Annotated in this window: 41 protein-coding genes, 1 tRNA gene and 1 pseudogene (1 of these 43 running past the window's edge); 13 read left to right on the top strand and 30 right to left on the bottom strand. The window is 35.8% G+C overall.

Going from position 1 to position 45,579, the window contains the following annotated elements; all coding sequences use genetic code 11:
• A pseudogene (locus JO178_RS11060) lies at positions 1 to 375 on the bottom strand (T9SS C-terminal target domain-containing protein); the annotation flags it as partial.
• A 673-nt stretch (positions 376 to 1,048) separates the two neighbouring features.
• Here JO178_RS11060 and JO178_RS11055 point away from each other — a divergent pair.
• From JO178_RS11055 to JO178_RS11010, 10 genes are read left to right on the top strand one after another with little or no spacing between them, the layout of a single operon-like run.
• The gene (locus JO178_RS11055; RefSeq protein ID WP_291935345.1) at positions 1,049 to 1,522 is read left to right on the top strand and encodes a hypothetical protein; all 474 of its coding nucleotides are present in this window, start codon (positions 1,049 to 1,051) and stop codon (positions 1,520 to 1,522) included.
• Entirely contained in the window at positions 1,519 to 2,430 is a 912-nt protein-coding gene (locus JO178_RS11050; protein ID WP_291935343.1) for a hypothetical protein, read from the top strand. The genes JO178_RS11055 and JO178_RS11050 overlap by 4 nt, the downstream gene beginning before the upstream one ends.
• 8 nt (positions 2,431 to 2,438) lie before the next feature.
• Entirely contained in the window at positions 2,439 to 3,572 is a 1,134-nt protein-coding gene (locus JO178_RS11045; protein WP_291935341.1) for a TonB-dependent receptor plug domain-containing protein, read from the top strand.
• Complete coding sequence (locus tag JO178_RS11040) at positions 3,550 to 4,758, top strand: TonB-dependent receptor (protein WP_291935339.1); 1,209 nt, start codon at positions 3,550 to 3,552, stop codon at positions 4,756 to 4,758. The genes JO178_RS11045 and JO178_RS11040 overlap by 23 nt, the downstream gene beginning before the upstream one ends.
• Positions 4,759 to 4,783: 25 nt before the next feature.
• Positions 4,784 to 5,962, top strand: a complete 1,179-nt coding sequence (locus JO178_RS11035; RefSeq protein WP_291935337.1) for a hypothetical protein — start codon at positions 4,784 to 4,786, stop codon at positions 5,960 to 5,962.
• A gap of 35 nt (positions 5,963 to 5,997) precedes the next feature.
• Entirely contained in the window at positions 5,998 to 6,699 is a 702-nt protein-coding gene (locus tag JO178_RS11030; RefSeq protein ID WP_291935335.1) for an ABC transporter ATP-binding protein, read from the top strand.
• Between the two features lies 1 nt (position 6,700).
• Positions 6,701 to 8,134 carry an ABC transporter permease subunit gene (locus tag JO178_RS11025; RefSeq protein ID WP_291935333.1) on the top strand — a complete coding sequence of 478 codons (1,434 nt, stop codon included), beginning with the start codon at positions 6,701 to 6,703 and terminating at the stop codon, positions 8,132 to 8,134.
• Between the two features lie 3 nt (positions 8,135 to 8,137).
• On the top strand, positions 8,138 to 9,571 hold the full coding sequence (locus JO178_RS11020) for an ABC transporter permease subunit (RefSeq protein WP_291935332.1): 1,434 nt from the start codon (positions 8,138 to 8,140) through the stop codon (positions 9,569 to 9,571).
• Complete coding sequence (locus tag JO178_RS11015) at positions 9,561 to 10,493, top strand: prolyl oligopeptidase family serine peptidase (protein ID WP_291935330.1); 933 nt, start codon at positions 9,561 to 9,563, stop codon at positions 10,491 to 10,493. Before JO178_RS11020 ends, JO178_RS11015 begins: the two co-directional genes overlap by 11 nt.
• Positions 10,494 to 10,495: 2 nt before the next feature.
• Complete coding sequence (locus JO178_RS11010) at positions 10,496 to 11,833, top strand: MATE family efflux transporter (protein ID WP_291935327.1); 1,338 nt, start codon at positions 10,496 to 10,498, stop codon at positions 11,831 to 11,833.
• Positions 11,834 to 11,864: 31 nt separating this feature from the next.
• Here JO178_RS11010 and hisIE read toward each other — a convergent pair whose 3' ends face one another.
• From hisIE to JO178_RS10930, 16 genes are all read right to left on the bottom strand, one after another.
• Entirely contained in the window at positions 11,865 to 12,452 is a 588-nt protein-coding gene (gene hisIE / locus JO178_RS11005) for a bifunctional phosphoribosyl-AMP cyclohydrolase/phosphoribosyl-ATP diphosphatase HisIE (RefSeq protein WP_291935325.1), read from the bottom strand.
• Positions 12,449 to 13,201 carry an imidazole glycerol phosphate synthase subunit HisF gene (gene hisF / locus JO178_RS11000; protein WP_291935322.1) on the bottom strand — a complete coding sequence of 251 codons (753 nt, stop codon included), beginning with the start codon at positions 13,199 to 13,201 and terminating at the stop codon, positions 12,449 to 12,451. The genes hisIE and hisF overlap by 4 nt, the downstream gene beginning before the upstream one ends.
• Positions 13,194 to 13,916 carry a 1-(5-phosphoribosyl)-5-[(5-phosphoribosylamino)methylideneamino]imidazole-4-carboxamide isomerase gene (gene hisA / locus JO178_RS10995; protein WP_291935355.1) on the bottom strand — a complete coding sequence of 241 codons (723 nt, stop codon included), beginning with the start codon at positions 13,914 to 13,916 and terminating at the stop codon, positions 13,194 to 13,196. Before hisA ends, hisF begins: the two co-directional genes overlap by 8 nt.
• A 2-nt stretch (positions 13,917 to 13,918) precedes the next feature.
• The gene (gene hisH, locus JO178_RS10990; protein WP_291935321.1) at positions 13,919 to 14,497 is read right to left on the bottom strand and encodes an imidazole glycerol phosphate synthase subunit HisH; all 579 of its coding nucleotides are present in this window, start codon (positions 14,495 to 14,497) and stop codon (positions 13,919 to 13,921) included.
• Between the two features lies 1 nt (position 14,498).
• Positions 14,499 to 15,593 carry a bifunctional histidinol-phosphatase/imidazoleglycerol-phosphate dehydratase HisB gene (gene hisB / locus JO178_RS10985; protein WP_291935319.1) on the bottom strand — a complete coding sequence of 365 codons (1,095 nt, stop codon included), beginning with the start codon at positions 15,591 to 15,593 and terminating at the stop codon, positions 14,499 to 14,501.
• On the bottom strand, positions 15,590 to 16,621 hold the full coding sequence (hisC, locus tag JO178_RS10980) for a histidinol-phosphate transaminase (protein WP_291935317.1): 1,032 nt from the start codon (positions 16,619 to 16,621) through the stop codon (positions 15,590 to 15,592). The genes hisB and hisC overlap by 4 nt, the downstream gene beginning before the upstream one ends.
• 4 nt (positions 16,622 to 16,625) lie before the next feature.
• Positions 16,626 to 17,900 carry a histidinol dehydrogenase gene (gene hisD / locus JO178_RS10975; RefSeq protein WP_291935315.1) on the bottom strand — a complete coding sequence of 425 codons (1,275 nt, stop codon included), beginning with the start codon at positions 17,898 to 17,900 and terminating at the stop codon, positions 16,626 to 16,628.
• 11 nt (positions 17,901 to 17,911) lie between these two features.
• Positions 17,912 to 18,769: an ATP phosphoribosyltransferase gene (gene hisG, locus JO178_RS10970; protein ID WP_291935313.1), complete on the bottom strand. Its 858-nt coding sequence runs from the start codon at positions 18,767 to 18,769 to the stop codon at positions 17,912 to 17,914.
• A 249-nt stretch (positions 18,770 to 19,018) separates the two neighbouring features.
• Positions 19,019 to 20,116, bottom strand: a complete 1,098-nt coding sequence (locus JO178_RS10965; protein WP_291935311.1) for a glycosyltransferase family 1 protein — start codon at positions 20,114 to 20,116, stop codon at positions 19,019 to 19,021.
• 82 nt (positions 20,117 to 20,198) lie between these two features.
• Positions 20,199 to 20,975 (bottom strand): polysaccharide deacetylase family protein, encoded by a 777-nt coding sequence (locus JO178_RS10960; RefSeq protein WP_291935309.1) that lies wholly within the window; start codon positions 20,973 to 20,975, stop codon positions 20,199 to 20,201.
• A 2-nt stretch (positions 20,976 to 20,977) separates the two neighbouring features.
• Complete coding sequence (locus tag JO178_RS10955; RefSeq protein ID WP_291935307.1) at positions 20,978 to 21,907, bottom strand: glycosyltransferase family 2 protein; 930 nt, start codon at positions 21,905 to 21,907, stop codon at positions 20,978 to 20,980.
• Between the two features lie 280 nt (positions 21,908 to 22,187).
• Positions 22,188 to 23,000 (bottom strand): 2,3,4,5-tetrahydropyridine-2,6-dicarboxylate N-succinyltransferase, encoded by an 813-nt coding sequence (locus JO178_RS10950; protein WP_291935304.1) that lies wholly within the window; start codon positions 22,998 to 23,000, stop codon positions 22,188 to 22,190.
• Positions 23,001 to 23,070: 70 nt separating this feature from the next.
• Complete coding sequence (locus JO178_RS10945) at positions 23,071 to 23,694, bottom strand: isoprenylcysteine carboxylmethyltransferase family protein (protein ID WP_291935302.1); 624 nt, start codon at positions 23,692 to 23,694, stop codon at positions 23,071 to 23,073.
• 74 nt (positions 23,695 to 23,768) lie between these two features.
• Positions 23,769 to 24,143: a DUF2255 family protein gene (locus JO178_RS10940; RefSeq protein WP_291935301.1), complete on the bottom strand. Its 375-nt coding sequence runs from the start codon at positions 24,141 to 24,143 to the stop codon at positions 23,769 to 23,771.
• Between the two features lie 107 nt (positions 24,144 to 24,250).
• Complete coding sequence (locus JO178_RS10935) at positions 24,251 to 24,577, bottom strand: LytTR family DNA-binding domain-containing protein (RefSeq protein ID WP_291935299.1); 327 nt, start codon at positions 24,575 to 24,577, stop codon at positions 24,251 to 24,253.
• Complete coding sequence (locus JO178_RS10930; protein ID WP_291935297.1) at positions 24,577 to 25,149, bottom strand: C40 family peptidase; 573 nt, start codon at positions 25,147 to 25,149, stop codon at positions 24,577 to 24,579. The genes JO178_RS10935 and JO178_RS10930 overlap by 1 nt, the downstream gene beginning before the upstream one ends.
• A 159-nt stretch (positions 25,150 to 25,308) precedes the next feature.
• Between JO178_RS10930 and JO178_RS10925 the strand changes: the two genes are divergently transcribed.
• Complete coding sequence (locus JO178_RS10925; protein ID WP_291935295.1) at positions 25,309 to 25,944, top strand: hypothetical protein; 636 nt, start codon at positions 25,309 to 25,311, stop codon at positions 25,942 to 25,944.
• A gap of 42 nt (positions 25,945 to 25,986) precedes the next feature.
• On the opposite strand, the gene JO178_RS10920 is transcribed toward JO178_RS10925, so the two are convergent.
• Entirely contained in the window at positions 25,987 to 26,355 is a 369-nt protein-coding gene (locus JO178_RS10920) for a hypothetical protein (protein ID WP_291935293.1), read from the bottom strand.
• A 390-nt stretch (positions 26,356 to 26,745) separates the two neighbouring features.
• Here JO178_RS10920 and JO178_RS10915 point away from each other — a divergent pair, with 390 nt between their 5' ends.
• Positions 26,746 to 27,429 (top strand): hypothetical protein, encoded by a 684-nt coding sequence (locus JO178_RS10915; RefSeq protein ID WP_291935290.1) that lies wholly within the window; start codon positions 26,746 to 26,748, stop codon positions 27,427 to 27,429.
• Between the two features lie 450 nt (positions 27,430 to 27,879).
• On the opposite strand, the gene JO178_RS10910 is transcribed toward JO178_RS10915, so the two are convergent.
• Positions 27,880 to 28,911 (bottom strand): alpha/beta hydrolase, encoded by a 1,032-nt coding sequence (locus JO178_RS10910; RefSeq protein ID WP_291935288.1) that lies wholly within the window; start codon positions 28,909 to 28,911, stop codon positions 27,880 to 27,882.
• Between the two features lie 936 nt (positions 28,912 to 29,847).
• Here JO178_RS10910 and JO178_RS10905 point away from each other — a divergent pair.
• The gene (locus JO178_RS10905; protein WP_291935286.1) at positions 29,848 to 30,021 is read left to right on the top strand and encodes a hypothetical protein; all 174 of its coding nucleotides are present in this window, start codon (positions 29,848 to 29,850) and stop codon (positions 30,019 to 30,021) included.
• Between the two features lie 1,420 nt (positions 30,022 to 31,441).
• Here the strand turns inward: JO178_RS10905 and JO178_RS10900 are convergent.
• The 11 genes from JO178_RS10900 to JO178_RS10850 form a co-directional block, all read right to left on the bottom strand.
• Positions 31,442 to 32,011: a DUF6705 family protein gene (locus JO178_RS10900; protein WP_291935284.1), complete on the bottom strand. Its 570-nt coding sequence runs from the start codon at positions 32,009 to 32,011 to the stop codon at positions 31,442 to 31,444.
• Positions 32,012 to 32,124: 113 nt separating this feature from the next.
• Positions 32,125 to 32,694 (bottom strand): DUF6705 family protein, encoded by a 570-nt coding sequence (locus tag JO178_RS10895; protein ID WP_291935282.1) that lies wholly within the window; start codon positions 32,692 to 32,694, stop codon positions 32,125 to 32,127.
• Positions 32,695 to 32,708: 14 nt separating this feature from the next.
• A complete protein-coding gene (locus tag JO178_RS10890; protein WP_291935280.1) occupies positions 32,709 to 34,088 on the bottom strand; it encodes a hypothetical protein in 1,380 nt (459 codons plus the stop codon).
• 535 nt (positions 34,089 to 34,623) lie between these two features.
• Positions 34,624 to 34,697, bottom strand: a tRNA-Ala gene (locus JO178_RS10885).
• A gap of 250 nt (positions 34,698 to 34,947) precedes the next feature.
• Entirely contained in the window at positions 34,948 to 37,152 is a 2,205-nt protein-coding gene (locus JO178_RS10880; RefSeq protein ID WP_291935278.1) for a peptidase domain-containing ABC transporter, read from the bottom strand.
• A gap of 1 nt (position 37,153) precedes the next feature.
• The gene (locus JO178_RS10875; protein ID WP_291935276.1) at positions 37,154 to 40,288 is read right to left on the bottom strand and encodes a lantibiotic dehydratase; all 3,135 of its coding nucleotides are present in this window, start codon (positions 40,286 to 40,288) and stop codon (positions 37,154 to 37,156) included.
• Between the two features lie 22 nt (positions 40,289 to 40,310).
• On the bottom strand, positions 40,311 to 41,546 hold the full coding sequence (locus tag JO178_RS10870) for a lanthionine synthetase LanC family protein (RefSeq protein WP_291935273.1): 1,236 nt from the start codon (positions 41,544 to 41,546) through the stop codon (positions 40,311 to 40,313).
• Between the two features lie 17 nt (positions 41,547 to 41,563).
• Positions 41,564 to 42,487, bottom strand: coding sequence for an LLM class flavin-dependent oxidoreductase (locus JO178_RS10865; protein WP_291935271.1), 924 nt, complete (start codon positions 42,485 to 42,487; stop codon positions 41,564 to 41,566).
• Between the two features lie 116 nt (positions 42,488 to 42,603).
• Positions 42,604 to 42,804 (bottom strand): class I lanthipeptide, encoded by a 201-nt coding sequence (locus JO178_RS10860; protein WP_291935269.1) that lies wholly within the window; start codon positions 42,802 to 42,804, stop codon positions 42,604 to 42,606.
• Positions 42,805 to 42,959: 155 nt separating this feature from the next.
• A complete protein-coding gene (locus tag JO178_RS10855; protein ID WP_291935266.1) occupies positions 42,960 to 45,320 on the bottom strand; it encodes a TonB-dependent receptor in 2,361 nt (786 codons plus the stop codon).
• Between the two features lie 39 nt (positions 45,321 to 45,359).
• A protein-coding gene (locus JO178_RS10850; protein WP_291935264.1) for a hypothetical protein crosses the window boundary here: on the bottom strand, positions 45,360 to 45,579 show its 3' portion. It continues 50 nt past the right edge of the window; the window shows 220 of its 270 coding nt (coding positions 51–270); its start codon lies beyond the right edge, outside the window; it ends in the stop codon at positions 45,360 to 45,362.

The raw sequence follows: 45,579 nt of genomic DNA, 5'->3' as shown, positions 1-45,579 counted from the left end.
GTCTTTTTTATCCAGTCCCTTTCCTGAGTATGACGTTCCGGCTAAGAGAAAACCGCCATCCTGAGTGGCCACTGTTGCTGATAAATAATCGTGATGTTGTCCTGAAAAATATTTTTCCCAAACCTGATCACCCTGTTGGCTGAGTTTAATCAAATGGAAATCGTAACCGTTGTTTTGCTTACTGCTTCCTGCCTGAAGCCTGTCGCTCTGAATAGCACTTCCTGTAATCAGATATTGCTGATCCGGAGTCGTGGTTACCTGGCTTAGAAAATCCTGAGTAGAAGATTTGATATCTTTCTGCCAGAGAACATTCTGGGCATTGAAACAACCCAGAGCAGTGCATAAGAGAAATGCACAGAGATAAAACTTTGTCATATTCGTGTTAGTATTTATTATTCTGAAAACTAATACTTTACAGCAATACCAAACAATACAACATCCCAATATGGTGAACTTTAATACATACTTAATTTAAATCAAAGTAAAATTTTAGTTAATATTTTATCCGGTAAGTCTGATGTTCTGAAAACAGACAGATCAGCGGTACGATTCACTAATACATTGTGAAAATTAAAATTATTAGGATGCTTAATACGAGTATTCTATTTATCTCATCAAAGAATTACTATTTATCTACTTTTTAATGGACCATCCAGACTCTATTCAAATTTTAAAATAAAACAAAAAAAAATAAACAACTAAAAATCAATGCATTAAAATCAAAATTAATAAATATTAAAAAAAATTAACGCAACATAGTTGCGATTTTTAAAAATTAATATTTATTATTGCAATACTGTTGCAGTAAAAAGGGAAAGCCGAAAACCTTAAAAAGAGTAGGTCCAATTACTAAATTTTTTGTTATGAAAAAAGTATCAAAAAAAGAAGCTTTAATCGCTTCATTAATGGCTAAGAAGTCATTAGCCAATGTAAAGCCGGGACACTGTGGTGGCCACTGTGGCGGAAGCTTCTAATTCAGGCTTAAAAAAAACAGAGGATGCCTGTTTCCAATAGGCATCCTTTATGTTAAACCTCTTTAAACATTATTATGTCTGTATCCTTATTATCTGAACAAGCTTATCTTGAATATACTGACGAAAATGTTCTCTTCCGGTTTTCTAATCTCTATGATCTGCCCGAAGAAGAAATTACAGATTTATTTCGGGAAACAAAAAAATTCATTGCTATTTGTACAGAACCTGACATCTATATAAATGACGACTTGTTGATCATAGATGAGATGTGGCATAATTTCATTTTGTTTACTCCGGTATATGCCTCATTCTGTACCTCCTTTTTCCAACGTTTTATACATCATATTCCACTATCAAAAAAGGAAAAAGAAGCATTTTTAAAACAGGAAAAAACGGATCCTGAAAAAGCAAGAACCGCATATATGGGACGAGAAGAAAGACTGATAAGCACAGTATATGAGCTCTGTGGTGAAGAAACAGTTATCAAATGGTTCAGTGAATACCCTGAAAAATATACCAGAGAATATATAAAATCAATACAAAAATGAGCATTTTTCCAAAGCGTACCATTCCGGGAAAAACAGTTACAATACATTGGGCAATCGCTCTTGAAAGTGAGAAGAATATTCCTCAGTTTCCATTAATCAGATTAGGAGTGCAATCTCCTGACGGCAGTATTGTTAGTCTATGTGATCAACATATTATGCTCCTCCCCGAACCCAAAAAGGAGCAGAGGGAGAAAAAAGAAATAAGAATGTCCAATAACCTTCCAAGAAATACTCCGCTACTCATATTGGCGGATTATTTAAGCGGAAAAAAGAAAAAAGAAAAATTAGTAGAGATGTTGAAACATATTCATTTTTCACGACATTTCTACTTTCAGTATTCCCTTGCTGAGGATGCACTTCCTGGTAAATATAAACTTATCTCAGAAATATATTTGGAAGGAGAATGTTATACATCACGGACTGCTGAAGAAGATTTTTTTTATGTGGATAAAATAAGAACCACCTATGACAATGGAAAAATAAGAATCCATAATCTTTCACCTGAAATATGCCCTGTTAAAATTATAAGCTGTTCACAAGCTCTTGCAGTGAATAATATTTATGATATCCAGCCTATGGAAAGTATTCAGGTCAGCGACCATCCCGAAACCCAATATCTATTATATAATGAAGAGAGAGAAACCATCCTTCTCACCAGAGGAAATACAAACAGAATTCTTCGAAATCAGACGCTCCAAAACTTTGAAAAAATAGAAAATGGGTCTTTGAAAATATATGTATTGTTTCCGGAAAATGATGATGCGTTCACTCTGGAGGAAAACTATGCACGGATCTGGCAAATGGCAGACGGGACTCTAAATGGTAACACACTTAAAAATATTGATCAGGAGGCTTTCAATTCCATGATGGAAGCTCATCTTATTTATGAATATGACATTAGAAAATAACAAAAATTATGATGCGGGTATTGACATTGACAGTAATCTTTCTGATGACAGAAGCAGCATCAGGCCAACAAAAATATCTAATTAAAGGAAAAATTACCGATTCAGAGGGAAATCCGGTTGCTGAAACTCATATTCAGCTATCCCCTTCCGGTCCGTCTACTTTTTCAGATACAAAAGGATTCTATCAGATTGAAACGGAAAAATCAGGCATTACCACTCTTATTTTTTCAAAAGCACAGTATGAGATGGAAATAAAGCAGATTGAAATTTCTAATAGCGCCATGGTATTCAATATCAATCTTCGGGAAAAACCAAAAGAATTAAAAGAAGTTATCGTTAGAGAAAATAATGAGATAAAGAAAATAAATAACTTACCCCTGAGTGTCGCTGTAATTGAGACTAAAAAAATGCGGATAAAAACGGCCAATACAGCAGATGTCATCAATACTATTTCCGGTGTGAATGTCAGACAAAATGGAGGACTTGGCAGTGATGTCAGTTTTTCGATAAATGGATTGGCAGGAAAGCAGGTTCGTTTTTTCATGGATGGTATTCCTTTGGAAAATTACAGCAGTGAAATGAATATTGCCTCCGTACCCGCTGCCTTTTTTTCAAGATTTGAAGTGTATAAAGGAATGGTACCAATCCATCTGGCTTCGGATGTTTTAGGAGGTGCTATCAATGTTATTTCCAGAAGTGAAACTAAAGATTTTGCGGATCTAAGCTACAGTATAGGAAGTTTTAACACCCATAAACTTGCAGCAGCAGCACAGTATTCATGGGGAAATATATATCTGCTATTCAATGCTTTTGCCAATCATTCTGATAATGACTATTCCATAGATGCGGAAGTCCTGAATAAAGATGGCAGCAGCTATGCAGGGACAGTAAAACGCTTTCACAGTAAATTTTCCAATTATATGCTGCGTCCTGAATTGGGGGTAAAAAATGTTTCATGGGCTGATCAAGCTTTTATATCTTTCTATACTTCCGGAAACAGATCGGATATACAACATGATGCTCTTGCCGTACAACCTTACGGAGAAGCATTGATGAAAACAGGTTCATTAGGAGCATTAGTCAGGTATAAGAAAAAAAGAAATTGTAAAAAATCTGGATATGGACTTCTATATATCCGCTAATTATACCCTTCCTCATCTTGTTGACACTTCTTTGAACATATACAATTGGAAGGGAGAAGTGATTTCACTACGCAATCAGGGTGGTGAGATATCCAATTCAGGAAATAATCTATATTTAAAAGACCTGCATGTTTCAGGACAGGTAAATGCAACTTGGCATTGGTCTGCCAATATTGATGTGACAGGTTCTTTTCAACGTTCTTATTTTCAACGAAACGGACATGACGAAACGGCCAAAGCCTATTATGGACGTGATTATTATACAGATCCGCAGTCTGTCAACAAAACAATAACCGGTCTGGCTTTAAAGGCAACATTATGGGATGGTCGCATTACCTCTCTTACTTCAGGAAAATTTTTTGATTTTAATGCGGAAGGCTATTCCCGGAATATTTCCGGATTTGAGAAAAATGCAACCAGGATTACAAAACTAGGCTATGGGCAGGCTTTTTCTTTCCAAGCTTATGAGCAATTGTTAATTAAGTCTTCTTATGAATATACGATAAGAATACCCACTATTTTTGAGCTCTTCGGAGATCAGATGCTTGTACTTCCCAATCTTTCTTTGTTACCTGAAACCAGTCAAAATTTAAATTTAGGTTTGATTTTCACACAAAATAAAAGTAAGGCAGAGATAAACGCGTTTTATCGGAATACAGATCAGATCATATGGCAAAGACCTTCTTCACGCTATTTCATGCACCAGAATCTGAGTAAGGCTTTGTCTGTTGGACTGGAAGGGGAAATTAGTTATAAACCAGTTGATATAATTGGTTTTACGATCAATGCAACCTACCAGAATATCCGAAACCGTTCTCGGGACGTTGGAAACGAAAGATATTATAATCAACGCATTCCCAATATCCCTTCATTTTTTGCCAATGCCGAAGTCAGCTATTCTCACAGAAAACTCCTTTGGAATCATTTAAAGTTTCAGACCTGGTATAGCATGCGTTATGTAGATCGGTTTTATCTCTTTTGGGAAGGAGATGGAAATAGAACTGATAAAAATAGTATTCCATATCAATATTCAGGAAATCTGGGATTTTCACTTAAACATAAAGATGGAAAATACACTGTCAGCATGGAATGTCAGAATATTTTTGGACAGAAACTCTATGATAATTTCCGTATACAAAAACCGGGACGTGCCTATTTCCTCACTTTGGATATTGCTTTACTCTAAAATTAATTATTATAAAGAAAAAAATATGAATGTAAAGAAAAAATTTAAAACATGGATAACGGCTACGATTGTAGCCTTATTCTTATTTTCCTCATGCAATAAGGATGATGATTCCGCAAGCCAGCCAACTTCAGGGAAAGTAAATTTTGCCTTACTCACACAGGCAGGAACTTATCCCAACAATACTTCTTATTTCCAGGGCTTGGAAAACCTGAATAAAGATCATGTAAATAACAGCCATGCCAAAGAATTCTTACAGGGCTCTCTCTTATATGGATATGGAAGCAATGCTTTTATAAGTTTCGTAGGACAGCCCGCAACCATGGCCCAATATACCTTTAATAACCGGGGAGAAATGATCACCGGAAACAGTATTAAAGATCCCTCGGGGAGAAATTTCACAAGCCTGTGCTTTATCGATCAGCATGATGCCTATGCCGGTACGGTAGGAACTGGAGGTGAATATAAAGTCATTCGTTTTGATCCCTCCTCTATGCAGAAAAAGGGAGATGTAGATATTTCTATGATCAAGAAACCAGGAATTCCTACCATCTATATTCAACAGATTATCAAGAGAGGTAACAAATTGTATATGGGAGTATATTATGAAAAAGATTTTAACCCCGCTATAGATGAGGCAGTTGTAGCCATTGTAAATATTGATTCACAAAAAGTAGAAAAAGTAATCAGTGACGGACGGACTTCCAGAATTTTTATAGGATCTAATGACGGAGCTTTTGCCTTACTACCAAATGGAGATCTTTATGTAATGGGATATGGAACTACAGCGAAACCTAGTGGCATATTACGTATTAAAAATAATGAAGATCATTTTGATCCCGATTATTTTATGAATCTGAATCAACTTGCTGGAGGAGTATGTCGTAATTTATTCCCTTACAGTGATACCAAAGCAGTAACTGTAAGAATAGAAAATCCCAATGATGAATGGGAGCTAAACGGCCCTAATTACAGCTATTATATTATTGATATCGTAAACAAAACGGTACAAGGTAAAATTGACGGGCTTCCTGTAGTCTATGGTGCTAATCCTGCTTTCCTGAAAAAAATCGGAAATGAATGGCTCTTGAATGCTGCTCTAAGCGGGACAAGTACAGTGTATTCTTTTAATCCTGTTACAGAAAGCGTACAAAAGAAATTCACAGTAGACGGACAACTTCACAGCCTGATTGAAATTAAATAAGCGGATATACACACTTTCCAACCCAATTTTTATTTATGATTGAAGCAATTGAACTGACAAAAGAATATAAACAGGGACATATCGCCCTGAAAGGGATGAATTTAAAAATTAACCCTCAGGAGATTTATTGTCTGCTTGGGAGTAATGGTGCAGGTAAATCTACTACAATCAATCTGTTTCTTGATTTTATTAAGCCGACTTCCGGGAAAGCACTGATCAATGGTAAGGAAGTATCTGTAAAAGGAGCTGAAACAAAAGCAGATATTGCCTATATTCCGGAAAACCTAATGCTTTATCCTTATCTCAGCGGACTTGAAAACCTGGATTTTTTCTGTGGCCTTTCAGGCCATACAAAAAATCGAGAAGAGCTCATTGAGCTTCTCATCGGATCCGGGCTCCAGGAAAAATTTATCTGTGAAAGAGTAAAAAATTATTCCAAAGGAATGAGGCAGAAGGTAGGAATCGCTTTAACAAAAGCAAAAGAAGCAAAAGTATTGTTGCTGGATGAACCAACATCCGGTCTCGATCCTAAAGCCAGTAATGAATTTTCTGATTTACTAGTTGAGATGAAAGAAAAAGGATTGGCCATCCTGATGGCGACCCATGATCTCTTCCGGGCCAGAGAAACCGGAACTCAAATCGGTATCATGAAAGAAGGCTCTTTATTACAATCATTTTCCGCCAATGAGGTCAGCTTTAAAGAACTGGAACATATTTATCTTAAACATATGCACTGATATGCAAAAGCGCTTATTTTTAACCAGGATTATCCGTCTTGCCGGAAATGAAGTCACAGCAGCTTTCCGAGATGGCAGAATGATTCTTCTTGCCTTCGCTTCGTGGATTATTTTCTTTTCTGCATTATATATTGGCTATTCATATTACAGAACAGCATCTGCAGACCGGATTTTAAGTCAACATCAGGTCAGACAGCTATGGTTACAACAGGAAGACAAAAACCCTCATGCTGCTGGACATTACGGGACTTATACTTTTAAACCGCTCTCCATTTTCAGTATTATAGAAAAAGGAACCGACCCGTATACAGGTGAAGCCATCCGCATTGAAACTCATAAGCAAAATCCTCCTGAAGTACGAACTGCAGAAGATACTACATTCTTACTTCGTTCAGGAGAATTTACCATAGGATTTGCAGCACTGTATATTATTCCGCTTCTGATTATCATCATTATTCATGGTATGATCAGTAAAGAAAAAGAACAAGGAACACTGAAACTGATTTTAAGTCAGGGAATTACAAAAACACAATTACTTTTAGGAAAGGTCTTGGGTGCCATATCCATTCTTTCTGTCAGTATTCTTCCGGTAGCTGTAGTATCTGGATGGATTATTTTCAAAAACGTCTCTACTGAGGAAAATGTTCTGGAATCTGCCGGTATGCTCTTGCTGAGTTATCTGATTTATTTTATGATATTCTTATTCATTTCTATTGCTGTTTCCGCTGCCTGTGAGACAACAAGAAAATCACTGCTGCTGTTATTTACATTCTGGATTATGGTATGCATCATTATTCCTAAACTTTCTGTATTTACTGCTGAAACGCTCTATCCTACTCCTTCAGCTTATGAATTTACCGAGAACATTGAAAAGAAGACTTTTCAGGGAGGCTATGAAAGCATATCTCATTGGCAGGATCTGAATAAAAAGGCCGAAAAGAAATTGGCTGAAAAAAATAAAACAAACAATTCAAAGGCACCGTCTGTCAATGTATTTGGATATGCATTGCAACTCTTAGAAAATGAAGGACATACTACCTACGAACATAATTATAGAAGAATAGATTCGCTTTTTATGCTTCAGAATAAAACCCATTCTCTCCTTTCTGTATTTTCTCCCTTTACCAATATGAAATTCATATCAATGGGAGCCACAGGTACAGATGTGGGTGAATATTTTCATTTTATCAACTCTTCAGAAAAATACAGAAGAAGTATGATGAATATTCTGAATAAGGACATCATGGAGCATCAGAAAAATAAAGAATACAAAGGCAATGAAAAATTATGGAAGCAAGTTCCGGACTACTCTTATACTCCAAGAAACTTTGAGACTCGTTGTTCTGATTATATTTTTAATGTTCAACTCTTAGTCCTTTGGTTGATATTTTCTGTTTTTACTGTAGTATTTTTCATTAAGCGTCTAAATTTATAAACTATGTATAAACACATATTTGCATACGAATTTAAAAAAATGACCACCGACAGAACATTGTGGATTCTCACTAGTGTTCTTATCGGATTTACTCTGCTTTCTATTTTTAACGGATCTGAATGGGTTAAATTTCAGAATTCAAATCTCCACAAAATTAAAGTTCATCAAAAGCAACGGCTTGAAAAACACAAAAAAGATATCGTGGAATATTCCGGAAAACATGAATTGATAGGATCTGAAGCTCCCAATAGTGCTTTTTCAATAGGTACTTATACCATGCTTTATATTGTAAAGCCCCCATATCCTAATGCCACATTTGCTGTCGGACAAAGTGATCTTTATCCCTATTATATAAGGTTTTCTTCTATTGACCGGTCTAATATGCTTTTAAATGAAGAAGTCCTCAACCCTGTAAATCTTCTTATTGGTAAATTGGACTTTTCATTTTTTACCATCTACCTTATTCCGTTGCTGATCATTGTGATGACGTATGATTTTTTTGCTTCGGAAAGAGAGCTTAGAACCTTTATATTATTACGTATTTATTATCCTAATATTCTAAAATTTTTACTGATTAAATGGTTTTTCAGAGTAGGATGGTTTTTTATGGTATTTTACCTCGGGATATTTATTGCCCTGGTTTTGTTCAGTCCGTTCCCTCTGAATTACTATGATTGGAGTACTTTATTACTGATTGGAATTTCTTCAGTATATGCTTTGTTTTGGTTTGCGCTGTGCTTTATTATCAATATGTTGAACAAGAATAGCCTTTTCAATGGAATCGCACTTACTATGCTCTGGCTGTTTATTGTTCTTCTCCTTCCAGCAGTATTGAATATATGGATAGAGCGGAAATATCCTATACCCTCAAGAAATACGGAAATTGTAAAGCAAAGAGAAATTAAAGAGAATACGGATAACCAGGGTGTATTCCGCCAATATCTGAAAGCCCATCCGGAATATCATGCATTCAAATCAGATACGATAGGGAAAAATGTTATTGCAGGATGGTATCCATCTTATATTGTTTCTGTAGCTGTCATTGACTCCCTGAATGATATGAGTGAACAAAAGTTTAAAAACAGTTTGACCATGCAGGAAACAAAATTACAGGACTTTAGCCTTATCTCTCCTGCCCTGATTACCAACCTCGCTTTTAATCAGATTTCAGGTAATTCTTATATTGATTTTAAAATATTTAAAGAAAGCTTCAAAGAGCAGCAATCCCAATGGCGAGCATTCGTATATGATCACATCTTAAAAGGAATCCCTTTTAAGGCCACAGATTTGAATCGTCAGTCCAATTTCATCGTCTATAAAGGTCACCCTTTTCCCATAGATGATAATTTACGCAATCTGCTGTGGATCCTAATCCTTTCGATTATTTTAATATTGGCTGGGATATTACAATTTAAAAAGAATAAGTATGAAAAATAAGTTCTTTAATTCTTTTCTGTCGATTTTATGTTTCGCATCATGTTCCGGTTTATTATACTGTCAATCTGTTGATTTTATAACGGTAAAGAGCATCAACAATAAAGATACGACAGATCTTAAGAGTCATTACCATCTTCCCTTTCCTGATCATTATGATAATATGTTACAAAAAGTAGATGTGAAAGAGTTCTTTTACACCAGTGATGGATTAAAAGTAAAAGGATATATGGCAGAACCTAAAGCTCCCGGAAAATATCCTTGTATTATTTATAACCGGGGAGGTATAGGCGCATTCTCAGCTTTTAATATTCCGCTTGCTCAGCGCATTCTTGGTGAAATGGCCTCATGGGGATATGTGGTGATCACTACTCAAATCCGGGGGAATGACGGAAGTGAAGGTAAAGAAGACCTTGGAGATAAAGACCTTCATGATATTTTGAATCTAATCCCATTACTTGAAAAAGTACCCAAAGCTGACACTTCCAAAATAGGAATGTACGGCAGAAGTACCGGAGGGATGAAAACATATCTGTCCCTTACAAAAACCCACAGAATTAAAGCGGCAGTGATTATTGGAGCCAGTGCTGATCTGAATTATACTTTACAATCAAGAGCTGACCTGAAAAAAATATATGCCGACGTAATTCCCGGATATAAAGAGAAAAAAAAAGAGGCTCTGAAAAAAAGATCAATGATATATTGGGCAGACCAATTGAATAAAAAAACACCTATCCTTCTTATGCATGGTTCTCAAGATAAACGGATTCCTTCAGAAGAAAGCTTTATGGCTTCAAAAGCACTCTTTCACAGCCACCATCCTTTTCGTTTTATATTTTTTGAGAATGATGATCACGGGCTTTCCGCCAATAGAGATGAAGTGAACAGACTTACCCGGATGTGGTATGAGAAATATTTACCATAATTATGGATAGAAAAGCTATGCTTCGCAGACCTATCAAAGAATTGGTATGGAAACTCTCCCCTCCCGGAATTGCAGGAATGCTGATGACTTCTGTAAATGCTATGGCAGATGCTGTTTTTGCGGGACAATTTGTAGGATCTTCCGCCATGGCAGGAATTGCCTTATCCATTCCTTTTATCTTTTTCAATTTTGCGGTGGTAAGACTTGTAGGGACGGGATCTGCCTTTATTATCAGCCGTGCCCTAGGTTCAGGCTCAAAGCATATATTAGGCTCTATCTTGTATTTTACTATTGCATTATTGGTCCTATTCTCTGTATTCATCTCTGTTTCCGGATATTTTTTTGCCGGGAATCTCATCAGGCTCATTGGAGGTATCGGCGAAGTATTACAATATGGAAGCCAATATTATGTCATTATGTCTGTATTCAGTTTACCCAGCATCCTGGGGGTTGGAACTTCTATCCTGATACGTTCTGAAGGAAAAGTTGTTTTTGCAATGAAAATCACGGCTGTCGGAGTTATTCTGAACCTGATCTTATGTCCTTTATTTTCGGGGTATTTCCAATGGGGAGTTCCTGGAATTGGTCTCGCTACTGTCATTGCCATGTCTGTTTATTCTGTATTAACCATCCGCTATTTTATATCTGGAAAAAGCCATCTGTTCTTTGGAAAAATTCCTAAAAAAATAGATCTTGAAATGATCAAAAAAATTTTTTCAACAGGACTTCCAGGTTTCCTGAATCAATTAAGTGGGTTAGTCAGACAGATATTTCTTTTTAATATCATTTCACTGCATCACCCGGAAACCAGTTTAATCGTTTTTTCTGCCATATATCGTACCTTTTCATTCTCTGTTACTCCTGCATTAGGAATCACGCAGGCATTACAGCCAGTCGTAGGCATCAATTACGGAGCCGGAAAATTTATAAGAGTAAAAGAAAGTTATTCTGTTTTTCTGAGATACAATCTTATTCTTATGGCTTTACTGGTAATACCCTTGTTCTTTTTCTCAAATAAAGTTTTGACACTACTCATTTCAGATTTTCCTGTAACCGAAATAGATGTTTTTTATTTCAGATTGTTGATTTCCATCATGCTTGTATTTCCTGTATTTCCTACAACCATTACTTTTCTTCAGGCAATCGGCAAAGAAAAAACAGCTTCTTTTATGATGATAGGCAGAGACTTTCTATTATTTTACCCTATCATTGCATGGTGCTGGATAATAAAAACCACAACTAGCCTTTATTATGGGATTTTTATAGAGAACATGATCTGTTTTCTGATTTTCATGGTTATCATGTACTATGTACTGAAGGAAAATAAATATCAATTATAACACTAAAAACATGATAACCAATAAATTTATTTTACCGGTTTCTGTTTTGAAGAACTTTTTCAATATCTTCTAACGAAAACCCTTTTGTTTTCAATAAGATCAAAAAATGATACATAAGATCTGCGGCTTCATTTTTAAAAAGATCTTCGTTGTCGTCTTTCGATTCAATCACCAGTTCTACCGCTTCCTCACCTACTTTCTGAGCTACTTTATTGATTCCCCGCTGGTAGAGAGAATACGTGTAAGAGTCTTCTGTTTTATTGTCTATTCTCCGGCAGATTTTCTCTTCAAGCTCATAGAGAAACCCTTTGGGGTCTTTATCCCCGAAACAGCTGAAGCTTCCTGTGTGACACACCACATTTTTAGGAGCTGCTTTAATCAGGAGGGTATCCTGATCACAGTCTATCCGTATATCTTTAACGGTTAAAAAATTCCCGGACTCTTCTCCTTTTGTCCAGAGCCTGTTTTTAGAACGGCTGTAAAATGTAACGATGCCTTCATTCTTTGTTTTTTCAAAGGCCTCTTCATTCATATACCCCAACATCAGGACCTGAAGGGTACTATCATCCTGAATGATGACCGGAACAAGGCCGCTGCCTTTATCAAAATTGATTTTCATCTTACTTCAATTTTTTTAGATTTTAGTATTTGTTTTAGTTCTCCGATGCTTATTTCATTAAAATGGAAAACACTGGCTGCCAGAGCTCCTGTTGCTTTAGTTTCATCAAATACTTTAATAAAGTCATCTGACTTCCCCGCACCTCCCGAAGCAATCACGGGAATGCTCACCTGCTCAGAAACAAACTTTGTAATTCTGAGGTCGAAACCGTTCTTTGTTCCGTCACCCTCCATGGAGGTTAAAAGAATTTCTCCCGCTCCAAGTTCCTCTGCTTTTTTTGCCCATTCCACAGTCGTAAGTTCTGTTTTCTCTCTTCCTCCTCTGATATGAACCCAATCCGTATTATCTACCTGTTTTGTATCTATCGCTACCACCACGCACTGGCTGCCAAATTCTTTTGCCAGGTCGGAGATCAGTTGCGGATTTTTAACTGCAGAAGAATTGATGCTGATCTTATCGGCACCCGCTTCCAGGAGCTTTCTTACATCTGCAGCGGAAGAGATTCCGCCTCCTACAGTAAAAGGTATACTCAGTTGCTCAGCAATTTTTTTTACCAGCTCAGCAAATGTTTTTCTTTCTTCAAGAGTTGCCGTAATATCTAAAAAAACAAGTTCATCAGCTCCTTCTTTTTCATATTTCACAGCCAGTTCTACAGGATCACCTGCATCGCGGAGTTCTTCAAAATTCACCCCTTTTACCGTTGACCCGTCTTTGATATCCAGACAGGGTATAATTCTTTTTTTAAGCATTTTCAATAAAATTCTGAAGTTGTTGTAAGCTTATTTTCCCTTCATAAAGAGCTTTTCCTATAATAGTACCGGAACAGCCGATATCTTTCATTTTATACACATCTTTGATGTCTGAAATGCCTCCGCTCGCCGTAAGCTGCACTGAAGTCTTATACAAAATCTCAATATACAGTCCTGTAGAAGGCCCTTCAAGCATTCCGTCTTTTGCAATATCCGTACAAATAGTACTCTGAATACCCTGTTCCTGATAGCTGAGAATAAAATCTATAATATCCCGATCACTTTCTTCCTGCCATCCTGAAGTTTTAATTTTTCTATTTTCACAGTCTGCACCCAGAATCACTTTTTCCGGACCATATTTCCGGATAGCATTGAAACAGAATTCAGGATTCTGAACGGCAATACTTCCCAGCGTAATCTGCTTTGCTCCCGCATTGAAAGCCTTCTCTATATCTTTTTGTGTTTTCAGCCCACCGCCAAAATCAATCTCAAGAGAGGTAGATCCTGCAATATCCTCCAGTACCTTCTGGTTAACGATATGCTTTGATTTTGCACCATCAAGATCTACAAGGTGAAGATACCGGATTCCGAAGCTTTCAAATTCTTTAGCCACTTCTACCGGATTTTCATTGTAAATTTTTTTTGTACTGTAGTCTCCTTTTGACAGGCGTACACACTTCCCGTCGATAATATCAATAGCCGGAATAATTTTCATCATTAGAGTTTAATAAAATTAGTTAATAACCGACTTCCTGTATCTCCGGATTTCTCAGGGTGAAACTGTACCGCATAGAAATTATCTTTTTGTAAAGATGCACTGAACGGCAAGATATAATCACATACCGAAGTCGTATAATCTGATAATTCACAATAATAACTGTGAACAAAATAAAGGTCATTTTCTTTTTCAATATCTGAAAAAAGCACTGACTGAAGATTTGAAACACTATTCCAGCCCATATGAGGAACCAGATCTTTAGGAGGAAATCTTTTCACCTGAATGTCAAAAATCCCCATTCCCCGCACATTTCCTTCCTCATTGTCTTTACACATCAGCTGCATTCCAAGGCATATTCCTAAAACAGGTTGTTTCAGGGCAGGAATAAGTGTATCCAGTCCTTTTTCCGCTAATAATTTCATGGTGGAAGAAGCTTCACCCACCCCGGGGAAAATGACTTTATCCGCATTGATAATCTGCTCCGGATCATCTGTAATCACAGAATCTACATTCAGCCTGTTCAGTGCATTCTGAACTGAGCTTACATTTCCGCCGTTATATTTTATTATCGCTATCATATTACAAACTTCCTTTTGTGGAGGGCAGATTATATTGGGTATCCGATTGGTTCACTGCCATTTTCACCGCTTTAGCAAATGCTTTGAAAACAGATTCTATTTTGTGGTGTTCATTGCTTCCTTCAGCTTTGATATTCAGATTGGATTTTGAGGAATCGGTGAAAGACTTAAAAAAGTGGGAAAACATTTCCGTGGGAACATCCCCAATTTTTTCTCTTGTAAATTCTACCTCCCAAACCAGCCACGATCTGCCTCCAAAGTCAATGGCAGCCTGAGCGAGACAATCATCCATAGGAAGCAAAAACCCATACCGCTCAATTCCTTTTTTCTTACCCAAGGCTTTCAAAACAGCTTCACCCAATACAATTCCCGTATCTTCAATGGTGTGGTGTTCGTCTACTTTAAGATCTCCGTTTACTCTGATTTTAAGATCCATATTTCCGTGTCTGGCAATCTGATCCAGCATGTGATCAAAAAAATGAAGTCCTGTAGAAATATCGGATCTTCCGCTTCCATCCAGATTGATCTCCACTTCAATTTCCGTTTCATTTGTTTTTCTGTACACCTGAGAGCGTCTCATACCCTGTTTCAGGAACTGATAAATCTCTGTCCAGTCTGTAGTAATGAGGCTTGCCTCTTCATTAAAGTTTTCATTAAGATAAATTGATTGAGTTCCCAAATTTACAGCAAGTTGAACATCACTACTTCGATCACCGATTACATATGAGTTTTTCAGATCATAATTCCCATACATGTATTTATTTAACATGCCTGTTCCTGGTTTTCGCGTTGGTAAATTTTCATGTTCAAAACTTTTATCAATCAGAATCTCGCTGAAAAATATGCCTTCATTTTCAAAAGCTTTCACCATTTTTTCGTGAGGTTTTATAAAATCCTCAAAAGGAAAACTTTCCGTTCCCAATCCATCCTGATTTGTTACCATCACCAATTCATAATCCAGCTCATTCACTATTTTCGAAAGGTTCCGGAACACTCCAGGATAAAATTCAAGCTTTTCCAGCGAATCTACCTGAAAATCTGTGGGCGGTTCAAGGATCAGGGTTCCGTCCCGGTCTATAAATAATACTTTTTTCATGACTCTATACTTTTTAAGGCATTAATCAGCATTTCGTTTTCTTTACGGCTTCCAATATTGATTCGGATACATCCCGGAATGGCCGGATCCCTTTTGCTGGTTAAAATCTCTTTTTCAAGCATTTGCTCATACACTCCGTGTACATCATTGATTTTAATCAAAAAGAAATTGGCATCTGTAGGATATACCTTCGAAATACATGCAATATCCTGAAATTGCTCCTGCAGCCATGCTCTTTCATTTAAAATATTTTTTATATTTTCATTACATCTTACTTCATCATCCAAAATTTCCAGCACCAGTTTCTGGCTTAAAGCATTAACGTTATAAGGTGCTTTTACCGTATTAATAAGTTGTATAATTTCTTCTGAAGCATAGGCCATTCCTACTCTCGCTCCCGCTGTTCCCCAGGCTTTTGAAAAAGTCTGCAGGACGATCAGATTAGGATATTGATCAAGAAGTTCCAGACTGGATCTGTTATCAGAAAATTCAATATAGGCTTCATCTACCACCACAATTCCATTACAATTTTTAATATAGAACTCAATATCTTCTATACTGTTTCCGGTAGGATTGTTGGGTGAACACAGGAAAAATACTTTAAACGGCTGTTCCCGGGTAATCTTTAGGAAGTCTTCTTTTACAATACCAAAGTTTTCATCCAGATTCAGCTTCAGAACCTTGTTTTCATTGATGGAAGCATAAAATCCGTACATTGCAAAAGAAGGATTCATCATCAGTATGGAATCTTTTTTGGGCTCACAAAACACTTTAATAATTAAATCAATAAGCTCATCACTTCCGTTTCCTATTGCAATCTGTGACGGAGATACCTTTCTGAGATCTGCCAGACGCTTTTTAAGTACTTTCTGGGTAGAATCCGGATAACGGTTGTATTCTCCGAACGGGCTTTCATTGGCATCCAGCAATACCGGAGCATTAAATTCATGATGATCCCTGAAACTGATATAAGGCTGTAGTTTTAGAATATTTTCTCTTACTAATGTATTGATACTGTTATTTTTCATTGTATTATTTTAATCTTATGGATACTGCATTTTTGTGTGCGAAAAGACCTTCTGCTTCCGCCATTGTTTCTATTGTTTTTCCTAAATTCTGCAATCCTTCTCTGGATAAAAACTGAAATGTGATTTTCTTTACAAAACTATCCAGAGAAACCCCGCTGTAATTTCTTGCATACGCATTGGTAGGAAGTGTATGATTGGTTCCGCTGGCATAATCTCCGGCACTCTCACAGGAATAATTTCCAAGAAAAACTGAACCTGCATTTTGAATCATCGGAATATACTGTTCAAAATTTTTCACGGCCAGAATAAGGTGCTCCGGAGCATATAAATTGCTAAATTCAACTGCCTCTTGCAGTGTACTGACTAAAATAAAGCAACTGTTTTCCAATGCTTTTTCCGCCATCTCATTTCTGGGTAATTCTCTGATTTGCTGACTCACAGACTCTATAGTTTCATCAAAAACTTTAAGATCTGTCGTAATAAAAATCACCTGACTGTCACCTCCATGTTCTGCCTGCGAAAGGAGGTCTGCTGCACAAAACTCCGGAACCGCCTGCTCGTCTGCAACCACAAGAACTTCACTGGGGCCTGCAGGCATATCAATCGCCACACCATACTGTTGTGCATATTCTTTTGCAGCTACTACAAACTGATTTCCAGGGCCGAAAATCTTATATACTTTAGGAACGGATTCCGTCCCTAGGGTCATTGCTGCAACCGCCTGTGCTCCTCCCGTTTTGAAAATTGCGGATACTCCGCACAGTTGGGCCGCATACAAAATTGCCGGATTGATATTCCCGTTCTTATCAGGCGGTGTGCAAAGAATAACCTCTTTACAGCCAGCCAGATTTGCCGGTATGGCAAGCATCAGAACTGTTGAGAATAAAGGGGCTGTGCCCCCCGGAATATAAATTCCCACTTTCTCTACTGCACGGTTTTCTCTCCAGCAAATCACTCCCGAAGTCGTTTCAATCTTCTGGACATCAGCAATCTGAGATTTATGAAAGACGGAAATATTTTCCTTTGCCTGCTGTATCGCCTGTTTTAACTCCGGGCTGATCAGATTTTCAACTTCATTCATTTCAGCTTCTGTCACTGCAATACGATCGGTTACTGCCTGATCAAATTTTCTATTGAAATCAAGTAAAGCCTGATCTCCGTTCGTTTCAACTTCTTTGAAAATTCCGGCGATCAATTCTGAAATCTCCTTCCGTTCAATTACAGGACGCTTTACCAGAGCTGTCCATATTTCTTTTTTGGGGTATTTGTATAGATTCATTGGGTGAGTATTTAAATAACCATTTTATCAATGGGAATGATTAAAATATCCTGGGCGCCGTTTTCTTTCAGTTCATCAATCACATCCCAAAAACGTTCTTCATCAATAACGGAATGAATACTGCTCCAGCCTTCTTCTGCCAGAGGAATCACCGTCGGGCTTTTAAGCACAGGCAGAACACCGGCTACTTTTTGGATTTTTTCATTAGGAACGTTCATCAGGATATATTTTGAATTTTTCGCTTTCAAAACAGCTTTGATCCGGAATAAAAACTTTTCCAGAATGAGCTGTTTTTCTTCGGAAAGCTGGGGAGTCTGAGCCAGTACAGCCTCTGATTTAAGGAGCGTTACGGTTTCTCTTAATCCGTTTTTAAATAAAGTACTTCCTGAGCTTACAATATCACAGATTCCATCCGCCAGACCAATATTGGGTGCAATTTCTACAGAACCGGAAATGATGTGAATATCCGAAGAGATTCCTTTTTGCTGAAGAAAAGATTTCAGGGTATTAGGATAAGAAGTAGCTATTTTTTTGCTCTGAAAGTAAGAGAGATCGTCGGTTTCCACTTCTTTCGGTACCGCAAGAGAAACACGGCATTTTGAAAATCCAAGTTTTTGAATCGTGCGGATATTTTTTCCTTTTTCGATTAAAAGATTTTCACCGACAATAGCAACATCTACTACCCCGTCCTCAAGATACTGAGGAATGTCTGAGTTTCGCAGATACATAATTTCCATCGGAAAATTATCTACTGAAACTTTAAGCTGGTCTTTGCCATTGTTGACAAATATTCCGCAATCTTTGAGAAGCTGTAGAGACTCTTCGTAAAGCCGGCCGCTTTTCTGAATTGCAATTTTTATTTTACTCATGTTGTCTTTTTTGAGTCCGAGTAAATAAAAACTGATTTATTGATAAATTTCCGGGAAGAATTCAGGAAACAAAAAAACCGCCTATTTACTCAGACGGTTTTAATTATTTTTGATTTTAGCACAAACTTATATCAATCAATTCCGCCTAACAGAGATGATGATAATAATGATGTAATGCTAAAAAAGTTGGTTTCATTGTATTGAATTCTGATACAAATGTAGGACTTATTTTTAAACTGCAAAGTTTTTTCATACAATTTTTTGATAAAAATTCATCAGTTGCTCAGCAATGGGACGGTCATTAAACTTCTGAACAAACTCGAAACTCTTTTCAGCACGGCGTTTTCTTTCGGACTCGTTTTCCCACAAAAATTTTATTTTGGCACTGATATCAAGATCATTTTTCGGATCTACGTATACGGAGTCTTTTCCTCCGGCCTCCGGTAAACAGCTTGTATTGCTGGTAATGGTTACCGTTTTTGAAAAAAGAGCTTCTATTACAGGAATTCCAAAACCTTCAAAGAAGCTTGGATACACAAAAATATCGGCTAGTTTATAAATAACAGCCAGTTCATCCATAGAAACACCTTCCAGAAATAAGACCTGTTTTTCCATCTTATTTTTTTTCAGGAAACTTTCTATTTGCCGGTAATATTTTGTTTTTCTTCCCACCACCACCAAAGGGATCCGGGTTCCCTGAATACCTTTGACAACACTTAAAAGATTTTTGCGGTCCTCTATAGTACCGACATTCAGAATGAATCTTTCGGGAAGACTGAATTTTTCTCTGACGGCCTGGATAAATCCGGATGACTGCTCTTCTTTAAAAGCCTGATGACAACCCTGATAAATCACTTCAATTTTAGATTCAGGAACTTTTAAATATTCTATGATATCTCTTTTGGTCTGTTCTGAAATCGCAATGATTCTATCGGCAGTTTCGGCAGCTTTTTTAAATTTCCAGAAGTGAATTTTCCGGTCAAAAAATGAATAATACTGGGGATATCGGATGAAAATCAAGTCATGAATAGTCACCACCTTTCCGATAGGTGTTTGATCCCACTTTAAAGGCAGTTCTCCGGATAAGCCATGAAAAATATCCGCCCCTGATTTCTGGGCGTCTTTTCCCATTTTCAGCTGACGGGAAAGGCTTCCTTTTGAGGTTTCAACAAATTTGACATTCGACCTGTTCAGAATATCTTTCCCCCGTTCCGATTTGTTTTTATTGAGCAACAGATATTCATTATCCGGTTCATATTCGGAAAGAATTCTTACCAGGTCCCTTGAATAATTACCCAATCCGGATGTATTGTGGAAAAAACGCTTTGCATCAAAGGCAATTTTCATATGAATCTGTTTATTTTTTTAGTAAAAGTGTAGGTCATCATCTCATATGACCGGTTCTAATCAGAAAAACCTGTTGATGATTTCATGATTGAATTTGTTTTTGAAAATCCTGAAATGTTCCGAATCTATGGCCTTTCTCTTTTAGCCAGCCCACAAATATATCGAATCTTTCTACCATTTCCTTACCTGAATTTTTGACAGTAAATCCCGGCAGTTTGAATGCTTCATCTTTAATTTCTGCAAACTCCCACGGATGGAAATAGACATTCAGATACTGATCTTTTTCCAACGTATCCGCAGCCAGCTTCTTATACAATGAGAGCGGGAAATTATGAAAACTCAGCCAGAATAAAGGAATTCTGAAATTAGGAGACACAGAGGCCGGAATCTGGGTTACATTTCCTTCTTTAAAGTACGTTCTGGATACTTTCAGATTGTTATATCTTCCCGGTAAAAATGTCGGGTTAACAGATGAATTATAGGAGTACCCGGCTTTTTCCACCGCTTTTTCATCCACAGGCATCATTCTTGGCATTCTTAATCCTGTAACTTCGGCAGAGAAAAGCTCCTGCAATCGGTCTCTGGATTCTTTCAGATGTCTTTCTTCAAATTCTGAGTGAAACCATGTATGTGAAGCCAGTTCATGCCCCTCTCTTAATAATCTTTCGATGAGGTGTCTGCTGTTTTCAGCAAAAACCACAGTAGAAAAAAAAGTAGCTTTTGCCTGATGTTTTTTAAGGAGATCCAATATTCTTTCAAGCCCTGTCTGCGAAATTGAAATTTGTTTTTCAAAAGGAATCTCTCCTTTGTATTCTAGCGGCATATCAAATTCCTCGATATCAAAACTCAATAATACCATTTTTAAAAATTTTTGTTTTTAATAATATAGTTAGGTCTTTCTTTCACCTGTTTAAAAATTTTACCTAAATAAATCCCCATAATCCCCATAATAATCAGCTGTAAGCCTCCAAAGAACACGATGGTCATAATTAGAGAAGCCCAGCCGGAGATCTCGGTTTTAGCAATAAATGAATGAATGACATAAGCCCCGTATCCCACGATAGAAATTACTGAAAACAGAAAACCTAAATAAGCCGCAAGATAAAGCGGTTTCACACTAAAAGCTGTAATTCCCGTAAAGGCAAAAGTGAGCATTTTTTTAAGATTATAACTGCTCTGTCCGGAGAGTCTTTCGTTTGCTTTGAAGTCGATTCCGGTTTGTTTAAAACCCATCCAGCTTGTTAAGCCTCTTAAAAATAAATCGTCTTCGTTAAAATTCCGCATGACTTCAACGGCATTGGCATCCATTAATCTGAAGTCAGACCCGCCTCCTTTTGTCAAATTAACATCGGACAGGCTGGATAGGATTTTATAGAAAAAGTCAGAGGTTTTTCGCTTAAAAAAGGAGATTTCCTTAGGATATGTTCTGATGGTAAACACAACATCATATCCTTCTTCCCATTTTTGAATCATTTCGGGAATAAGCTCCGGGGGGTGCTGAAGATCGCCATCCATAGAAATAACAGCATTTCCGTTGGCATTATCCATTCCGGCTTTTACAGCAGGCTGATGCCCGAAATTTCTTGAAAACTCAATGTATTTTACTTCTTCAAACTGCTGAGACAGCTCTTCTAATTTCTGTTGTGTATTGTCTCTGCTTCCATCATTGACGAATATGACTTCATAATTATAATTTTCCAACCCAGAAAAAACCTCTCGGATTTTTTCATGAACCAGTGCCACATTGCCTTCTTCATTATGGGCTGGGATTACAATTGAGATTTTCTTCATATTTACAATCTATCAAGTTTTTTCTTAAAGGAGCAGATGATATTTCCTAAAGATATAAGGAAAATCAACACCTGTCTTTATATTTTTTTATTTCTGATTCTTTTTACAAATTTCGGTATATTTTTCTGAAATATCTGTATTTTCTCTTGCATCTGTAGAAAAAACAAATGGCCCGATCATTAAAAAAGGGCCATAGTGATTACTATCTAATGTCTTATGAGTATTGCTCACAGAAGGTTTTTCATACCGATATGCTAAAAAACATATGTAAAACCCCTGATTATACAGCTACATTATTATCTCTTAAAGCATCGTTAAGAGAAGTCTTCTTATCTGTAGATTCTTTTCTCTGACCGATGATAAGGGCACATGGAACCTGATATTCTCCAGCCGGATATTGTTTTGTATAACTTCCCGGGATTACTACAGAACGTGCAGGAACTCTTCCTTTGATTTCAACAGGCTCACTTCCTGTCACATCAATAATTTTAGTAGAGGCAGTAAGGACAACGTTTGCTCCCAATACAGCTTCTTTTTCTACATGAACTCCTTCTACAACGATACATCTTGAGCCAATAAAACAATCATCTTCAATGATTACCGGAGCAGCTTGTAATGGTTCCAATACACCACCGATACCAACTCCACCGCTTAAGTGAACGTTTTTACCGATCTGTGCACAGCTTCCTACTGTAGCCCATGTATCTACCATTGTTCCTGAATCTACATAAGCTCCGATATTTACATAAGAAGGCATCATGATTACTCCTGAAGCTACGAAAGATCCTTCTCTTGCAATAGCATGAGGAACTACTCTTACTCCTTTTTCTGCATAATTTTTCTTTAAAGGAATTTTGTCATGAAATTCAAATGGTCCTACCTCAATAGTTTCCATCTTCTGAATCGGGAAGTACATTACTACGGCCTTCTTCACCCATTCATTTACCTGCCATCCGTTTTCGGTAGGTTCCGCTACACGAAGTTCTCCTGAATCAAGTAAAGAAATTACTTCTCTTATCGCTTTCTTGCTGTCTTCATTCTGTAATAGTTCTCTATTGTCCCAGATGTTTTCAATTGTTTGTTGTAACGACATGTTTCTTATTTAAATTAGTTTGAAAAATTATACCGCCAAAGATAGCAAAAAAGTTCAGCAAAATAATGTATCAGGTGATGCTATTCATAAAAATAAACAGTCGTCCTACTCTCTTTTTATAGTCCAGATAAGCCTGTCCGTGCTCTTTTAAAAGGTGTTCTTCTTCGAGTCTGATCTGAATTTGCATCAAAATATTTCCCACTACATAAAAAGCTAAATTAATCACAGTCGGAAAAGCCAGAAAGAACCCGAAAAGACTTACCATCATTCCCATAAATATAGGATTTCTTGAAAATCTGAATAATCCGTGCGTAATCAATTCTGTTTTCATACTTCGGTCAATTCCGATGCGCCATGAATTTTTCATCTGAACCTGCGCTGTGAATACCCAGGCAAAAGCAATGATCATGAAAGCTATTCCGGCATATTTCAGGAAATCAATATCAAGAGCTCTGATGATCCATGCAGAAAAAACAATTTCAGGAAAAGCGGCCAACAGTATGCTGTATACAAACAAGACGAATAAGGTCATCTTAAAATAAAACCCGATCAACGCGTACGCCGATTCATCTTTTGGAAAGACATTAGGGTCTCTGCCTGTTTTCCGCCTTATATGGATACTGATCCCCAGAAAGGAAACCATGAAAAACAATATAAAATATACAGGAATAAAAAATCTGATAAAATCTGCCATGTCAATAGTTTCCTGCAAATTTCAGAAATTCAGGGATGCAATGCTATTGCAATGACTGAAAGAAACGGAGACAATTACAGGTCTTTAATAATAATCTCCATTGTACGGGAGATGTGTTCTTTGCGGATGATAGCCTTTGAATAGCGTATGTTATGATCCGAATTATATTTTGTCAGATAAGCATCATTGATTTCATCCGTAAGATCGTGAATATCAGAAGGGATAATGGCTTCAATATCGTATATATTGCCATCACAACTAATTTGTCCTTGGGGATTTTCTAAAAAGCAATTATACCAGCTTTTTTCAGCTAATCCCCATGATCTTGCAAATATCCTGTCATGAACGACTACCATCCAGATTTCCAGAAAATCAGTTCTTGTTAAGCCTGCTTTTATTCCGATAAGATTTGTTGTTCTTATGGAATCCGGTACTTTGCCTGTATTCATTGTATAAGTTTTTATGCAAAACTAGGATAGAAGAAAAGGAATACAATTTTTTTTATACGGAAAGCATGATATCTTATGTAAATGGATTTTTTTTATTTTAAATGAAATTAAAGCATCATGGAACCGATAGCTTTATGAAGGCATTCTTTATAAGTTCTGGCAACGGTAATTTTCAATGAGCCACAGATCAGCTGGTTATCTTCAAAGTATTCTACATTGATTAAATTGACGATGTACGAATTGTGTACCCGCATAAATTCTTCGGGTAGATCTTCAATGAGATCTTTTAATGTTTTGTAATATAGGTATCTTTTGCCCTCCGTTGTATGAATTTCAACATAGTTTCCCAGTCCCTTAATGACTGTAATATCTTTAAAGAACAGTTTAATTAACTTCTTATCAGTTTTAATAAAAGCAAAAGTTCTCGCCTGCATTACAATACTCTCTGCGCTCTAAGATAAGCTTTGTTCCAGTATTTTTCGTTCAGGGAAGAGATGATTACACCTTTTGAAGTAGACGCATGAATGAATTTCACTTCTCCGTCCGGTCCTATATCATGAACGATTCCTACGTGAGAGACTCTGCTTCCGCCTGCTGTTGCAAAGAACAACAAATCTCCGGGTTTCACATCCGTAATATCAATATTTTTTCCGGTATCTGCCTGATCTGAAGATCTTCTGGGAAGATTATAAGCGTTTTCTTCAAAAACCTTCACGGTAAATCCGGAACAATCGAAACCTGAAGAAGTGTTTCCTCCGAATTTATAAGGGGTTCCCAGATATTTTTCCGCATCTTTTAAAATATCATTGATGGATCTCGGGACTTTGCCATCAAATTTAGAATCAAGTTTTCTAAGGTTTTCAGATTTCGCAATGGTTTTAGAGCCTGATTTTTTACCGGCAGAAACATTTTTTGATGATCCGCAGGATACAACAAAAGCAGAAGCAATCAGCACAAGAGAGAACTGCTTTATACTCATTTTTTTTCCAAATAATTCCGTGATCATATTCCTCTGATTTTTACTTCATTAACTAATTACGTACAAATATACATTATATAATTTAATTATACTATAACTATACTACAACTATATAATAAATATATGTTAAAATTTTGTTTTCCGTTATTTATTACTATATTTGGGTTCAATTTTGGGAAAAGCAATATGGCAACATATGAAAGTATCATTAAGATCAAAGGAGCCGTAGGCGACCTGGTTTTTTATAATCTGAACGGCAAAAATGTGGTTCGGAAAAAAAGCGGTTTTAATAAAAACGCTTTTAAAAAAAATGCGTCATATGAGAAAGTAAGACAGAACAGCTCAGAATTCGGGCATTGTTCTAAAGTGGGCAAAATGATACGCAGCTGTCTGAATTCCTATAGCAAAGAAGCAGGTGATCCCCTCCTCTATCAGAAGTTTGCAAGGCTGATGACTGAAATTAAAGATATGGATATTGTTTCCGAAAGAGGCCGGCGAACTGTAAAAGAAGGTTTAAAGACAGAAAAAGGAAAACTTTTTCTTAAGGAGTTCAGTTTTGGAGAAATACCCAATATAGGAACCTACATCAGTATTCAGGATAAGACTATCACGGTAAGCGAAAATGGTAAAGCAGACACCCTTATCGTTCTGACGATACATCCGGATTTTGAAAACTATACAGCAGAATATGCTGAAGAAGTTATTTTTCCAGATCAACAGAAAAAAGCTGATTGTAAAAAAGATTGTTTACAGGATGATTCTCTGTTGTATTTCGTAGTGATAAAAAATGAGAATGAAATTACCCATATGGGATTTGTATAAATAAAAAATCTGCAGAATATCTGCAGATTTTTTTGTTTTATTTTATTGTTTTGTTCCTTTCCAGTTTCCAGCTCTTGACGGGGTCGGGAGCGCGTTGGTCCAGCTGCCGTTTCCTTTTTTGTCAACAGTCAGTGTTCCTCTGAAATCACCTTTTGACGGAAGTCCTACGACTGCATTTAAATCACCTTTTTCAGTTAAAGTACCGGAAATATTATAATTTTCGTTGTTTACATCAGAATGCATTGTTCCTACTACTTTACCGGTATTGTCTACTACAATGTTCCAGACTCCTTTGTCATTGCCATCATAAGAACCCGACCAGGTACCTACATAATCATAAATCGTATCATCATCAGAGCTACAACCGATCAATAAAAACGCTGCTAAAAAAAGTAAAAAAAGTTTCTTCATAGTTTCAGTAGTTTATAACCTAAAATCCTGTTATTCTTTATCCGCACTTATTTCGAAAAAGTCCTGTTACAAAGAATAGTATTTAATATGTATTATTTTTTTGTTCCGTGCAAATCTACTAATTTTTTATTCAAATTATCTGAATTTTAATCAGCAGGCAATATGTTTATTAAAAAACAACATATTCCGGCTAAAATACGAATATTTTTCAAACAAATTTAAGAACCGGAAATTTTGAGGTAATCTTTCAGTTTAAAATTTATTTTATCATAAAATTAGAGTTATTTAATTTTAAAATTACTTAACAATTTATTTTTAATGAATTGTTTTTCTTGTACATAAGATATTTCCTATATTAGTGAAAAAATTTAAAACACTCAATTTAGTAACATGAAAACAAAAACATTTTTTTGGGCAGCGTTGGCATTGTATGGAAGCGTAAGCGCTCAGGTGGGAATCAACACCAATGCTCCTACTCAGACTCTGGATGTCAATGGACAGACCAGAGTAAGAGGACTGGCAAATCCTGATAAAAAAATTGTTGCAGCAGATGTTGACGGAACTTTATTACTTATGGCCCCTGAAGAAATTTTTTCCCCAAAAGCAATACTCAACACTTCAACATCCCCTACTGAGCAAAGGGCAACTATTTATGAAGGGCATTGCTATCTTCCTACAGACAATGCGTCATCATGTACGGTTTCTGTGAATCATTACAGCTCATGTGCAGGCTTTACCAATGCCGTAGATACCCAGATCGTTGTAGGCCAAGGTATTAACACCAACAATGGGCAGTTTTTGGGAACATGGACGGCCCGTTATGTCGATAATAAAGGATTTGCAGGAGCCGCTCCGGTTGCCAATCAGCTTCCGCCGGACTATCCGAGGATTTCTTATCCTAATGCCAATATGGCTAATTATCTTGGAAGCGGATCTTTCTCCGGACAATGTAATACGGATCTGGTGACTACCATCAATCAGACTACGGGAGATATAAAGGTGGAATCTGTAAAACGAAGCATGTTTGCCCATCTGGTTTACCTCCTCTCTGTAGCACGATCTAAGAGTTTGTAACACCCCATTAAAACGATACTTGATTTCAAAACAGCTGCAATATCTTGCAGCTGTTTTTTTATAAACCTCAATCATGTTACAATTGAAGAACTTTATTTTAGAGAAATCATACTCTGATATCATGCCCTTTCTGAGGAATATAATTTTACGGTCTATGCAGATGTTAGCAGCATCTACTCTATTTGGAACATCAAAGCATTAACATTCATACTTAAAGGAAATAAGCTAACTTTGAAATAAAACCCATATGACTAGACTAAAGCATATTGCAGGAGTTACAGGCACTTATTTAAGAGAAATTCCTTCTCGTTAGTTTTTCCTGTGAATTACATGGGTGGTAAAAACCGATGACGGGCGTGAATATTTTGTGCCTAAAAATGAATGCTCCGTTATACAACAATAAAGCCCCAATTAAGGAGCTTTAAATCCAGGCACTTTATAAGAGAATGTCTAATTTTTCTTTCCAATATTTTCAGCAAATAAAAGAATCTCTTTATTTACTGCATCAGCATTTGCTTTGTTCGTAATGATACTGCTATGGCTTGCGTTCATAACAATCTGTTTTCCATTAGAAGAGAGTTCTTTTAGTTCTTTTTGCATATCAAACCATAATTTAACTTCTTTTTCAGGATCAATCCCCTCTTTTCTATATCTATTTTTCTGGGATTCCTTATACTGCTCTGTAGCTGTAAATACTAAGAGAGGCAACGCATCTAAATCTTTTGATTTACCTGCCCTAGCCAATACATCATTAGTTAATTTATTCTCTCTTAAAAACATACGGAAAACATCTCCGGAATTAAAGGTTAATGATTGTGAACGGCGGTACACTTCCTGAGGTAAACCATCACCTTGATAAGTTGGCTTACTAATTATTTTATTATAAACACCCCAAATGCCCAAATCCGAAAGTATAGATCCTATTTTAAATAACTTCGCTTGTTCATTAGGAACCAATTCTTTTTGAGCTAATCGCTTCCATTGTTCAGGATGGCTTGAGTCTATGAAAACAATTCCTTCAACTTCGTTTGGATAAAGATCTCTGAAAATTCTACTGTAAGGGCCTCCCATAGAATGGCCAACCAGAATATAAGGTGGTTTTTCACCCATTTTTTCTAATAGTGCATGAAGCTGTTGTGCATAAAATTCAGGAGATATATTATCATTATTACTTGATTCACTAAACCATTTCCCATCCCTATCATAGCGTATAACTCTCGTATTATGTTTCAAGCCTTCTGCTACCCAATGTAACATATCTGTATTACTGTGTGCACCAGCTTCCATAATAATGGTAGGTAAAGCTTTCTTTTCACCTTCTGCTCTTACATGAATATTGGTTCCGTTAACATTCACTAATTTACCTGGTGGAACTGGTTTCGGGCTGAATAATTTATAGCATATTCCTGAGAACAGTACTAATATTAGAATTCCCACTATAAGTTTACCAATAAACTTAAGGGTTTTTAAAATTAATTTCATAGTTATTTTTAAATTTTATACTGACAATAGCAGAAATGCCTAAGCAGAATCTTTTAGTGAAAACAAGTCGTCCATTATCTTTTTTAGAATGGCCATTTCTAGTTAACAGCTAAATTTAAGCTTTGTACCTACATCAGATGGAATCTTTGTATGGGCATAATTATTAGTTTTCCGGCAAATATAACATTAATCTGCTGCAGGAATTAATAAAAGAGAGTGGAGGTAATGATATTGTAGAATTGAATACGGATTATAAAAGTAATTTGGAGGAAATTTAACTGCCAATATTGAGAATATTGAACTTAAAGATTTAAGATGGAAGCATGATCACACCACAGAACCCTACAATAAAAAATCCCTCAATTGAGGGAGATATACTTAATCATCACAGTGGGTAGTAACACAATAATTACCAGTCGGGTGATAACAGCATTGATATTCTGCAGTTGGGCAATGTGATCCTCCACATGCAGGTCCAGTAGGGTCTACTCCTTCAACGGGATCAAATGGGCCACCTCCATTAACTTGCTTTAATTTCGCTCTTGAAATCTTTTTTAAATTTTTCATGGTTTTAAATTAGTTTGTTAACGGGTCTAATATAAGAATAGTCCAGCAATAAATAATTTAACATAAAAAAATTACGGTAACCCACAATTCCAACCCAAAGAACAAAAGTAAGTTAGGCACATGAAAATCTCTTCACAGAATGACTTGATTCTTGAAATCATAAAAGTTCTGAAGTATACTTCTTCCGGGATGGGACTGCGGAAAATGTATGATATTAAAAGGCCCCGAAACGTCGAGTATTGAATTCACTCCAAAAGAAAGCCCCGAAATTACCTCCCGGGATTTCTTTTATCCAAGCCTCCACATAATTAGTAAAGTTAAATCAGTTGCTTGATTTGCTTTTCTCATTAAAAATCACTATATTACAATATGAAAAAAAGTGATATTCAGAATAGCATGACTCATGCTGGTAAAGTAAATGAACGTACAAAAGCTTTAGAAATCCTTGAAAAAGCCAAGAAAGTACAAGGAAAAATCACCTTCCTCAGACAAGGAGTAGGAAGAAACTTTAAACCGAAAAACGAGGAAACATTAAAGGAATAAATTTAATTTTTCTGTATTTTCTTTCCAAAATAAAACCCCTGCATTACAGGGGTATTTTTTGATTTCAATAATATTGGAGACAATATTTAAATATTATATCTATTATTACTCATTTTGTAGATTCACGATAAAAAATTTTTGTTTTAAGGATGATCCTCTACAAAATAAAAGTCTAAACAATCATGAGCTTTTTTTCTAACATCAGTTATTTTCCAATATCGGCCGGATCCATCAATGAGAATAGGAAAATTCCTATCATGATTATACAACAGAACTTAACGTGTTAAAAAGCTATAAACAAAAAACCTCCCGATAAATTGAGAGGTAAAGTGTAAAAATGAATTATAAGTTAATTGACTTGGTGTTAAAAAAACTATACATAAATACTATCAACGCACACGCCAATTTACTCACTTGAGTATGAAATAATTCTTTTGTGGTATATTCTGCAAAATAAAACCTCTCGAAAGAGACTCTAAAATAAGTAGAAACTTAAATAATCAGGAGACACATAAAAAAACCTCCAGAGCAACCAGGAGGTGAAAGTAAAAAATGATTTATTAGTAAAATGATATGATGTTAAACAAGTTTTCTTCTTCAAAACTTGCATTAACATTAACAATGCGTATGCCATTTACGTCACTGTTTAATGAAATCGTTCTTTTTGTGGTATGAAAAACCTCCCAGGACATAGGAGGTTGAATACATATAATCCGAAATTCTAATTAAATCGAACATTTAAAGATACATTAATAAATATTCACCACGAAGTGATGTGGTATATTTTATAAAACAAATACCACATAGTTTAATCAGTATTCATTATGGCATATTGCTTGTTAATCCATTAAAAAAATATATCAAAACTAGCAATGGAGCCCACTCACAAAGAATTAAACAATAATGAAGTTACAGTAATACTTGCGCTTTTAACTAATGATTTGCAAGAAATGATGAATCACTGCGTATTATATAATTGGAAATATGAGATAATTAATTCTTATCATTTACAACTCCACATTCCTAAAGATTCAATCCACTTGTTATTCTATTTAGGTCATAAAATTTTATCCGGGATTAATATGCCTACAAATCATAATACGATCCCTAATTATATTAATCGGGATTTCACTGACTCGTTGTAGTTATAAGCATATATAGGGATCCAGTTCATTATTAATATCTTTTACATAAGCATTTGCCGATATGTCATTGAGTGCAGTATTGAGTGGCAAGGTCTGAGCCTTATATGATATCATAAATAATAGACTCAATAATATTGTAATTTTTAAATTTCTAATTTTAATTTTTATATTAATGGGTTGTTTAGGTTCATTACTGTTGTTTAAACTGATAGTTTTCATAATGTCATCAGCGACTGTATCAACAAAGTCCCAGAATAAAATCCGGGATTTTGTTTTTATTGTTTTGTGAAAATTAAATCTTTTGTTTCGGGTAGATAAATTTTAATATCTGTTCCGGGAGGACAGGTTTTTTCATCAATAACTATATTATCGGGACGGTATTCCCATGAAATTTGGGTATTACTTATCTTTTTTAGAAGGACATCACCCCACCCTACATGGCAATTGGTACCACTATAATATAAAATAACAGTATTCTTAGCTGGCCTTGTCGCTATACTATAGAGCTCTATTCTCGACGCAGGATTATTTTGGGTATCCTGAAGAATTTTACCTGAAGAATCTTTTACAATGTACTTTATTACTAGAGCATCCATAAAATAATTTTTCCGTGAACTTTTTTCAAGTTTATGGTCCTCTTTTACTATGAATAATGTAATTTCATTCCCCTGATAGGTTGCTTTGTAAGTGCCTATATACGGATTCAATTCATTATTAATATCTTTTACATAAGCATTTGCCGGTATGTCATTGAGTTCAGTATTGAGCGGCAAGGTCTGAGCCCTACACGATAGAATAAATAATAAACTCAATAATATTGTAATTTTTAAATTTTTAAATTTCATTTTTATATTAATGGGTCGTTTAGGTTCATTACTGTTGTTTAAACTGATAGTCTTCATAATGTCATCAGATACTGTATCAACAAAGTCCCAGAATAAAATCCCGGATTTTATTTTTACTGTTTTGTGAAAATTAAATCTTTTGTTTCAGGCAGGTAAATTTTAATATCTGTTCCGGGAGGGCATTTACTGTCGTCAAGTACTGTGTCATTGGGGCGATAATCCCAAGATACTTGTGTATCATTTATTTTTTGTAATATAATTTTCCCCCAACCTACACCACAATTTGTACCAGTGTAGTAAAAAATAACCGTATTCTTGGCGGGTCTTGTTCCTATGCTATAAAGCTTAATATTTGGGATAGAATTATTCTGAGTATCCTGAAGAATCTTACCTGAAAAATCTTTTACAATATACTTTACTACTAGAGCATCCATAAAGTAATTTTTGTCAGAACTTTTTTCCAATTTATAATCTTCTTTTATTATAAATAGTGTAATTTCATTCCCCTGATAGGTTGCTTTATATGTACCTATATACGGATTCAATTCATTATTAATATCTTTTATATAAGCATTTGCCGGTATATCATTGAGTGCAGTATTGAGTGGCAAGATCTGAGCCTTATATGATATCATAAATAATAGACTCAATAATATTGTAATTTTAAAATTTCTAATTTTCATTTCTATATTTTTTATTAACAAGTTGTTGGAATTGGGTCGTTGTTAGCGTTTAAATTAATAGTTTTCACTGTGTCATCAGCTTCAATCCGTTGAAGATTAACTTTTCCTTCTAATCCCATCTTTTTCAAAGTCTCAAAAAAAAGTTTTTCAACACCTTTATTGGTTATGTTTCCGTTACCATCCATATAAGTCATTCCATTTTTTGTTTCATCTGTTAAGTCATTTTCTAATTTTGAAAAGTCTGTTGTATAATTGTCCAAATCATCCTGCGAAAAAGTTTTTACAGCATCCTGGTAAGTTCCGCCGAAAGTAGCTAGATAATGCATACCATTAGGAGCAACCATTCCCATAAATGCATTATTTACGTTTGCCGAATTGGAAGATGGCTGGGCTCTTGCAAAACCTAGTAACTGATCAATATCCGGAGGGGACAGCATTGGGATTCCCCGGGAAGTATGATTATGATAAGCTCCTTCATACCCCGACTTATCCCCAAAAGATACACTGTGTTCACCACCATGGATCACTTGAGAAGGGGTTCCGTCAGCTTTAAATTTATAGCCATCTTCACTATTCTGTTTAGATTGGGTTTTCAATGCATCAATTGCCGGTTTAGATTTGGCATTGTTTACAATACTTTTTGTTTGTTCACAAGGATTTTGAGCAGGCTGAAATGTATTATAAGTACCCCCGTCATCATGTCTTGTAGAATCACCATTCATGGTATCAAAATGGCCATTTTCATAAGGATGTTCATCCATATATCGGGTCCAGTCGTCTACACCGCCATCACCTCCGCTATGCCCCCACGGATTCATTTTTATAATGGTTACATCGGGAATTTCCTGATGATACGGATCTCCATACCTTGCAGCCGTATTTGCATTGGCAGTTTTATTTTTTCCATTGTAATACTGTTGGAAAGTATTGATAAATGCCTGACTGTCTTCAGAACCTCCGTGAAGGTATACGAAATCTACCCAGGTTCTCTCAGGGTTTACTCTTCCTACCCAGGAACCGATCACTTGGGTTGAGTTATTCTCAGTGACCGGAAAAACGACAATTTTAGCCTTTTCTCCAAAGGTCTGAGAGGAGACATCCAATCGAATTGTACCGATTTGCTCATGAAGTTTTTCTTCATATTCAGGATGCTTCTTCAGAAAGCTGGAGATAATGTGGGCAAAAGGCTCTGCATAGCTAATGTAGGATTTTTTTTCAGCTGTTCCCGGAGCGGGTTGATTGGAGTTGTTTGCCTTTTCAAATCTTTCAAAAGCTGCGATCTTTTCCTTGGATGTACTTTGTTGTTCACTCACAGGATCATCAACTCTACAGCTGTTAAATAGTAAGAGCAATATTCCCAATAACAGGGGAATCCGCCATAATTTTTTTACCATATTGTGTGTTATTTAAGCACCAAAAGTAAAACAAAACGGACCCCTGTGTGTTTATAAAACGATAACTGAAATTTAAATTTTCATTAATACCCACTGATGTGAAATAACTTATACAAACAGGTAGAAAAAGTTTTACAGGATATGGTATTTTATTCTATAGGATTAATTTTCAGTGCGTTTTGAAAAACATTAGCTTTGATATTATGAATTTTTTTCATAAAAGTTTAGTTATATAACCTGCTGTAGAAATACAGCAGGTTTTTTATTTATAGATGTAACACAGATGATAAAATAACATAGAAGCTCATCTAATAAGATAAGCTTCAAAAATGTTTTCAATTAAATGGATCAGATAAAAAAACTCAGATCATAGACCTGAGTTTTCATTTATTGTTTTGTTAAGATAATTTCTTTTGGTAAAGGCTCAGGTGTTGATCCACTGGTTTTCCACGATAAAAAAAATCCTGCAAAAATTAAATTTTGCAGGATTAATCAGCTTTTAGCGTAATGTAAAGACTTTGTTAATTACACGCTGTGGAGAATACGGGATTCGAACCCGTGACCTTTTGACTGCCAGTCAAACGCGCTAGCCAACTGCGCCAATCCCCCTTTTGAAGGGTACAAAAGTAAGTATTTAATCTATATGTGCAAATATTTATACGAATAATTTTAAAAAAAATATTTTTCATGGAAAAAATATAGGTTGTAAGAGGTTTAAAAGGGGTTGCAACAACCATCATTCCTAAGCCTGTCTGACGATATTACTTCAAGAAGCTCCATAATTACTGTACTAGGTTCTGGGCTGGTCAATAAATCAGTGATTTTTGATACAATAAAATATCGAAAAACCTAATTTCATTTAATTCCCTAATTCAAGTTGATTCTTCACCAGATTAAAATATTCCTTTTTTAACGATACCAAATCCTGATGGGTCCCCTGCTCCACCACCTGACCGTGTTTAAGGACAATAATCTGATCTGCATTCTTAACGGTAGAAAGCCGATGGGCTATAATTACAACAGTTCTTCCTTTAAAAAAAGTCTGCAAATGATCGTGAATAATTTTTTCGTTCTCCGTATCCAGTGCTGATGTTGCTTCATCAAAAAACAGAAATTGGGGTTTCTTATACACCGCCCTTGCAATCAATATTCTTTGTTTTTGTCCACCGGATATTTCATTTCCGGCTGCTCCGATTTTTGTTTTGTATCCCAGTGGCAGTTCATCGATAAAAGAAGTAATATTCGCTAAGCGTGAAGCCCGGTGCAGCTCTTCTTCATTGATTTCGGGAGCACTGGTCGCTATATTTCTTTCAATTGTTTCGGATAATATATAACCGTCCTGCATTACAACCCCGCATTTTTCCCGAAGGCTTCTGGCAGATATATCTTTAATACTTAAATCATGATATTGAATATCACCGTCAGTAACCGGATAGAATTTTAATAAAAGTTTCATCAATGTAGTTTTTCCACTTCCGGAAGCTCCTACAATCGCGGTTACTTTACCTTCAGGGATATCAAATGAAACATTTTTAAGCACAAAATTGGATTTGGGCCCCTGATATTGAAATGATACATTTTTTATTTCTACCGCATTGACATTTTGATGATCTCCGGATTTGGAAATATGAATCTCCTTATCACCATCTTTCTCTTCTTCAGGCTGTGTTTCAACTTCATAAATTCGTTCCATACTTAATTTGGCATCCTGAAGAGATCTTAAGAATGTAATAAGCTGATTTAAGGGAGCATTCATCTGTCCTATAATATAGGATACACTCAGCATAGCTCCCAATGTTATGCGGCCATCAACTACTAATTTGGCTGCGATGAATGTGACTATTATATTTTTGAGCTGATTGGTAAACTCAAATCCTGATGACTGGATCTGATCAATTTTTAATAACCTTATATTAGTTGCCAGTAATCTTTTTTGTATATCCTCCCATTTATTTAATTTATAATCTTCCATCTGATAGAGTTTCATCTCCGTGACGCCATTTACAATTTCATAGATTCCCTGTTGGTGTTCACTGGACTGCTGAAATCGGAAATAATCAAGTTTTTTTCGTTTTCTCAGCCAGAATACCGACCATAATACCGCGATAACAGTCATAATAGTGTAGACCAATAAAATAACAATATTGTAATACCAGAGAACAATGAAAAAGGCAGAAAACGTTAAGATCGAAAAGGAAGTAACCAGACTTTGTGAGGTGAGAAACCTTTCAATCCTTCCGTTATCCAAAATTCTTTGATTGAAATCTCCAATATTTTTGGTTTCAAAAAACGACAAGGGTAATCTAAAGAGTTTTTTCAGAAAATCAGACACGATATTGACACTAAGTTTAGTCCCTACAATCAGCATTAACCAATTTCTTATAATTTCAAAACTAATGGAACCTACAAATAAAACCAGTTGTGCCAGTAACAGGATTCCGATCAGGTTCATATCTTTAGCATTGACCCCTTTATCGATTAGTTTTTGTGTTAAAAAAGGGAATACAAAACTAATACAACTCCCTAAAAAAAGCATTAGGAGCATCAGTCCTATCTGCTTTTTAAAAGGTTTGGTGTAGGCTATTATATGTCTCAGATAGTTATTTTCTGAATGGTTATTCTCTAATACATTAAATTTTTCTGTAGGATGAAGAAAAAGAACAACGCCTTTCTTATTGTCAGAATGCCATGATAAATTAAATTTCTCTATTGGCAGATCAACAAAACCGTGAGCAGGATCAGCTATTCTGTAGATCTTTTTTTTGTTTAGCCTGTTGATTTTAATCTCATACAATACCACAAAATGATTTTGATTCCAGTGAACTATACAGGGAAGATTTTCCTTATTCAGTTCCAGCTCTTCATTAGACAGATGAGCAGGAAAGGTTTCAAATCCCAGTTTTTCGGCAGCATCTGATATTCCCAGTAAATTAACTCCTTCACGGGTAACATAGGATATTTCTCTAATATAATTGAGACTGATGTTTTTGCCAAAATATTTAGTGACCATGCTTAAACAGGCAGGACCACAATCCATTTGGTCTCGTTGATGAACAAATATCATATCAGACAAGATTGGTATAATATATTTTTTTATAATATTTATTCAGGAAATAATACACTGTCATTTCAAATTTACGCTGATAAGCCGGAAATGTCCTGTTGATACTCATATGTATTATACTCGGAATAATAGGAATCTGAATTCCTTTCATGTTTCGCTGTGAATAATACTGAAGAATTTCATTCATTGCTCCGGCTAATGATTCATTTCTGTTTTTTAAAATATCAGAATACTCCTGATAAAGTTCGTTTTTTTGGAAATGATCTTCAATGACACTGCGGTTTTTACGGTAAAGGTTATCCAGGTCCTGCTTCAGGACTTTAGGATCTCCGAATTCTTTACAGAAGCTGTCATATAATATATCGGTAAATTTAATTTTATGTTCTATATCGATTTTGAAAGAAGTCAGGTATTCATCCAGAGACTGTAAGGCAAAAAGCCATCTTGAATTCTCTTCATGACTATAGTCCGAAGCTATTTCCAGCATTTCAAAAATGCTTGTGCTGTCTTTCCAAAAAATACTTTCGCAGCTTTCTATCAGATCATTACCATAACGTTCAATCTCCCGTTCATAAGTGTCATACTGAACTTTATAAATACTTTGATTAGATATTTCATCATATAAAATCGTATTAAAAAGCTCTATTACTTCATTCAGATAACTAATATCTTTTAAATGAAACCGCAACCGATGGTGATGGTCGGGATCTTCGTATCGAATAAAAAACCATTTATCTATGAGCTGCCTCTCCTCTAAGACTGTGGTGAGATCAGTTATTTTTGTCTTTAATATATGATCAAGCAATAAAGCTCCGCCATAAATTTTCACGTACAACCATTCAGATCCCAGACTAAATTTACGTTGAGCTATATTGTTCAGTATAACTTTTTCTGAAGCTTTTGCGGGCTTTGTCGTATGATCTGTTACTTTTGAGACAGGAATAACAATCTCGTTGGTATACCCTTCATCATTTGTATTCTTTACGACTGTCTGATCTGAAGAAAAGAATGTTTCAACCAGGGTTATGTGCTGTTTTTTCTGAAAGTGTTTATATATAATATCAAGACTATATTCATTATCTAAATCGACTAACAATTTATTATCCCCATCTACTAAAAGTACTTTAGCAGGAATTTTAAAATCTTTCCGGAATGCGGAGAATCCGATGGTTATATCTTCCGGTTCGGTCAGTTTTGCATATCGTTCAAGGATATTTTTATCGATATTCCAGGTAGCCGGGGAAAGAATTATATTTTTATAAATAACCCGTGGTAAAAATTTAGCAGTACGGAAGGCATCCCAATCCCAAACAAATGAAGCCATGATCCCCTGATGTTGAAGATCACATAAAAATTTATATACAGGTAAACTGGCCACTCTGAAATTCTGTGCGGAAGATAAACAAGGAATAATACGTTTATCCAGTCGTTTGGAGCGAAGTACTACTATATTATTCGATATAGACACCATTAAATCCTCAATATCAATACATTTATCCCGATCGTTTCCACTCGCAGATAAAAAAGGGATCTCATATTCTCTCAAAACAGGTCTTTGGATCACATTACCAAGCCTTGGTTGGGGAGCATGTACAATTTCCGCATACACGGCATCACAATGCGCTTCTTCATTCTTAATAGCAGTTTTCAGTTTACCGATTAATTCCGGGTCTGTATGACAGAATCTGGCCAGTAATGTAACCGCTGAAGGACCATTAAAATAATCCAGCTTAAATTTATAATGGCCTGCATCAACTGCTTCCGGACTCTCTGCTATTAAATTCCCCATGATATAGCTACTATCGGGAAATACGGACTTTCCTCTTGAAGATGACTTCAAAAACTCAATATCTTCCGGAGTAACCTCAACTTCAAATAATCCCTGACGTAAGGCATGATAAAATTTTTCATATTTCAGTTTGTGAAAACTATCTAACCGAAGAAGCTGTATCGGATTGTTTTTAAAATTCGTAATTCCGCCTATCAGCTCCAATGCACCAATAGTATGGTTGTTGGAATCGCCATATCCAATTCCGAATTCTGAATCCAGAACATGGGCTAATGGCATTTCCCGATTTTCATAGCGGTTTATGAAGTGTGTCTTAAAATTTTCCAGATCCTCTACAATGCTATTAGGCATTATGGAAGCTATTTCTGCCGCCTGATCTACAATTTCTTCAACAACTTTTTTATTTAACTGGTTTTTAAACTTGCTGAGGTTTAAATCCACCTGAAAAAAATCACTGTCATAATTATTAATTCCGAATAATTGAATTTCTGCTTCAATTACAGCTTTTTTTTCTGTGATCCCTACAGTAGCTTCAAGGGTTTCTCTGATCTTAATCAAAGACTGTAAGACAGGCGACAGATCCGGGATCTGTAAAGCATCCAGTTTATTAATAATATCGTCAAGGACATTTTCTCCGGTCAGTAATGGATGGAGATTGTGTACTATTATTTCATTGTCAATAAGTTCATCAATAAAAGCATCAATTTCATCTACATCAAATTCGTCGAGATCAAAGCAGTTTCTGAATTCTTCTTTAGTGGCTCCGTCTCGCGCTAATACAATTATTTCATTTATATATTCTGAATATTCTATACTTGAATGGTTAAATGTTTTTGTTCTTCCCAGCATTTGAGATTCAAAATAATGTAATCTTCCGTTAATCAAATAGGAACTCGAATTCGGATAAAACTTCAATGCAGACTGTACATCTTCTCTTGCGGCAATATTTTGGACAATAATGTCAAGAAGCTGCATATCAAGTCTGATGATTGAAATATGTTTATTTTTTTCATTGAGAATTATATTTGTTGTATCTTCAAGTGTTCCCAGGCTTACACCGGAAAACATTCCATAGGGAGTACTCCTGAAACTGGCCCGAATGATATACTTCAGGATAGATTGTTCCACCTTCTTCATCTTAGGATGTTTATTTTCCTGTGATAAATAGGTTTCCAATTCATTAAACAAAGCAGGAGAAGCTAAGAATATCGCTTGCTTTATATCCTGATCCTGACATAATTCAGTTAGGATTTCCTGTGTCAGATCAGGGTTATTAAGGATTTTCTCCGCAATTGATACAGGCAGATAAGGAGCACGTAATAAATAAAAATTCTCAGGTGTCAACATAGAAATTAGCTTAGTGTTTGTTTTAATACAATAAAAATATTTTACCCCAATTTAATTTTTGTCCCTGTGATTTTCCAACTTCAGATAATAACACTAAAGCTACTCCCGGAAGTCCTTCCAGCAATTCACCGGCCTTATCTTTTTGGGTGTAATAGTCGGTATTCAGCTCTGATTCTAAAAGGTCTAATGTTTTTTCCAGCCAATGATTTTTAGCCGTAAGATATTCAGCGAGGTGGGTTTTTTCATAAAGATAATCGTAGATATATACCAAACCACTTGTTCCATGGCAGAATTGGGTATCAGAAATATAGGTCTGCTCAAAATCCAGTCGTTTAGTAGTGGTTATACCTATTTTATTACTTAGTGCAATCAGGGATTCGTCTTTAAGGGTTTGCCCCGCATGTAATAGTGTGACCACCTGGTTCAGGTCTCCGTAGCACCATGCAAGACGGGTGTTTCTCCGTCCTGTAATGATTTCTGAAACTACGCTGTCAGAGTGGCAATAAATTTTTTTCGAAAAATCTACGTCTTCGATTTTTGATTCCAGATATTTTACTATTTCAAGGGCAAAATCTTTATATTTTTCATCGATTAAGCCTTTATCAATAAGATCCAGTAGAATAAATAAGATTCCTGTTATCCCATGAGAAAAACTAAGATTAATGGAATTTCTGGGATATTCCGGAATAAACTGATTGAATAAATCAAAATAAATTCCTCCATCCGGATCATGTATGGCTTTTGCTTTAAGCTCCTGAATGAGGATATCAAAATACTCTTTTCCGAATGAGCCTGTTTCCGAGTTTTCGCAAAGATAATGAACAGCACCAAATGCACCATGCATAAATTCACTATCATTATTTCTGATCCTGTCTATTGCCCATTCAAAAACCAATTCGTCTAAATTTCCTAATTCAACATCGTCAGTGTTTATGAAATTTCCATTAATTAACAGACTCAGAACCATTCCTAAACCTGAAAGCCCATAACTTAGGGTATAATTACTGAGTGTTCCGGTTCCATCTTCAACTCTTTCAATAATATTCTGAAGGAGCTTCATGGCCAGATCCCGGGAGTTTTCACTGCCGAATATTTTATAAAAATTATAATGATATACTACCAGTCCGAGATTTCCACTAAATAGCGAATCACCGGCCAGAAGCGCATATCTGTCTTTATTAAAATCGGGCTCATGTTCCAAAGGAAGCAGGATTTCATTAATTCTTTCAAGTAATGTTATAAGTTTTTGATTAGACATATTGTGAGTTAGTATGGTTATTGTTTTAGTTGTAATGTATCGGCAATAAGATGGAGCCCCTCTGCCCTTTCTTCAGGGTCCAGAGCAACATTCATAAAAATAAATTCATCAATATTATAATTTTCTTTATACTCTGAAAGGCGATCATGAAATAGTGACGGGCACCCTACAATATTATCCGGAATAAAACCATAAGAATGATTTTCATAACTTTTTTTAGCACGAATACCATCTGTTGAGCAGGCACCCGAAAAAGCTAAAGAAACTTCCGGCATCCGCCCGTGGTATGTCATAAACAGTTCACGATATTCTGTTATTATGTCCTTATTATAGGACACATCAGAGCCAAAATGGAACAAAGACCTTGAGATATTGAGCCCTTGTTTCGCTAAGGTTTCAAAATTTCTGAAAGATCCTGTCAGACTCCATAATTGCGGAATTATCCCTTTGAACGGGGGAATGACAATCTCTTCTTTCAATAATTGATCCTCATCATTAAGATAATTAATCAAAGATTCCTGATTATCCCTAAGCTTCTGCTCTATCTGCTCTTTGCTTTCCGTAATCCGCAGTTGTGAACCGCTTTTACCACTGTTAATATTTCTGTTGCTATATCCTTTGGCAATTCCCAGATCAATTCGGTCATTAAAAACATTGTTAAGTAATTTAAATGTATAAGCAATTCTGTAAGGAGAATGACTTGAGAGAATGATACCGCCCGCTCCTACTCTTATCTGGTCTGTAGCCCCGGCAATTATAGGGAGTAGTACCTCAGGATTAAGCCATGCTGCAAGGGGATCAAAATTGTGATGTTCTGCAAGCCAAAATCTGCTGTACCCAAGATGATCTGCCAGAATTGCATAATCCACTAAATCCTCTATGACCGCTAAGCTGTTAATGTTTGGGGATCTTACTCCAAAATCTAACAATCCTATTTTCATAATTTAATAATTTACCGATTTGTTATTAGCCATAATTGTTTTAAGAACAATAGAAATTAGGGAAAAAAAATAGCGAAGTGCTTTTTGTTGCACTTCGCCTTTTTTTAATTGGCTAACTAGCAACAAGCTGTGTTAGCAGATGAACAACAGTTGCTACCTGCAACTACTTGCTCTTCTTTAGTTGGTTCTTGAACTGAAGTAGCAGCTGCACGTGCAATACCACCTGCAATAGCTTTCATTTGTCTCTCATTGATTTTTGAAAGAGTTTCTTTGTTTAAAGTTAAGCCTCCTTTCTTGAATTTGATTTCTTTTTTCATGATTTTGAAATTTATAGATTAAGTATTTATTATGTTTCTTCAGGCGAAACAGTCCCTTCCTATTTAAAGCCTTAGAAGCGGGCTTACAATCTTACAGATTTTCAGTTGGAAAGATCATTCGGATTGCCTTTTCGCGAAAAAGAAGTTTTAGGGTCTTACAATCTGTTGATATTGTCATTGCCCTTTTGTATATTTTTATTATTTATTTTGCTCTTATTTTTAATATTGTAGGTAAATGTCAAGGTAGGATAACTCGTAATCCTTTTTTGGTAGAAATGAAAATCAAAGTTTTCGTACCTTGAGATATTACGATCCCGTTGTGTATTAAATACATCATCCCAGCTTAGGCGAATAATACCTGAACCCTGCAGTATGCTTTTCTGAAGCGCAAGATCAAGCCCATACTGATCATAGAACTCTACTGCATTACTTTGGCTCTTAGTATTGTAATCATTCGTAATATCCAGGAAAAATGTTTTGTCAAATTTCACCTGCAGACTCCATGTTGTATAGAATGAAAATCTATTATGAGAAATGTCTCCGATCTCAAAATTATAATACCAAACACCGGATGAAATACTGGTATAAAGCCACTTCGCTAAGTTTCCATTAAAGGAATGATAGAGTCCCACTGTCTGTGACTTTCCAAAGTTTTCAGGTTTATAATAGGTTATATTACCCTGAACTGAATAGACTCCTGCGATAATATTATCTGAAAAGCTGCCAAACAATGAGAATGTATGATTCTTCAGCGTATAGCTCAGATCAATTTTACTGGTATACTGAGGCTGGAGATCCGGGTTTCCCGTCTGAAATAAAAAATCATTTTGTTTGATGACAAACGGATTAAGATCTCTAAAACTTGGCCGGTTTATCCTGCGTGCATATGAAACCGAAATACTTTGATTATCTGCTAATGTATACCCATAATAAAGGTTGGGAAACCAATCAAAATAACTTCTTTTCACTCTTGTAGCATTGATGTTATCGGTTCCGGTGAGATCTGTATATTCTGTACGTAATCCTATTTTCAGATTGTGACGTTTTTCCCATTGTTTTGCAACGGTTATATAATTTGACAGCACCTGTTCTTTATTATCAAAATCCTGATCGCCGCTGGCTGGATTCCAGGCCCCGTCATCATTGAGAAAAACATTCAACAGATTATTTCTTCTCACCTGTGCATATTTAACACCTAGGGTCCATTCCCAGTTCTTTTCTGATTTTTGATGCCAGTCGGTCTGTAGATTAACAAAATTTGAATTCGCATCTGTTAAATACCTGTAGTAATTATCAGGTAACGAACCATAAGTATATCTGCTGTCAACTTCGTTATTATTATCAAACTGGGTATTTCCGGCATCACCGATAAATTTGATAGAGCTCCCCTTATCATTCAGTTTGAAAACATAATTTAAGGTGGCATTCCAGAAATTGTTTTTATTTTCATAAAGGGACCGGTTATCAGATGTGGAACTATGAGAAGGGTTATATACCATTAGATTCTCCCAGCCGTCCCGGTGTACTTTAGTGTTTGAAAAATAAACTTCAGCTCCAATCTCATGTTGCTTTGATGGGTAAAAAAATACACCTGTGGTCATGTTAAAATTCTTGTTATGATTATCACTTTCCCCATAGTTTACATTTTTGCCCTGAGTATTAAAAAAATTGGTTGTTGAGTTGAAACGCGACAGATTCGTGTTATCCGAATAGTTTATTTTATTATAGATGTTCCATTTTGCTGCACCAAACTGACTGGTGACTCCTCCTGTATACCCTGCGTGATCTTTATCCCGATAAGCATATGATGTTTTTATCGTGGACTGAAAACCGACAGGTATCTTTTTTAAAACTATATTAACTACTCCTCCGCTATTCGAGGCATCAGTATCTGCAGAACCTAAAGTCTGGATTTCAATACTTTTTATATTTTCTGAATTGAGACCATTCAAATAATTTTCAAGCTCTGAAGCAGAGAAATTCATTTTCCTTCCGTTTACCATTACCATTACATTTTCATTACGTAACAAAATTTCACCTTTCGAATTCACTCTCAGTCCCGGACTTCGTTTTAAAATTTCCAACCCGTTGTATCCTTGTTTTAAAGGACTGTTCGAAACATTGAAAATAACTTTATCAAACTGACGCTCAACAATTTTCCGGTTGCCCGTAATTGTAACTCCTTCCAATAAGATAGATTCATTAATTTCAATTTTTCCTAAATCATAATCCCTCAAAATATTGATTTTCTGATGATAATATTCTTTTCCGAAGCGTTCTAAAACCAACTTGTAATTTCCTTTCAGCATCCGGATTGTAAATAAGCCTGCACTATCTGTTGTAATGCCGCCTGCAACCAGTGTGTCATTCCTGAATATATTAGCTTTTACCCATTCGATCGGTTTCTTTTCTTTATCAACAACCTGCCCCTTAAGCGTATATTGTTGCCCAAAAAGTGGTTTACTATTCAGAAATAGCACCAAAAAAGAAAACAACAATATTCTAAAATGCTTCATTACTATTAAATTTTCTCATGATAATTCAGGAAACTGGAATTATTTACCAATAATCCAATGATTACCATTTTTTACAGGAGGTTCTTCATCAGCTTCCTCATTCTCTGCTTTCTCCGGTGTGTCCACCATCATAAGACTATCTTTGCTTTTAACAGAAGAATTTAATTCTTCATTTGTATACCTGTTAATTTTTAATGTTTTGTTTACTTCCTTATTTTGATTTAAACTTTCCTGTATTATATCATCATCGTCTTTACTA

The organism is Chryseobacterium sp. (genome assembly GCF_019236175.1).
Lineage (GTDB): Bacteria > Bacteroidota > Bacteroidia > Flavobacteriales > Weeksellaceae > Chryseobacterium.
This window is presented reverse-complemented; position numbering and strand designations above follow the sequence as displayed.

Coding starts and splice junctions, on each gene's coding strand:
- JO178_RS10915 (WP_291935290.1), top strand. CDS start 26,746: ATGAAAACAAAAACATTTTTTTGGGCAGCGTTGGCATTGTATGGAAGC.
- JO178_RS10925 (WP_291935295.1), top strand. CDS start 25,309: ATGGCAACATATGAAAGTATCATTAAGATCAAAGGAGCCGTAGGCGAC.
- JO178_RS11020 (WP_291935332.1), top strand. CDS start 8,138: ATGTATAAACACATATTTGCATACGAATTTAAAAAAATGACCACCGAC.
- JO178_RS10910 (WP_291935288.1), bottom strand. CDS start 28,911: ATGAAATTAATTTTAAAAACCCTTAAGTTTATTGGTAAACTTATAGTG.
- JO178_RS10960 (WP_291935309.1), bottom strand. CDS start 20,975: ATGGTATTATTGAGTTTTGATATCGAGGAATTTGATATGCCGCTAGAA.
- JO178_RS10895 (WP_291935282.1), bottom strand. CDS start 32,694: ATGAAAATTAGAAATTTTAAAATTACAATATTATTGAGTCTATTATTT.
- hisD (WP_291935315.1), bottom strand. CDS start 17,900: ATGAATCTATACAAATACCCCAAAAAAGAAATATGGACAGCTCTGGTA.
- JO178_RS11015 (WP_291935330.1), top strand. CDS start 9,561: ATGAAAAATAAGTTCTTTAATTCTTTTCTGTCGATTTTATGTTTCGCA.
- JO178_RS10930 (WP_291935297.1), bottom strand. CDS start 25,149: ATGATCACGGAATTATTTGGAAAAAAAATGAGTATAAAGCAGTTCTCT.
- JO178_RS10870 (WP_291935273.1), bottom strand. CDS start 41,546: ATGTCTAATCAAAAACTTATAACATTACTTGAAAGAATTAATGAAATC.
- hisH (WP_291935321.1), bottom strand. CDS start 14,497: ATGATAGCGATAATAAAATATAACGGCGGAAATGTAAGCTCAGTTCAG.
- JO178_RS11030 (WP_291935335.1), top strand. CDS start 5,998: ATGATTGAAGCAATTGAACTGACAAAAGAATATAAACAGGGACATATC.
- hisA (WP_291935355.1), bottom strand. CDS start 13,916: ATGAAAATTATTCCGGCTATTGATATTATCGACGGGAAGTGTGTACGC.
- JO178_RS11040 (WP_291935339.1), top strand. CDS start 3,550: ATGGACTTCTATATATCCGCTAATTATACCCTTCCTCATCTTGTTGAC.
- JO178_RS10940 (WP_291935301.1), bottom strand. CDS start 24,143: ATGAATACAGGCAAAGTACCGGATTCCATAAGAACAACAAATCTTATC.
- JO178_RS10865 (WP_291935271.1), bottom strand. CDS start 42,487: ATGAAAATAGGATTGTTAGATTTTGGAGTAAGATCCCCAAACATTAAC.
- JO178_RS10855 (WP_291935266.1), bottom strand. CDS start 45,320: ATGAAGCATTTTAGAATATTGTTGTTTTCTTTTTTGGTGCTATTTCTG.
- JO178_RS11055 (WP_291935345.1), top strand. CDS start 1,049: ATGTCTGTATCCTTATTATCTGAACAAGCTTATCTTGAATATACTGAC.
- hisIE (WP_291935325.1), bottom strand. CDS start 12,452: ATGAAAATCAATTTTGATAAAGGCAGCGGCCTTGTTCCGGTCATCATT.
- hisB (WP_291935319.1), bottom strand. CDS start 15,593: ATGAAAAAAGTATTATTTATAGACCGGGACGGAACCCTGATCCTTGAA.
- JO178_RS11045 (WP_291935341.1), top strand. CDS start 2,439: ATGATGCGGGTATTGACATTGACAGTAATCTTTCTGATGACAGAAGCA.
- hisF (WP_291935322.1), bottom strand. CDS start 13,201: ATGCTTAAAAAAAGAATTATACCCTGTCTGGATATCAAAGACGGGTCA.
- JO178_RS10880 (WP_291935278.1), bottom strand. CDS start 37,152: ATGATATTTGTTCATCAACGAGACCAAATGGATTGTGGTCCTGCCTGT.
- JO178_RS11010 (WP_291935327.1), top strand. CDS start 10,496: ATGGATAGAAAAGCTATGCTTCGCAGACCTATCAAAGAATTGGTATGG.
- JO178_RS11035 (WP_291935337.1), top strand. CDS start 4,784: ATGAATGTAAAGAAAAAATTTAAAACATGGATAACGGCTACGATTGTA.
- JO178_RS10920 (WP_291935293.1), bottom strand. CDS start 26,355: ATGAAGAAACTTTTTTTACTTTTTTTAGCAGCGTTTTTATTGATCGGT.
- JO178_RS10950 (WP_291935304.1), bottom strand. CDS start 23,000: ATGTCGTTACAACAAACAATTGAAAACATCTGGGACAATAGAGAACTA.
- JO178_RS10955 (WP_291935307.1), bottom strand. CDS start 21,907: ATGAAGAAAATCTCAATTGTAATCCCAGCCCATAATGAAGAAGGCAAT.
- JO178_RS10875 (WP_291935276.1), bottom strand. CDS start 40,288: ATGTTGACACCTGAGAATTTTTATTTATTACGTGCTCCTTATCTGCCT.
- JO178_RS10900 (WP_291935284.1), bottom strand. CDS start 32,011: ATGAAATTTAAAAATTTAAAAATTACAATATTATTGAGTTTATTATTT.
- JO178_RS11025 (WP_291935333.1), top strand. CDS start 6,701: ATGCAAAAGCGCTTATTTTTAACCAGGATTATCCGTCTTGCCGGAAAT.
- JO178_RS10965 (WP_291935311.1), bottom strand. CDS start 20,116: ATGAAAATTGCCTTTGATGCAAAGCGTTTTTTCCACAATACATCCGGA.
- JO178_RS11050 (WP_291935343.1), top strand. CDS start 1,519: ATGAGCATTTTTCCAAAGCGTACCATTCCGGGAAAAACAGTTACAATA.
- JO178_RS10890 (WP_291935280.1), bottom strand. CDS start 34,088: ATGGTAAAAAAATTATGGCGGATTCCCCTGTTATTGGGAATATTGCTC.
- JO178_RS10905 (WP_291935286.1), top strand. CDS start 29,848: ATGAAAAAAAGTGATATTCAGAATAGCATGACTCATGCTGGTAAAGTA.
- JO178_RS10860 (WP_291935269.1), bottom strand. CDS start 42,804: ATGAAAAAAGAAATCAAATTCAAGAAAGGAGGCTTAACTTTAAACAAA.
- hisC (WP_291935317.1), bottom strand. CDS start 16,621: ATGAAAAATAACAGTATCAATACATTAGTAAGAGAAAATATTCTAAAA.
- JO178_RS10935 (WP_291935299.1), bottom strand. CDS start 24,577: ATGCAGGCGAGAACTTTTGCTTTTATTAAAACTGATAAGAAGTTAATT.
- JO178_RS10945 (WP_291935302.1), bottom strand. CDS start 23,694: ATGGCAGATTTTATCAGATTTTTTATTCCTGTATATTTTATATTGTTT.
- hisG (WP_291935313.1), bottom strand. CDS start 18,769: ATGAGTAAAATAAAAATTGCAATTCAGAAAAGCGGCCGGCTTTACGAA.